The sequence below is a fragment of the Flavobacterium sp. EDS genome, assembly GCF_020991525.1.
Taxonomy (GTDB): domain Bacteria; phylum Bacteroidota; class Bacteroidia; order Flavobacteriales; family Flavobacteriaceae; genus Flavobacterium.
In genome coordinates, this window is the sequence record NZ_JAJMOZ010000005.1 from 115343 (window position 1) to 173013 (window position 57671).

Consider the following 57671-nt stretch of genomic DNA (forward strand, 5'->3'; position numbering starts at 1 on the left):
ACCATTTTATACAACTCTATCTTCTTCCCTATTGCCGACATTATTTCTTCGCTTACATTAGGTTGTATTGTTGTTTTTGGAGGTTTTAAAATTCTTAACGGCGATAATTTTACCACATTTGGAGATTTATTCTCTTACACCATGTTTATCGGAATGCTGTTTAACCCATTACGACAGATTGCAGATAAATTTAATGAGATGCAATTAGGAATGATAGCTGCCAATCGTGTTTTTGATATTATTGACACTCAGGATCATATTCAGGATACAGGAACTATCGAAGCACCTATTTTTAATGGAACTATCGAATTTAAAGAGGTTCGTTTTGGTTATATCCCAGAAGAAGAAGTTATTAAAGGAATTGATTTATCAGTCGAGGCTGGTCAAACAGTAGCAATTGTAGGCTCAACAGGAGCAGGTAAATCCACTATAATAAACTTATTGAATCGTTTTTATGAAATAAATAGCGGTACTATTTGTATCGACGGACATAATATTGAGAATTACACTTTGGCTTCGTTACGCAAACAAATTGCTGTAGTTTTACAAGATGTATTTTTATTTGCCGATACAATTTACAATAATATTACGCTTAATAATCCCGAAATAACAAAAGCTCAGGTTCTGGAAGCTGCCAAAGTAATTGGTGTTCATGATTTTATTATGAGTTTGCCTGATAATTATGATTTTGATGTAAAAGAACGTGGAGTTATGCTGTCTTCAGGTCAACGTCAGCTTATTGCATTCTTGCGCTCCTATGTAAGTAATCCTAGTATTTTAATTTTGGATGAAGCAACTTCATCTATAGATACCTACTCAGAAGAAATGATTCAGCGTGCTACCGAAACTATTACCAAAGGCAGAACTTCGATTGTTATTGCACATCGACTGGCAACAATTGTTAATGCAGACAAAATTGTGGTTATGGATAAAGGTCTTATTGTAGAACAAGGAACACATCAGGAATTGATTAATCGTGCCAATGGGTATTATAAAAATTTATACGACTCACAATTTGTGGTTGCAAATTAAGAAAGCACCTTGTTATTTGAGCCGTAGATTTACTGCTGTTTTCTCAAAAAAAAGTTGATTATTCGCTTAATTTTAGCAAATTATATCTCTTTTATTTTAATCTCTGTGAAATAGTCAATGTAAATCGACCTTGAAATAAAAATTAAACCTTTTTTTAAAATAAATCCTTAAATTCGCAATCTCTATTCATTGTTAAAAAATAGAAAATGAAATGCGTTTTTACAGCTTTCAATTTTAAAAATAAAATAAATACTTAAAAAAATGAAATACGACGTTATTGTTTTAGGAAGTGGTCCAGGCGGATATGTAACTGCCATTAGAGCATCACAATTAGGCTTTAAAGTAGCTGTAGTTGAAAAAGAAAACTTAGGTGGTGTATGCTTAAACTGGGGTTGTATACCAACAAAAGCATTGCTAAAATCAGCACAAGTTTTTGATTATCTAAAACACGCTTCCGATTACGGATTGACTGTTTCTGAATTCGATAAAGATTTCCCAGCGGTTGTACAACGTAGTCGTGGTGTTGCTGAAGGAATGAGCAAAGGTGTTCAATTCTTGATGAAGAAAAATAAAATCGACGTTATCGATGGTTTTGGAAAATTAAAACCAGGAAAAAAACTTGACGTTACAGATAAAGATAATAAAGTTACAGAATATAGTGCTGACCATATCATTATTGCAACTGGAGCTCGTTCTCGTGAGTTACCAAACTTACCTCAAGATGGAGTAAAAGTAATAGGATACCGTCAGGCAATGACATTACCAACACAACCAAAATCAATGATCATCGTTGGTTCAGGAGCTATTGGAGTTGAATTTGCACACTTTTACAACTCAATGGGAACACAAGTTACTATTGTAGAATTCATGCCAAACGTAGTTCCTGTTGAAGACGAAGATATCTCAAAACAATTTGAGCGTTCATTGAAAAAAGCAGGTATAAAAATCATGACTAACTCTTCAGTTGAGCGTATTGATACAACTGGTGCTGGTGTAAAAGCATTTGTTAAAACTGCAAAAGGTGAAGAAGTTCTTGAGGCTGATATCGTACTTTCGGCTGTTGGAATCAAAACTAACATCGAAAATATCGGTCTTGAAGAAGTAGGAATTGCTGTAGACAGAGATAAAATCTTAGTAAACGCTTACAACCAAACAAATATCCCTGGATATTATGCTATTGGTGATGTTACTCCAGGCCAAGCATTAGCTCACGTAGCTTCTGCTGAAGGAATTAACTGTGTAGAAAAAATTGCTGGTTTACACGTAGATCCAATTGATTACGGAAACGTACCTGGATGTACTTATGCAACTCCAGAAATTGCTTCTGTAGGTTTAACAGAGAAACAAGCTAAAGAAAAAGGATACGAATTAAAAATTGGTAAATTCCCATTCTCTGCATCAGGAAAAGCAAAAGCTGCTGGAACTCCAGATGGTTTTGTAAAAGTAATCTTCGATGCTAAATATGGCGAATGGTTAGGATGTCACATGATTGGTGCTGGTGTTACTGATATGATTGCTGAAGCAGTTGTAGCACGTAAACTAGAAACTACAGGACATGAAATCCTAAAATCTATCCACCCTCACCCAACAATGAGCGAAGCTGTTATGGAAGCTGTTGCAGATGCATATGGCGAAGTAATTCACTTATAAGAACTAACGTAAAAATGTACAATAATACATTTTTATAGTTATATATAATTTTCAATTTAAAATCCGATTTGTGAAAGCAAGTCGGATTTTTTTATGGCCTGATCCGAAAATGGATCAGGCTTTCGGTTTTATCTTTTGTTTAGCGGCGCTCACAAAGAGATATCGCCTCTATCCTTCACGAAAAAATCATAATAAATTCACTTTTAAATTCGTATTTTCGTTAAGCTAAAAATGGCCTAATAACTCCTATAATAAGAATGTTACATGTAGTTATAAAAGCAATAACCCCTACAGAAATTATGAATGATTCTTGGACCGAAAGATGGAATGACCGATATAGTACAGATGAATTTGCTTATGGTGAACATCCAAACAACTATTTAAAAGAACAATTAGAAAAACTAAACACGGGAACAATCCTTTTCCCTGCTGAAGGAGAAGGTCGAAATGCTGTTTTTGCTGCCAAACTTGGCTGGACAGTTTCGGCATTTGATATTAGTATCGAAGGAAAAAATAAAGCCTTACGACTTGCCAAAGCAAGCGATGTAAGCATTGACTATCAAGTTGGCGAATTACAAACATTAAATTATACCCCTGAACAATTTGATGCAATTGCCTTAATTTATGCGCACTTTCCTGGTAATATTAAATCATTGTACCATAAAACACTTAGCAGCTATTTACGCAAAGGAGGATTACTAATTTTTGAAGCATTTAGTAAGAACCATATCGAATACAATTCAAAAAACGAAAAAATTGGCGGGCCAAAAGAACTGGACATGCTATTTTCTATTGATGAGATAAAAGCTGACTTTCCGGATTATGATATTATCGAATTAACAGAGAAAGAAATAGAATTAAATGAAGGTCTTTTTCATAACGGAAAAGGTTCCGTAATACGATTTGTGGGTCAAAAAAAGTAACAATGAAAAAAAGAATAGCATACCAAATTGATTCTTTCACAAAAGAAAAGTTCAAAGGAAATCCGGCAGGAGTAATTGTAAATGCAGAAGGACTGAATGATTACCAAATGCAACAAATAGCAAGAGAATTAAACAACTCAGAAACAGCCTTTCTGTTCCCTCCTGATAATGATGATTGCGATGGAATAATACGATACTTTACACCAAGTACCGAAGTTCCAATTTGCGGACATGCTACAATTGCAGCAATGTATGCAAAAGCAATTGAAGATAATTTAGATTCTTGTGTATTAAAATTTAAAACCAAGGTTGGTATTCTTCCTTTTGAAATTATCAAAAATAATGGAGATTATCAAGTTGTAATGACACAAGGAACTTTTGAATTAAGTCCAACATTCGATAAAGACATCATCATCAAAATGTTAACTGCATTAGGCCTAGAAGAATCTGATACTGATAAAAATTGCCCTATTCAGATAGCATCTACAGGACATTCTAAAGTTATGATAGGAATTAAAAGTCGAGAAAAGCTGAACAGTCTATCACCAGACTACAATGCAATAGCCGATTTAAGTACTATTATTAACTGCAACGGTTATTTTGTCTTTACTTTTGATTCAGACAGCAAAGACATTTTAACCTATGGTCGAATGTTTGCACCTTCAATTGGTATAAATGAAGACCCTGTTACAGGTAATGCAAACGGACCATTGGGAGGATATTTGATTCAGAATAGAATTGTTGAATTTAAAGACAATACATTTGAATTTAATGGTCGACAAGGTGAAAAAATCGATAGACTTGGCGTAATAAATGTTAAAGTTAAGATTGAAAATAACAAACCTTCATTAATCCAAATAAAGGGAGATGCTGTAGTTGTATTTAGAACTGAAATAGAAATTTAGGGATAACCTATAAACTCCCTTAATACCTTTTATTTTTGTATAAAATTTATCTAATCTTACAATATATTATTTTTTTAAAATATAAAAAACTATATTAGTTGATCATTTTTTATCATCAACGCCAAAATCAATCATACATGAAACCAACATCTTTTAGCATACTATTTTTTTTATTGATAGTTTTATTTTCTTGTAACTCTAACAACAATGATGCTAAATATGCTGTTGCAGCAGATGCTACATTGTCTGAAGAACCTGCAGCTGTAGAGTCTGTAGCGGAGCTCTCAATGTCTGAAAAAGACAAAGCAACGGATAAAGATGATACAGAACTTAAAACTGTTGAACCTGCATTGATTAAAAAGAAAATAATAAAAGATGGAAACATTTCAGTTAAAACAAATGATATTGCAATAAGCAAAAAAAACATAGACGAATTGTTGAAAAAACTAAACGCCTATTATGAAACTGAAGATCTTCAAAATAACGATCAGGCTATCTCTTATAATTTAAAAATAAGAGTTCCAGCTGCTAACTTTGAAAAATTAATTTCTAGTATAGAAAATGGCAAAGATGAACTTACGAGCAAAAATATACAAGCTAGAGATGTAACGGAAGAATTTGTTGATATTACAACTCGTTTGGCCAATAAAAGAGAATATTTAAAACGCTATAAAGAGTTGCTTTCGAAGGCTTCAACTGTAAAAGATATTCTTGCAATTGAGGAGAACATTCGAGTAATCGAAGAAGAAATAGAAAGTAAAGAAGGACGTTTGAAATACCTTAGCGATCAAGTGTCATTTAGTACTTTGGCTTTGAACTTATATAAAGAAAAAGAATATGTCTACAAGCCACAAGCGCAAGACAAATTTTCGGAAAGAATTAAAAATTCTATTAGTGAAGGATGGACCTCAATCATTGATTTTTTACTTTGGACTATTGCAATTTGGCCATTTATCATCCTAATAACTGGTATCGTATATATTGTCCGAAAAATTAAAAGAAAACGTAAAAATAAGGTACAATAATAATTTATAATGAAAATCAGAGAGATCAGAAAAAGTGACCTTGACTCTTTAAGAAATATATTTTTAAAAGAAAGACAAACAACATTTTCTTGGGTAGACTCGGCTACATATAGCTTACAAGATTTTGATATAGAAACAAAAGGTGAATGCATCCTAACCGCAATTTCTGATAATATTGCAATAGGATTTATTTCAGTGTGGGCCGAAGACAATTTTATTCATCATTTGTATGTAGAGCAAAAGTACCATGGTAAAGGCATAGGAACTCAGTTATTGAAAGCAGTTCTTAATAGATCTGATTTCCCTGTTACGTTAAAATGTTTGGAGAATAATACACAAGCTGTAAATTTTTATAAGAATAAAGGTTTTATCGAAAAAGAGAGAGGACAATCTGAACAAGGGACATATATTCTATTTCAATTATTGAAAAATATAGAATAACATCATCTTGACTCTACTCTTTTTTAACAAAGAACACTTATAATTCTGCAAACATTTAATTTTACATTGGTTAATCTCGACTAAGTAAAGCCATAATTTATAGATTAGTAACTTAGATTTTTCAGTCTTATAATCCGCTCCATAGCAAATAGACATAAAGAAAAATCAAAAAATTATATTATTTATGAAATACAAAAAAATTTTAATTACGTTTCTGATATTCATTATGTTTTATGTAATATTTATCTCTCCCTTCTTAATAAATTCGTGGGGGTACATAATTGATAAAAATTACCACATTCCTAAAGAATCTAACTTATTTATTTTTAACGCTACTGTCATGCAAAATGGTTCTAGTGACGCTTGGATATATGGAGAAGATTATAATAATTATTACTACAACGGAGGATTAAAATCTGAAGATGTTATTTCAATATCTAAGAAAAAAATAAAAGACTGTCTAGATTTTAATCCTGTAAATATATGTTCTTGGTGTGGAGTAAAAACTCTTCATGAGTAATATCTTAACTGCTCATGAACAAATAAAATTCCCTTAAAAATGACAATAGACCAAATTATTGATGATCAAATGTTGGCTTTTAACAATAGAGACATAAAAAACATGATGTCTTTATATAGTGACGAAATCAAAGTCTTCAATTTTCCAGACAATACAATAACCGTAGATGGTATAAATGAATGCAAAAAAATGTTTATCACACTATTCGATAATTCACCAAAGCTTTATGCAGAAATAATTAACACCATAACTTTTGATAATAAAGTAATTGTTCACGAATACGTATATGGTCGAAATGGTAGTGATGATAAAACAGAACAAATCGTTATTTTTGAAGTAAATAATCAAAAAATAACACGAATGGACTTGATACGAAAATAGACATTTTAAATTTTCAAAAGCAATAGGTACCATTCATATAATGAACTATGAAAACATTTCAAAATGAAATAATAATTGAGTTGTTAAATGCCATGGATGAATTTAAGACTATAGCAGGACAACTAATTAATAAAGTAATCACTGAAACGAAGCAACCTGAAATTGAAGCAATCGGGAAAGGGAATTATGACGAAATCGAAAATGCCGATTTCTTAAACGGAGAAAAGATATTATCTGATAATTGGTATTATGATGTTCATGGGGAACATTGTATGTTTGAAAACACAATAACCGGACAAACGTTAGAAGTTTCTCTTGGTCATAAAGAACATATTGCAAATTTAGATCCTTATTTTTTCTATAATTTCCTTAAAACAACCAAGCATCTTGCACATCTTACCAAGCACTTTGAAAGGCCTTTTAAAGATATGTTGGATTTATTTGAAGATTTAGAACAGAAAAAATTATTAAAACATATTCATAGAATCGAATATAGAAAATATTGATAACTTATCTAATTAGCTTTCAACTATCTAAAATTAAAGTATTAGGATAAGTATTAATTTATTTTCATAATTTCACTCTTCTTTTAAAACCAAAATGTTATGAAATTAGATTTTAATAAATTCCCAAAACTCAAAACTCAAAGATTAATTTTGAGGAATCTCGAAAATCAGGATTTCGAACGCATCCATAAATTACATTCTGATCCAATTGTAAACTCATTTGTAGGCAGAGACAATTCTTCTAATATAGAAAAAGCAAAGGCTTACATCATTAGAATGAATAATTTGATTGCAAAAAATGAATGTCTTTATTGGGTAATCACAACAAAAGAAAAAAATGATTTAATAGGCTCTATTTGTCTTTGGAATTTTGATCTTGAGAATAAAATTGTCGAAATTGGTTACGAAATGTTATCGCAATACCAAGGAAAAGGTTTTATGACAGAAGCTTTAAAAGAAGTTGTAAAACATGCTTTTGAAGAAATAAACTCGACTATAATAACTGCATTTCCTTCCTCGGACAATATCAATTCAGTATCAATTTTAAAAAAACTTAATTTTGTATACGAAGATAAACCCTATAATAATACACATCAAGATATAGCGAATTTGGTAACGTATACATTGAGAAACGTATAAGAAAAACCTCTGCTACAAAAAACAATATCGCACATGAAACAGAATAAATACGACGACGAATCCTTTTTCGAAAATTATGGTAAAATGCCTCGTTCTGCCGAAGGATTAAATGCCGCTGGCGAATGGTATATTTTACGCGAAATGTTACCTGAATTTAAATCCAAAAATGTTCTTGATCTAGGATGCGGATATGGCTGGCATTGTATTTATGCCAAACAACAAGGTGCCACAAAAGTCATTGGCATCGATTTGTCTCAAAAAATGATTGAAAAAGCTAAAGAGAATTCAAAAGACTTAGCAATAGATTACAGACAAATGGCAATTGAGGATATCGACTTTAAGCCAGAAGAATTTGATATTGTGATTAGCTCACTTGCTTTTCATTATGTAGAAAATATAAAAGACATTTTTGATAGAATCAATACCTATCTAAAAAAAGGAGGAAGCTTTGTTTTTTCAATGGAACACCCTGCATTTACCTCTCGTCCAGAGCAAGATTGGTTTACTGACTCAGATGGAAATCGCCTGCACTGGCCAATAGATAATTACCAAGATGAAGGAATAAGGCACACACATTTTTTAGGTCATGAGGTAATTAAGTACCATCGAACTTTTGAAACTATTGTGAACACCTTAATCAATGCAGGTTTTACAATTAAACAAATATCAGAACCAAAACCTTCAGAGGAAATACTGGAGAAATATCCTGAAATGATTGATGAAGCCAGAAGGCCCATTTTTATATTGATTTCGGCGGTTAAGAATTAAACTTACTATTTAAATAAAATAATTATCTGAATAGTAAGACATTGATAAAATGATTTTTGTAACAAAAGAATTCATATTACGTCATATAAAAAATCATCAATCATGACAATCAAAACAATCAATCATTATTTATTACTGTTATTTTTTCTAGCATCGCTCTCATTATCAGCTCAAGTTGATAAAAAATCCGATATATATAAAACTATTATTTCCAGAGATAGTTTGCTCTTTAAAGTGGGCTTTAATACTTGCAACATCAATCAATTTGAAACATTACTAACCGAAGATTTCGAATTTTTCCATGACGAAGACAGCATATCAAACAAAAAAAAGTTCTTATATAACCTTCGTAACGGATTGTGTACTCCTTCTAAAACCTATAAATTAAGAAGAGATTTAATTCCTGGAACTACCGAAATTTATCCACTTTATAAAAACAAAGTACTCTATGGTGCAATACAAATAGGAATGCATCAATTTTACAGGATAACTACTGACAAAAAAGAAACTCCTGGGAGTATTGGCCGTTTTACACACTTATGGCTGCTACAAAAAGGAACTTGGAAACTATCACGATCACTTAGTTACGACCATAAAAATAATAGTGCTGTAACAAATAAAACTACATTTTTTGACAATGATGTCGAAATTGAAAAATGGCTTAAAGAAAATAACGTCCCAACTCTAGGTCTTGGAATAATCAATGCTGGAAAACTACAGCAGATTAAAGTATTTGGTGAACTAAAAAAAGGAATAGCAGCACCATACAATACCATTTTTAATGTTGCCTCGCTCACTAAACCAATTACGGCTATGGTAACTCTTAAATTAGTCAGCTTAGGCAAATGGGACTTAGATGAACCTCTTAACAAATATTGGACTGATCCAGATATTGTAAATGACCCAAGAACAAAAAAAATTACTACAAGATATATCTTAAGCCATCAAACTGGTTTCCCTAATTGGCGTTGGAATAATCCAGACAAAAAGTTACGCTTTGATTTTGAACCCGGAACAAAATACCAATATTCAGGTGAAGGTTTTGAATATTTACGAAAAGCATTAGAAAAAAAATTCAATAAAACCCTTGATCAATTAGCCAAAGAATTAATTTTTAGTCCTTTGCAAATGAATGACACCAATTATATCTGGGACAAAAAAACAGACGAATCACGTTTTGCAATTGGGTATGATCCAAAAGGAAATACATACGAAACGGAGAAAAGAAAAACTGCAAATGCAGCCGATGATCTATTGACAACTATTGAAGATTATGGAAATTTTTTGGTTAGTGTTATGAATGGTGATGGGTTATCCCAAAAAGTTTTTGATGACATGAAAACAAATCAGGTAGAAATGAAAGCCAAAGAATATTATGGTTTAGGTCTTGTTATCTACGATTTAGGAAACGGAGAAATAGCCTTATCCCATGGTGGCGCAGACCAAGGAGTGCAAACAATCTTTTTTATACTTCCAAAAACAAAACAAGGAATACTAATTTTTACTAATGTTGATGATGGATATAAAGTATATCAAAAACTACTTTTTCATTATTTAGGAGATAACGGAAAAAAAATATTCGAAATCGAAACCAAAAACTAATTCGAAATAAAAACCATGAATACTATTAATCAAGATAACCAAATTAGATGTCCAAAATGTCATTCAACACAAATATATGTAGACAAAAAAGGCTTCAGCGGAAAAAAAGCATGTTGTGGAGCAATCCTCGCTGGTCCCCTAGGTCTCTTATGCGGTACTCATAAATCAAATAAAATTAGAATGACTTGTTTAAATTGTAAACGTAGCTGGTAAATGAAACTAGATGATTTTACTTTAGGCTGTCACGGAATCCCCGAAAGGTGCTATAAAATTAACAACAAACATATGCCTTTTTGTGCAAGGTGCTTAGGCGCAAGCATAGGACATATCTTTTGCGCCATTTGTTACTTTTTTTATTTCCTCCCACCCTTTTACTTTTCGATAATTGGTTTAACATTAATCCTCGCTGATTGGTATTTTCAAAATTCATTACACAAATACCATAGTAACTTCATGAGACTAATGACAGGTACAATTGGAGGCTTTTCGATGGGAATAATTATATGGAAAACAATTGATTTTATACTAAAATTTTAGACATGGCTGTACCACAAAATAAGACAGAACTTTTAAAAGAGATTGAAATAACATACACAAAACTTAAAGAGGATTTAAAAACTATTCCTGTTGAACTAACAAACGAGAAAACACTTGAAGGTCATTCTAAAAATACCCTAATGACTGTAAACAATCTAGTTTCATACTTAATTGGCTGGGGAGAATTAGTTTTAAAATGGCATCATAAAAAGAACAATAATGATTCTGTAGATTTTCCCGAAACTGGTTATAAATGGAACGAGTTAGGCAAACTTGCCCAAAAATTTTATACCGATTATCAAGATTTAGATTTTATAGCTCTTCAGGAAAAATTAGATACAACTGTAGATGAATTACAAACCTTGGTTAAAAGCTACGATAACAACACACTTTATGAGCAAGAATGGTATGAAAAGTGGACAATGGGAAGAATGATACAATTCAATACCTCATCCCCATATAAAAATGCCAGAGCCAGAATAAGAAAATGGAAAAAAGAAAATAACTTACTTTAAAACATTAAAATCCCAAACCTATATGAATTAGTTTGGGATTTTTTTTTGACATACATCAATGTTTTCTCTTTATTATTTAAACAATTTTGTCACATAAAAATTTAATAATGAACAAAAAAGTATTTCGAATACGTGATTTTTTTTTATCGTAATCAGCCAAATGATTATCACAGTATTCATGGGGTTACGCAAATTATTCTTAATACTAAAAAACTAGTTCAAAAAACAACTTCAAAATGAATAGTGCAATAGAAAATGAAAATCCGTTATTATTATTTGGTACAAATAGTCAAGAGCGGGTTGAGAATGCAATTAAAGAACTTAAAAAAGGAAAAGGAATTTTATTAATTGATGATAAAGACCGTGAAAATGAAGGCGATTTAGTTTTTTCGGCTCAACATATGTCAGTCGAAGATATGGCATTAATGATACGTGAATGCAGCGGAATTGTATGTCTTTGCCTTACCAACAAAAAAGCAGATGAATTAGAATTGCCTTATATGGTAAAAGAAAATACTAGTCTCTTTCAAACTCCTTTTACAGTTTCTATAGAAGCAAAAGAAGGGGTTACAACAGGGCTTTCCGCATCAGATAGAATTCAAACCATAAAAACAGCTTCTGCAGCTGATGCAAAAGCTTCAGACTTAGTGAAACCAGGGCATATTTTTCCATTAAGAGCAAATGACAATGGTGTTCTAGAAAGAAACGGACATACTGAAGGAAGTGTAGATTTAATGAAATTATCAGGTTTAAAACCAGAGGCTGTATTATGCGAATTAATGAACTCAGATGGGACAATGGCAAGATTACCCGAAATTTTATCATTTGCCAAAAAGCACCAATTGCTTGTTTTAACAATAGCTGATATTATACATTATCGTAAATTTGTTAAAGATTTTATTTAAACCATGAAAGAGCAATTAATCAAATACATAAAAGAAGTATCAACGGTTACAGACGAAGAACTAGAAAAAATAATAAGCTACTTTAATTCTTTAGATGTCGAAAAGAATGAGCTCTTGGTTCTTCCTGGGCAAACCACTCAACGAATGTATTTTATTTGCAATGGTTGCTTACGCATCTTTTTTATAACCGAAGAAGGGCAAGAAGCAACACGCTATTTGGGTTTCGAAAGTAATTTTGTAACTGCTCTATCTAGCTTTGTATTAAATGAACCCTCTTTAGAATTTGTTCAGGCCTTAGAACCAACAGAATTACTTTATATTTCACGTAAAGACTTTTATCACTTGCTGGAAAGCATCCCTAATTGGGGTAGTTTTTACAGGCATTATATGGAAATGGCATATGTTACCAATACCAAAAGACTCATGTCGTTCTTAACACAAAATGCAACCGAAAGGTATAAACATTTATTAGATACTAATCCAAAAGTAGCACAACGCTTGTCTAACAAAATAGTTTCTTCCTACCTCAACATCTCTCAGGAAACATTAAGCCGAGTAAAATCTAAGAACTAACTCAAATCTCATTTCAAAATATAAACAGGCAATACTAGTTTCTAGTCATTGCCTGTTTTCTTTTAGATGTACATCTATATTTTTCATAACTTCGTTTACTCTTTCAAAAGCAATTAAACGGTAATAACAACTTAAAATTTTGATTACCAAAAAACTTACACTACTAATATATAAAATTGAATATGAACCGAATTACAGTTTTTTGCGGATCAAGTTTCGGAAACAAAAAAGAATATGAAACTCAAGCCTTTCAACTTGGACAAATAATGTCTGAAAATAGTATTGATTTAGTTTATGGTGGAGCCAAAGTTGGTCTTATGGGAGCCGTTGCTGATGGAGTTTTGAATAAAAACGGGAAAGTAATTGGTGTCCTGCCAGACTTTTTAATGAAGAAAGAAATTGCTCACGATAATTTAACGGAACTAATTATCGTAAAAAGCATGCATGAAAGAAAAACTAAAATGAACGAATTAAGTGATGGCGTAATTGCTTTACCTGGTGGATTCGGAACGCTGGAAGAGTTTTTTGAAATGCTTACATGGGCGCAACTCGGACTTCATAAAAAACCAATAGGAATTTTAAATATCGATGGATTTTACGATTTATTACTAGAATTTATACTAAAAATGGTAAATGAAGGTTTCTTAAAAGAGATCAACCAACAAATGATAATCGTAAGTACAGATTCACAGGATTTACTCCTTAAAATGAAAAGTTACGTAGCACCAGAAGTTGGGAAATGGATTAAAAAAGGAAATGAATAAATCATTTAAAATCAAAAAACATGCCTTTAGATAATTTAAATTTAGAAATTCCAAAATTGATTTTTAATGCAAGCGGAGAGTTAATAATCCTTCCTTCCCCTACTTCATCCAAAGATGATTTTGATTTTTTTCAAGGGAAAACTAACATCATAAATAAAAAACTAAAATACCGATTCTCTGATTGTACAGAATGGATTGAATTTCCATCGACTCAGGAAATGTATAAAGTTCTAAACGGAATTGGCAATATTGATAATTATCTAGCCGAATTTGATGGTGTTCCTTTTGAAGGAATGACTGTTCGGTTATTTAATCCTGAAACAAAATTATGGAGTATTTACTGGTCAGATTCTAATACAGGCGTTTTAGATAAACCAGTTATAGGATCATTCGAAAAAAAAGTAGGTCATTTCTTTTCAAGAGATATGTACGAAGGCAAGAAAGTAATTCAGTTATTTCGTTGGGACGCCAGAGATAAAAAAAATCCAATTTGGAGTCAGGCAATGTCAGCTAATAATGGAGAAACTTGGGAATGGAATTGGTATATGTACATGACCAAAGTGAAATAGTTTTTTAACTAAATCATAAAAATATTAAAAATGGAATTGATTAATACTATTGAAATTTCACCTTCAGAATACTCGAGTAATGATTATAAAAGCCCTAATTCTAGCTCTCTAGAGAGTAAAAATGAATGGTATAATTATTGGAAAAAGTGCATCAACGATAGCAATTTAACAGAATTAGAACCCATCGAAAAAGGGAGTTATTTTGTTGATCTAAATACTATAAATGATACTAGCTTAAAAATAATTCTACTAAAAGCACTTAAAGAAATTGACATCGAGAATATTGATGATGAGATCTTACCTTTTAATGGTGGAATTGTATTAAAAATTAATGACCAAAAATTTATTGAACCAAACTGCTGTTGCGATATTGGAAATTTAGCTGATTGGCTAGATATTTTAATTGCCCAAAAAGAAGAATGGCATCAACTATGGATTGGGCATCCTTGGATTTATTATAAAATAGCCGATGATTTAATTTATTTCTCTGATTACACTGATGAAAATGACAGTCTAAACATAAAAGAAAAATTCTCTATTCCTAGAAATGTATTGGGAGATAAATTAAAAAAAATTGAGCAACAGAGAGAAGAATTCAGATTAAAAATAGAAAGAAATCTTATAGAATTAAATATTCAGCAACCAGACAAAATTGCTAACTTACTAACAGGCTTAAACTAAAAGCATGAAAAACAAATCAAATCCAGTTGTCTATTTTGAAATTCCTGTAACCGATATAGAAAGAGCCATACAATTTTATACAGCAGTATTTAACTTCGATTTTGAGCGAGATATTATTCATGGTAACGAAATGGCATTTTTCCCTCTAATCGAAGGTAATAATGGAATTTCTGGTGCTTTGGCTAAAGGAGAAATATACAACCCTACTATAAACGGAACGCTTATATATTTTAACACCGAAGATATCGATGTAACTTTGAATCTTGCAGTAAAAAATGGTGCTGAAGTTTTATTTCCAATAACATCAAACGGAGCATATGGTTCTGTAGCCGAATTTAAAGATTGCGAAGGAAACAGAATTGCATTACATATGGCTAATCAATAAAAATATAGTCTATTAAAAAGAAATACAAAAAGAAACAATACTTTAATAATCAAAATGGAAGCATTAAAACAGAATGAAGTACCTACTCAAAAAATTTATAAAGACCGAGCAATCTGGGTTGGAACATTTTTAGGTGGACCTCTTGCTGCAGGTTATTTAATAGCCGAAAATTTTAAGGTCTTTAATGAAACTCAAAAGGCAAAAACAACATGGATAATTGCAATTATAGCAACAATAATAATTTTTAGTGGAGTCTTTTTAATTCCTGAAGATGTAAAAATTCCAAATCAGATAATACCCTTAATATATACTGGAATTGCTTTTTATTGTGTGCAACATTATCAGGGACAAAAAATAAATGAACATATAAATTCTGGTGGCGCATTTTATGGTTGGTGGCGAACAATTGGAATTGGATTCATTGCCCTTTTAATCACATTTAGCATTATCATTTGTGTCTTATTGTCAACAGAAACAGAGCAACTTAATCAAGTAACAAAAAAATATGGGACTGCAGAGAATGAAATTATTTATGAAGAAAACATACACGAAAATGAAGTTAATCAATTAGCAGAAGCTTTTGAAAAAACTACCTTTTTTGGAGATACAAACAGAAAATATGTATTCTTAGCAAAAGTTAATTCTACTTATGAAATTTTCATTTCTTGTGATAAATCAATTGAGAACGATTATGAAATGCAAGGGCATTTTATGCAACTAAGAAATGAAATACAAATTGAGTTCCCTAATAATAAGATTGTATTTAATTTAGTAGCAGAAGGTATTGATGATGTTGCAAAACGAATCGAGTAATAATTTCCATAATAGCATAATCTAAAATAAAAACAATCCATTAAAATGTCTGGAGAAAAAGATTTAGAGAAATTACTCAAAAGCATGAAACCCAAACACAATGTTGGCGATTATGTTTTTTGCACCGCACAAAGTCTTGAAAATATAGCTATCAAAGATATTGTAATGTCATTTACAGAAAGTGAAGGCATTACTTTAATCTTAAAAAAAGAAATTGCCGACGAGCTAAAACTTGATTATTCAGTTGTAATGTCGTGGATAACACTTACTGTGCATTCCTCATTAGAAGCTGTAGGTTTAACTGCCGCTTTCGCGAAAGCATTATCCGATAATAACATTAGTTGTAATGTTGTAGCTGCATTTTATCACGACCACATTTTTGTAAACAAAAAAGACACAGACAACGCCATGACTATTTTAAATAAATTTTCAGAATAAAGTTAATCCATATTTCATGACAACAGATATCATAGAAATAAACAACTTCGTCGTTTTAATCGAACAAGCGAATTAAAAAAAAACTTTTCGAACAAATTTTAATCCACTTAAAACAAACAACTTATAATCAATAGTTCTAATTTTATCATGCTAATTAAACATCATAATCATGGAACCATTTATTGTCGACGCAAAAACTATTGTTTTATTACTTACTACATTATTAACGGGACTTTTGGCTGGAATATTTTTTACTTGGTCAAATGCTATAACTCCAGGTATTGGCAGACTTGATGATATAAATTATCTCAGCGCATTCCAAAATATGAACAGGACTATTGTAAACCCATTATTCTTAATTATAATTATGGGACCTGTGTTTTTATCTTTTGTTACAGCGTATCTGTATAAATCCAATCATTCCTATATTTTATGGCTATTACTCCTTGCCGCAATACTATATTTTGTAGGCGTTTTTCTAGTAACAATCATCGGGAATATTCCGCTAAATAATCTTTTAGACAAAACCGATTTAACCAATATATCACTAGAAGAGGCAAGAAGTTTAAGAGACAAATTCGAACTTAAATGGAATAATCTACATCTGGTTCGAACTATAACATCAACTCTATCATTCCTCTTATTAATTATAGCGTGTTTGTTTAGAAATAGTAACTTTTAATCTTAAAACAAAACAACAAAATTGTCATAGTTTCATACCAATAAATTGTTTTGGATTCTTATTACAGAAGTCGTTGTTATTATATACTTTTATTAAAGTTTAAAACCAGATCACAAAACATACAATCGTTACAAAAAACCTTGTTAACTCTGCGAAAATCTTTGCGCCTTTGCAGTTAATTTTTAAACTACAGATTCCTGTTTTTAACTAAATAAAAAGCTTTAATTTCCTTAACTTCGTTTTCCACATAAAACCTCTGCAAATTATGGCATGGAATCCTGAAAAATACAACGAGTTTAAAGCACTTCGCTACAAACCTTTCTTTGATTTAGTTGCCCATATTGTGGATAAACCAAATATGAAAGTCATTGATTTAGGTTGTGGAACTGGAGAGTTAACCCATATGCTATCCGAAAGACTAACTAATCCATCAGTAAAAGGCATCGATTCCTCGAAAGAAATGCTGGAAAAGGCCAAAAAATTTACCTCGATACAATTTGATCAAAAAACAATTGAAGAACAAATCAATACGGGAGAAAAATGGGATTTAATTTTTGCAAATGCATCTATCCAATGGGTAGATAATCATGAAAAATTATTTCCTAAAATTATATCGTTATTAAATTCCGATGGACAATTGGCAATCCAAATGCCTTGTCAAAACGAAAATTTACTCAATCAGATTGTAATCGAATTGGTTCAGGAAGAACCGTATAAAAGTGCATTGAATAATTGGAAACGACTTTCTCCAGTGCTCTCAATGGATGATTACGCACAAATTTTATTCGAAAATAGCGGTACCGATATAATAATTTACCAAAAAGTATATCCCATGATAGCTAGCTCTCATGACGAATTATATGAGTTCATTCTAGGTTCAACCTTAGTTCCCTATTTCGAAAGATTAAAAGGCGAAATTAAAGAACAATTCATCAAAGAATTTAAAATAAGAATCGCCAAAAGATTTAGTAAAACACCATCATTATACGCATTCAAAAGAATCCTCTTATATGCAAAATTCTAAATCTAACTAAAAAAAAATCTCTATGAGTAGCAATCCAAAATCTGTTGAAGCTCAAATGCTGATAAGAAAACCAGCTGCAATTGTTTTTAATGCATTTATTGACCCAAATGTAACAAAGAACTTTTGGTTTACAAAAGGAAGTGATAAACTGACTGTAGGCAAAAACATAATCTGGGAATGGGAAATGTATAACGTATCAACGACTGTTTTTGTAAAAGAAATTATCGAAAACGAAAAAATTTCTATTGAATGGAATGAACCTAAAACAACCGTTGATTTCGAATTCAAAAAAATAACAGACGATACCACTTATGTAGTTATCAAAAACTATGGCTTTGATAAAGAAGGCGACGAACTCTTAAATATAATCAAAGATGCTACTGGCGGATTTACTACAGTTCTCGACGGATTAAAAGCCTATTTAGAGCATAATATCAACCTGAACCTTATAGCCGATAAATTCCCTAAAGAAGCTTTTAATAAATAAAAAAAGACATTATCAAATCATATTAAAAAAATGAGCTCAGAAAACAATTATATAGAAGTCAATAAAGAATCATGGAACAGTCGGGTTGAGTCACATCTTAAATCTGATTTTTATGATTTAAAAGGTTTCCTAAAAGGAAATACTTCATTAAACAGTATCGAATTAGAATTACTAGGTGATATAAAAAGAAAATCAATCCTGCATTTGCAATGTCATTTTGGTCAAGACACCATTTCTTTAGCAAGACTTGGCGCAACTGTTACGGGTGTCGATTTATCAGACAAAGCAATAGATGGCGCAAACAAACTAGCAAAAGAAGCAAATGTTGAAGCATCATTTATATGTTGTGATATCTACGACTTACCAAACCATCTAAACCAGAAATTCGATATTATCTTTACAAGTTACGGAGCGATTCCATGGCTACCAGACCTCGATAAATGGGCAAAATTAATCTCTGATTTCCTTAAGCCAAATGGAAAATTAATCTTTGCAGAATTTCATCCAGTCGTTTGGATGTTTGATGATAATTTTGAAAAAGTAGGATATAATTATTTCAACTCGGGAGCAATAATAGAAACTCAAGAAGGAACCTACGCCGATAAAAATGCTCCAATACAACTAGAATATGTATGCTGGAATCATAGCATGAGTGAGGTAATAAATAGCCTAATTAAAAACGGACTGGAGCTAAATTCCTTAAATGAATTTGATTATTCGCCATACAATTGCTTCAATAACACCATAGAATTTGAACCAAAAAAATACAGAATAAAACATCTGGAAAATAAAATTCCAATGGTGTATTCAATAGCTGCAACAAAAAAATAGCAAGCTCAAAAACATAACTCATTACATTATGCAAACAACAATTGGATTTATTCTCGTTTCCATTTTTCTATTCCTAGCTGGAATTCATATTTATTGGGGATTTGGCGGAAAATGGGGAAATGATGCCGCAATACCAACAACCGAAAACAATAAAAAAGTAATCGATCCAAAACTAAAAGAATGTATGGTAGTTGCAATTGCACTACTTAGTCTTTCGGTTATCGTTTTAGTAAAATCCGAAATAATAGCTTTTAGTTTACCTAATTGGCTGCAAGAATATGGGCTTTGGATTATTTCGATATTGTTTATTGTGAGGGCAATTGGCGAATTCAAATATGTGGGATTTTTCAAAAAAGTCAAGACCACAAAATTTGCACAAATGGACACAAAATACTTCTCACCATTATGTTTATTAATTTCTTTTTTAGCAATTACATTAGCATTTACAACATGATTATTTGAACTACTTTTACATACAATAACATTATAAATTGAAATCAAAAAAAAATGGAATTAATTACTATCGAAGAGTTTTTCATTATCGGTTTATCGATAAGAACTACCAATGAAAATGAACAATCAGCAACGGATATTCCTGCACTTTGGAATAAATTCATGACTGAAAATACAATCGAAAATATCCCGAATAAAACAGATAACTCTATCTATTCTGTCTACACCGAATATGAAAAAGATTATACCAAACCATACACTACAATTTTAGGTTGTAAAGTTTCAAGTTTAGAGAATATCCCAGCTGGAATGACTGGAAAAACTATTGCAAAAGAAACCTACAAACAATTTACAGCCAAAGGGAATTTAGCAGATGGTATAGTAATCCAGAAATGGATAGAAATTTGGAATACTGACCTCAACAGAAAATACACTGCCGATTTTGAGATATACGGAGAAAAAGCATCCAACCCTGAAAATGCTGAAGTGCCTATTTTCATAGCTCTTTAGTTGTTTTTTAGATTCTCTCACAAAGTCACTGAGTCACAAAGAAAACAAATTATATAAACTAAAACTTTGCGACTTTGCGAGAATTTATAATTACAACATTTATATATTAAAATAAAAACAATAATGCAACCAAACCTAATTGAACATATAAAAAAGTACGTCGAACTAAACGATGAACAAAATCAATTGGTTTTGGCTAATATCATGCCTATTGCCCTAAAAAAGAAAAGCTATTTACTAGAAGAAGGACAAATATGTTCTTCACTTTATTTTGTGGAAAAAGGATGTTTGCGTTTCTTCTTTATCAATGATAAAGGAACCGAACAAATCACACAATTTGCAATCGAAAACTGGTGGATTGCCGACTATATGAGTTTTGATACACAATCGCCATCACAATTTTACATTCAGGCAATCGAAAACACCGAAGTATATGCTTTTGATTATCACAATCAGGAAAAAGTATTTAGCCAATTACCACAACTAGAACGTTACTTCCGTCTTGTTTTACATAGAGCTTATTCGGCTGCACAATTGCGAATGAAGTATTTATATGATTTTACAAAAGAAGAGAGTTATCAGCATTTTATCACCCGATTTCCTGAGTTTGTACAGCGTATCCCGCAATACATGCTGGCATCCTACTTAAATCTTACTCCAGAATATTTAAGCGAAATAAGAAAAAATACCTTTTAATTTCATTTCTTAAACCAGCTTAAGATTTTTGATAATTGCTATAAATACCTTTGCCTAATAATCTAAAACAAAGAAATCATGAGTAAGAGAATTAAAATTGCACAAACCCAACCAACAGCAATAAAACCATTATTGGATTTGAATACCTACTTAGATTCAACTCCTTTAACCCACACACATCACGAGTTAATAAAAATTAGAACATCACAAATAAACGGCTGTGCGTATTGCATCGATTTACATACAAAAGATGCCCGCAAATATGGCGAAACCGAACAACGTATTTATTTATTGAATGCTTGGAGAGAAGTTGATTTTTACTCAGAAGAAGAAAGAGCAATTTTAGCTCTAACCGAAGAAATTACATTAATCAGTAACGGAGGAGTTTCAGACGAAACCTATCAAAAAGCTGCTAGTTTATTTGATGAAAACTATTTATCAAATATCATAATGGCTATTATTACAATAAATGCCTGGAACAGAATTGGGGTTACAACCGAAATGAAACCAGCTCTAACTCGCTAAAAAATAAAAATTTTAATCATTAAGATATTAAGCACTAAAACTTAATAGTTCTTAATATCTTAATGGTTCATAATAATTTTCGTTAGTTTTTCTGATACTTTTTTTATTAATTAAAACTAAAACCCTAATTTTTAGATAACCAGAAAATTATAATCAATATTTTTCACATTATTATTTTATTGCCAAATTATTAATATTAAATAAAAATTTTAATAAATACGCAACATTAACAATTCTTCTTTTAATTTCATTGCATTATTCAATTATCTTTGTGATAACAAAATTATAGTATAATGGAAGAATGTATATCGGTTTTTGATATGCTTAAGATTGGTGTAGGACCTTCAAGCTCACACACCCTTGGACCTTGGCGTGCAGCAGAACGTTTTCTAGCTGAGTTAAAAAGTGAAAATCTGTTTTCTCAAATCACTCGTGTCAAAGTCGATTTGTATGGCTCTCTTTCTTTAACGGGAAAAGGTCATGCTACCGATTTGGCAGTTATGTTAGGATTAAGCGGTCAAGATCCCGAATATATTCCTATAAATGACATTGCAGGAATTATCAAATCTATCGAAGAAACTAATACAATTATCCTTGGAAATGAGATAACGATTCCGTTTTTCTTTTTACAAGATATTGTTTTCAATAAAGAATTCTTGCCGTTTCATGCCAATGGTTTAAAATTTACGGCCTATGCCAAAGATGATTCTGAATACGAGTCTATCTTCTACTCTATTGGTGGAGGATTTGTAGTCAAAGAAGAGCGTGAAAATGCCAAAATAAAATCGGAGATCAAATGTGCTTTTCCGTTTCCTATACAAAACGCAGCAGAACTTTTAAATTATACCATTGCTCAAAACAAATCCATTTCGGAAATAGTTTATGAGAATGAAAAATCGATGCGTTCTGAAGAATTCATTAATAACGAATTAATGCGTATTTGGAATACAATGCTAGAATGTATGTACATCGGTTGTCACTCTGAAGGAATACTTCCTGGTGGACTAAATGTGCGTCGTAGAGCATTTGATATGCACCAAAACCTCATCGGTTTATCTAATTATAATTCTCCACAAACATGGCTAGAAGAAATAAGAAAAACCGAAGTAAAATTTCGTCAAATCCTAAAATGGGTAAGTTGTTTTGCACTTGCGGTAAATGAAGTTAATGCAGCTTTAGGACGAGTGGTTACTGCTCCTACCAATGGTAGTGCTGGAGTAATTCCTGCCGTTTTAATGTATTATCTAGTAATCGAGAACCATAATGCAGGCGAAAAAGAAATCAAACAATTCCTGATGGTTGCAGGCGAAATAGGAAGTATCTTCAAAAAAGGTTCTACAATTTCTGCAGCAATGGGAGGCTGTCAAGCCGAAATAGGTGTTTCATCATCTATGGCAGCAGCAGCACTTTGCGAATTAATGGGCGGAACTCCTGCACAAGTTTTAATGGCTGCCGAAATCGCCATGGAACATCACTTAGGATTAACCTGTGACCCAATTGGAGGATTAGTACAAATACCTTGTATCGAAAGAAATACTATGGGAGCTATAAAAGCGATCAATGCAGCTGAATTAGCTTTAGAAACCGATTCGAAAAATGCAAAAGTACCACTAGATAAAGTCATCGATACTATGTGGCAAACTGCAAAAGATATGAATTCTAAATACAAAGAAACCTCCGAAGGAGGATTAGCAATTGCCGTGAATATGGCGGATTGCTAGTATTCAGTTGCAGTTTTCAGTACAAGTCGCAGTAATAGATTTCAGTTATAAAAAAAAGTGTTCAGTCACAGTCGCAGTTTAAAAAACTACAAGATTGTACTGAACACTTTTTTATTTTATAGATTTCAATCACTGAAAAACCGCCACTGAATACTAAAACCTTTTACCACAAACAACAGAAACCGAAAACTGCGACTGGAACTAAATACTGAAAGCTAGGCTTTCAACAGTTTAAACCAAAAAGAACTTCCTAATCCCAACTCACTTTCTACACCAATAGTTCCGTTTTGTGCTTCGATAAATTCTTTACTAATCGACAAGCCAAGTCCTGTTCCTGATTTATGGCTTCCTGGTATCTGGAAAAATTTATCAAATACTTTCGACTTATAATGACTATCAATACCTTTTCCAGTATCGACTACCTCAAAAACAATCTGATTTTTCTCTTTTTTAAGTTTAACTGTTATACTACTTTTTTCATAAGAATATCTGATAGCATTCGTTAAGAAATTAATCATCACCCAAGTCGTTTTCTCCGAGTCGGCTTTAATATCTGCAAGATTAGATTCACTTTCGACAATCAATTCAATTTGTTTTTGTTCTGCTTGAACTTTTACAGCCTCCAGAGCGTATTCTATCACTTTATACGGACTACATTGTCCAATATTAAGTTTGATATTACCCGTTTCTAGTTGTGCCAAATCAAGTAATTCACCCGTAATTTTCAACAAACGCTGGCTATCATCCTTAATACTATCAATTAATTGTTTCTGTTCTTCATTAATGGCACCTGTATTAGGCTTTTCTAATAATTGAAGACTTAATTTAATTGACGAAATAGGAGTTTTTAACTCATGTGAAACTGTTGCTATAAAATTAGTCTTAGCAAAGTCAAGTTCTTTAAACAGTGTAATATTTCGTAAAATAATTACTTCCCCTATATTAATAGCTTCATCCTCCCCTGTTGGTGTAATTGCAATAGTAACCTTCTCCTTATCAAAATAACTTTCTTTTCCATCGGCAAAAATTTTCATAGGATGTGCTTTTGTACTTTCAAGATCATTAATGATTAAAGATTTCATCAAATCGTTTTTTAAAGCCAAAGTTGTAGCCAATTCACCAATTACTTCTTCCGATTTCATTCCAATAATCTTAAGTGCTTCATCATTTACAAATAAAACTTTTCCTTGATTATCCAACCCAATTATCGGATCATGCATATTGTTTATTAAAGTCTCTAAGCGTTTCTTCTCGAATGATAATTTATATAAATTACTATCATGATATTCCTTGAGCTTCTCTGCCATTGTATTAAATGATTTTGCCAAATCACCAAATTCGTTATGATTCATAAAATGAACACGTTCTGAATAGTTTTTATTAGCGATTTGCTTAATACTTTCTGTCAATTCTTTGATTGGATTTGCAATATTATTGGGTAGATTAATTAATAAATTAAACGCAATTAAAAAACAAAGTGTACCAACAATTGCAATCGAAAAATTAGCCGTTTCTGCAGTTTTTTTTGCAATATCCCCTTTCAGTTTCATTGCGTCCATATTGAGTTTCATGATTGCAAAAATATCTTGGCGTACCTGACTTTTTAATGCTTCATTATTCCAATTATGCTCTAATTTATTAAAACTTTCTTGTAAATTATTTGTCGCTTTGTCTTCCCCATTTTCTGTTACATTAATAAGTTGTTTTTTCAAATTATCTCTAAAAAAAACAATTGCTTTATTATCAATATCATTTGCTGTATCAAGCGAAGTCAGCATATTCCTAGAATATTCTAATGTATTATAATTTGCTTTCAAGATATTTTCGGTGTCCTCTTTTATCAAAAAAATATAAAAGGCACTTACTAATGAAAGAATAATTATCATTAAGAATAACAATCCAACACCCAGATTTAATTTTGTTTTAATTTTCATCACGCATGTTTTAAAAACAAGTTTTTTTATTTATTACTTAATCCACATAAGTTTTTCGAGAAAATATAAGTCGTTACATAAAAACAAAACTTACACGAACTTAAATTACTAATATGTTTTAAAATTATAATTTACATTTTTTAAGATAAAACAACAAGGTCAACATTCGATAAAGAAAGGCGATTTAATAATCGTCTAAAAATCGAAGTTGACAAAATTACTTTAAATAAGTTAAAATGGGGTTTCCCTATACATACTGTTGTAATTTGTTTTTGTTCTACAATAGTAAGTATTGTATTGGTAATATTAGTGCCTTCTATTTTAATTACCTCAGCACCGAGTTCTGTAGCTAATTTAAAATTATTAATTAAATGACGTTGCTTATCAAGAGCAATTTTATCACTACTTTCCTTTGGTAATTGAACATACAATACATACCAGTCACTATTATAATAACTAGCCAATCGAGCTGTTTTTCTAATAATATTCTTTGCTGTTTTTTCATTACTGCTTATACAAGCCAATAATTTTTCATGTCGCAACGCTTGCGTTTTAGGAACCTCATTTTCTACTTTTCGCACTACCTGACTTGCAACTTCTTTTAGAGCCAATTCTCGTAACTGCAAGATCTGATCAGACTTAAAAAAATTATTCAATGCCGTCTGAATTTTATCAGCCGTATAAATTTTCCCTTCCTTTAATCTGTCAATTAAATCCTCCGATGTCAAATCGATATTTACAACCTCATCTGCTAGTCGCAATACATTATCTGGAATGCGTTCTTTAACATCAACATTGGTTATGCGTTTTACATCTTGATTTAAACTCTCGATATGCTGAATGTTAACTGCCGAAATCACATTTATTCCAGATTCTAAAATCTCAAGAACATCTTGCCAGCGTTTTTCATTCTTACTTCCTTCAATGTTTGTATGTGCTAGTTCATCTACAATAACCACCTCAGGTCGCAGGTTAATTATAGCCTGCACATCCATTTCTTCCAGTTGCTTTCCTTTATAAAAAATAGAACGACGCGGAATCACAGGTAAACCATCCAGCAATTCATGCGTTTCCTTACGATTGTGTGTTTCTATATATCCGATTTTTACATCAATTCCATTTTTCAACAATGTATGCGCTTCCTGTAGCATACGAAAAGTTTTGCCTACACCAGCACTCATACCAATGTAGACCTTAAACTTACCTTTACGGGATTTCTGAATTAAATCGAGAAAGTGCTTAACATTATTTTCCTTTTCGCTATCCATATTTTATTGCATTATGCTATAAGCAGTAAGCTTTAAGCAATGCGACTCTAAAAAGCCTATCGCTTAAAGCTTATAGCCTAAAGTTAAAGAGAAATTGCCAAAGAAGTCGTTATGAACACGTTACTATCTGTTGGATTATTATTTTTCAAAAAGATATTGTCTTTACTATTCAAAGTTCGTGCTTCTAATCTAAATATCACATTTTCTGTAGCCAAATAATCAAAATTGGCTGAGAAACCGTATGTTTTAAAGCCATTTGGAGTTCCAGTAGCTATAATAACACCTTTTTTATCTTGGTAATATTCGCCTCGAGCCGCTAACTGAATTTTATTAGTTGGTTTATACTGCGCCATAACAATTGGAGTGTACCAAATATCATAATTCGAACTACCGTTTGTAGCTTGTTGCGCACCGATATCAAAACCAGCAATTAAATTTACTTTTTCAGACACTCTAAACTGTCCGAAGAAATCATTAAAATACCTCCATTTTCTATCCACATCAGGATACTCATTCCCAACATAAGTACTCCAGTTTAATGTAACTCCTGAATTTGGTTTATAAGTAACCTGTGATCCAAAGGCAGGAGTCTGATTCCCTTCAACCTTCTGAATGCGCTGCCATCCATTTAAATACATAACTGCCAAATACCATTTTTCGCTCTTAGATGTATATCCTAATTTCACACCCGCTTCATAATACGGAGAATTTTCAGCCAGGATACTTCTGGTCAAAGTCATACAATCCTTTCCTATTGCACTTTCAAAACCAATGTGCGAAGGCATAATTCCCGCATCAATCCAAAGGTTATGTTCTTGCGAAATTTTCACTCCCACATTAGCCTCATATACATTTTTTAATAAACCTTGCTCGGCGGCCAAATTATACTCAGCATAAGTTCCAGCCATAAGAGCAAAATTCCCTCGAACATTATCTTTAGCATAATTCACTTTTGCCAAACCTAAATTCAGGTTTACCTCATTATGCTTGTTATAATTATAAAGAAAACCTGGACGAGTATGATTATCTGGTTTCCCAAAATCATAACTATAATAAGTATCTATATAGCCCGTAAAAGTAAACGGACTTTTAGATTCTTCTTGAGCATTAACTGTTGTGTATCCGAAAGCTATTAAAGCTGTAAGTATTATTTTTTTCATTTTATAAGGGATCCAAACCCAACAAGTTTCTATAACCTATCGAGTATAATTAAAATTTATCTATTCGTTTTTTTGGAGGTATCCCGATAACTATCGGGACCAGCTATCCGCTATATCTTTTCCTGGCTAAAGAAGCCAGAAAAGGATATCGCTTCTTCCGATAAATATCAGAACTGGGCTAAAACACTTGGGGCAACAAGGGCTTTAGTTATCCTAACAGGCATCCAAAACCTATTAGGTCATAAAGGGCAAATTCAGATAAAGTAACTACAAGCTTATCTCTATTTTGTCCGTAAATTTTCATACACACAAGGCACTAGAAACCTTGCTAACAGATTTTTAAAACCTGTTAGATTTAGTATTAATCATCATATTTAAAAGTTTTTTATCCTAACAGGTTAGGCATTCTCATTAAAAAATTTAGTTTTTTATTCCAAATTTGTCATTTCGACGAAGGAAAAATCACATATGCTGGCACATATTGTTAAAAGTACATTCGTTTAATATTGGGTAATTTAATTCGTCTGTTCTCTACCACTCGAATTCCCTTCGTTAAAATGACATAAAATGCAGGAGCAAAAACCTAAGATCCTTTTTTAGAAAGTTCGTCAAGAGCAATATTCAATTCTAAAACATTCACCATTGCAGTACCTGCAAACTTTGGAGTACTGATTTTAGATTCAACCAAAGCTTTAACTTTATCTTCATCTAATTTTCTTTCTTTGGCAACACGTTTCACCTGAACCAAAGCACCTTGTGGTGAAATATTCGGATCTAAACCACTACCCGAAGCAGTAACCATATCGGCAGGAATTTCGGATTTTTTTAAATAAGGATGAACGATTAAGAAAGTATCAATTCTTTTTTGAACCACTGCTAAGTAATCAACATTGCTTGGTCCTTTATTACTTCCTCCACTACCCGCAGCGTTATAATCTACTGCCGAAGGACGACCCCAAAAATAATTAGGCTTGTCAAATTTTTGACCTATTTTTTGATATCCTACTACTTTACCATTAACCGAAATTGTTTCTCCCTTACCTTGGTTAGGCGCAAACTGCGCAATACCATAAATTGCCAAAGGATAAATAACCGCAAACAAAACAATCGTAAGCAAAGTCAATTTTAATATTGAAAATATATTTTTCATTTGAGTTTTTTTTTGAGTTTCTAAGGGACTAAGTCTCTAAGTTTCTAAGTTTTCCCTAGAGCCTTAGTAACTTAGTACCTCAGAACCTTTATTTAATTACATAAAAAGAGCTACAACCAAATCAATTAATTTAATACCAATAAAAGGAATAATTAATCCACCTAAACCATATATCAATAAGTTTCGTTTTAGGATGGCACTCGCTCCGATTGGTTTATAATCAACACCTCTCAATGCTAGAGGAATTAGTATCGGAATGATAATTGCATTAAAGATTACAGCCGATAAAATGGCGCTTTCAGGACTATGCAAATGCATGATATTCAATCCTTCAAGAGCTGGAATTGCAGTGATAAAAAGTGCAGGAACAATTGCAAAATATTTCGCTACGTCATTCGCAATAGAGAAAGTAGTAAGCGTTCCTCTAGTCATTAACAACTGTTTTCCAATTTCAATAACCTCAATTAACTTAGTTGGGTCATTATCAAGATCAACCATGTTTCCAGCTTCCTTAGCTGCTTGAGTTCCACTATTCATTGCAACACCTACATCAGCTTGAGCAAGAGCGGGAGCATCATTAGTACCATCACCCATCATTGCAACGAGTTTACCCATTTGTTGTTCATTCTTAATGTAGTTCATTTTATCTTCAGGCTTTGCTTCAGCAATAAAATCATCAACACCTGCAGCTTCAGCAATAAACTTAGCTGTAAGAGGATTATCTCCAGTAACCATAACCGTTTTTACACCCATTTTTCTCAAACGGTCAAAACGTTCTTTCATTCCTGTTTTTATAATATCCTGTAATTCAATAACACCTTGCACATGACTATTCTTTATAACTATCAATGGCGTTCCTCCTTTAGAAGAAATATCAATTACTTTTTGAGCTGTATCTGCTGGAAAAGTATTCCCTGCTTGAAGTGCAATGTTTTTCGCAGCATCCTGAGCTCCTTTTCTTATATTGGTTCCATCTTTTAAAACAACACCACTCGTTCTGGTTTCAGCAGTAAACTTGATAGTTTGTGAAATGTTATCAGTAAGAAGTGAGATAGCAGCTTCCATTTTTCCTGTCACATCTAACGTTTTACTTAGTTCGATAATACTTTTTCCTTCTGGAGTATCGTCAGCAAGAGAACTTAATACAGCCGATTCAATAAAATCTTTTTCTGAAACACCCTCAGCAGGATAAAAATTAGTAGCTTTTCTGTTTCCTATTGTAATTGTTCCTGTTTTATCCAAAAGCAATACATCAATATCTCCAGCAGTTTCTACCGCTTTTCCAGATTTTGTAATTACATTGGCACGCAATGCTCTGTCCATACCTGCAATTCCGATTGCTGAAAGTAAACCTCCAATTGTCGTTGGAATTAAGCATACAAAAAGAGAAATAAAAGCAGCAATTGTTATTGGTGCGTTGGCATAATCAGCAAATGGTTTTAAGGTAACACAAACAATTACAAAGATTAGAGTAAATGCCGCTAGTAAAATAGTTAGAGCTATTTCATTTGGAGTTTTCTGACGACTTGCTCCTTCTACTAAAGCAATCATTTTATCAAGAAAACTTTCTCCCGGTTCAGAGGTTACAATTACTTTAATCTTATCCGACAATACTTTTGTACCTCCAGTTACTGATGATTTATCTCCACCAGCTTCTCGAATTACAGGAGCACTTTCTCCAGTAATCGCACTTTCGTCAATTGTAGCCAAACCTTCGATGATTTCACCATCAGTTGCAATTAAATCTCCTGCCTCACAAACAAAAACATCTCCTTTTTTTAATTCCGAAGAACTAATGTTTTTAATTTCACCGTTAGCCAGAATTTGTCTTGCAGGCGTTTCTTCTCGTGTTTTTCTTAAACTATCCGCTTGCGCTTTACCTCTTGCTTCGGCAATCGCTTCGGCGAAATTGGCAAACAAAAGAGTTGCTAGTAAAATTAAAAATACAATTAAATTATAAGCAAAACTACCTTGGTCCTGTGCTCCCATTAATATGGAAATACAAACGGCAAGCATAATGGCAGTTCCTATTTCTACGGTAAACATTACCGGATTTTTAATCATCAATTTTGGATTAAGCTTCACAAAAGATTGCACCAAGGCATCTTTTACCTGCTTACTTTCAAACAATGAATTGGATTTATTGTTAGTCATTTTCTTTTATATTATTTTATTTAGTTGACCGTTTCTTAACACATAAAAACATAGACTGTAATTATTTTTCTATTGAACATAGCCAACGGTTTCAACCGTTGGAACGCAATATATTAACACAATCCCTATCGTTTCCCATGGTTGAAACCACGGGCTATATTGAAATACGATACTCTTTTTTGTTTAAATTTTATATTTCTATGCGTTTAAAATTGCGTCTATCATTCAAAAAATGAATTATTATTTAAGTGTAAAGAACTCCGCTAAAGGTCCAAGCGCCAACGCTGGGAAGAATGATAAGGCGGCGATAATTGCGATTACAGCAAAAACCATAACTCCAAAAATAGAAGTATCCGTTTTTAAAGTTCCAGCACTTTCAGGGATATATTTTTTATTAGCAAGTAATCCAGCAATAGCCAATGGCCCGATTATAGGAATAAAACGGCTCAACAACAATACTATACCAGTAGTAATATTCCAGAAAGGATTGTTATCTCCTAAACCTTCAAAGCCAGAACCATTATTGGCTGCACTCGAGGTATATTCATATAACATTTCCGAAAATCCATGATTCCCTGGATTATTTAACCAACCCGTTGCATTACCGCTAAACCAAAATCCCATTGCAGTATCATTAGCAGCAAAATAAGATGCCAAAGCCGTTCCTGATAGTATCAATAAAGGATGAAGAATAGCAATAAAAGCAGCAATTTTAACCTCCCGAGCTTCGATTTTCTTACCTAAAAATTCAGGAGTTCGACCCACCATTAATCCAGAAATAAATACTGCCAGAATAATAAAAACATAAAAGTTAAGGATACCAACACCACAACCACCATAAAAAGCGTTGACCATCATAGCAAGTAATTCCATAGCACCCGAAATAGGCATCGAGCTATCGTGCATGCTATTAACTGAACCTGTAGAAATTACTGTTGTGGCAATACTCCAGAATCCTGAAATAGCTGGTCCAAAACGAACCTCCTTACCTTCCATGGCTCCTGTTGCTTGAGCAATTCCCATTCTTTCGATAGCAGGATTCCCATTAATTTCGCTCGTAACCGTTGGGATAACCAGAAGTAAGAATCCGATCGTCATTACTCCAAAAATTACATATGAAAATTTTCTTTTCTTTAAATAAAAACCTAAAGCAAAAATCATTGCAAACGGAACAATTAATTGAGCCCATAATTCGACAGCATTCGAAAAATAACTAGGATTCTCTAATGGATGAGCTGAGTTAGCTCCAAAAAATCCACCACCATTTGTACCAATATGTTTTATAGCAATAAAAGCTGCCGCTGGTCCGCGAGAAACCTCCACATTATCACCTTGTAAAGTAGTGATTGCATCTTTACCCTCAAAAGTCATTGGAGAACCGCTAAATACAAGAGCAGTAGCTACAATAGCAGAAAGTGGTAATAAAATACGAGTACAACTTTTTATAAAGTAATTATAAAAGTTACCTAGCTTATCTGTAGTTCTCTCTTTCATGGCCGTAAAAACCATTGCGGCAGCAGCCAGTCCGACACCAGCCGAAACAAATTGCAAGAACATCAAGAACATTTGTGATAAATAAGATACACCGCTTTCACCCGAGTAATGTTGTAAATTACAATTTACAAGAAACGAAATAGCTGTATTAAATGCTAAATCTGGACTCATCGATGGATTGTTATCGGGGTTTAAAAATAATGACCCTTGAAACAATAAGATAAAAAAGCAAAGAAAAAACCAAACCATATTTATACTTAAAAGAGCTTTTAAGTGTTGTTTCCAGTTCATTTCCTGGGTGGAATTAATTCCACTGATTTTAAAAATAAGTTTTTCAATTGGATTGAAAATCGGATCAAATAGTGTTTTATCGCCCAAATAGACTTTAGCAATATATTTCCCTAAAGGAATGGCTAAAACTATCGTTAGGATAAAAATACCGATGATGCCAAATAATTCTGTATTCATAAGATGTGTTTTGTTTATTGTAAAATGTTAATTGTAAAATATGAGAAGTAAAAACAAACTGATGTACATCATCTAACCTTCTTACTTTTCTCTTTTTACTTTTTTACAGAAAGCATTTTACGTAATTTAAAATTTTTCGGGTTTGATTAATACATAAATCAAATAGCCAAAAACAGCAAGGGCAATAATAAATAATGCAGTCATGATTTAAATTTTTTCAAAGAATTCTACAGATTTAAAAAAAATCGCAAAGAGTAAAACAGCCAGTGCGAGTAAAAGAATAGTGATTAACATAGGTTTTTTTTATTAAAATGGTTAAATGTGAAAATGTTAGAAGTAATAAGTGATATTTTTTTTAATGCGAAACACGAGTCATTTTACATTTCACAAACTATACTCCCAAAGAATTAATTTGTTTTATGTATTCTGCCTTCAACGATTTTGGAAATAAATCAGAAATCGTACAGTGACGCAATTCCATAAAAGAAGAAACCGAGAAAACGTACACATTCGAAATGGCACTTTTAGTTTCGTAGCTTCCCGTAATATAAAGTCGCTCAGCAAGTGCTAGACATTTTTTTGCTCTAATAATATTTCCAGTAATGATAGCTGTCTTAGTAACTTCTGCAAAGCGTTCTGCTTGTTTATAGATCGAGCTGACTTGATTTTTCATAAGAATGATTTTTTATGTTCTCTTCCCTTATGCCAAAATACATTCCAAAAAAAACAAAAACCCGCAAAGTATTTAAAATCAATACTATATCAAATTTACATTAAAAAAAGCCATAAAAAAAGCCTATCAAAATGATAGGCTTTTCTCAGAATAGTATGTTCTACTAATGAATGTTATATTCGTCTAATTTCCGATAAAGAGTTGCAACTCCTATTTCTAGTAATCGTGCTGCTTCTGCTTTATTTCCTTTAGTATAATTAAGTACTTTCTGAATATGAAGTTTTTCGATGCTCTGCATTGAAAATGCAGAAACTATTTTGCTACTTTTATCCACTTGATGTTGCATTTCATAAGGCAAAACATCCAAAGTTAAAACATCACCATTTACCAAAATAACAGAACGTTCTATAACGTTTTTTAATTCACGAACATTTCCTGGCCATTGATATGATTCCATTTTTTGCATGAAACCTTCATCTATAGACAACGCTTTTTTATTGGTTTTATCCGAAAATTGTTTTACATAATAATGTGCCAATGGTTCGATATCTTTTACTCTTTCGCGCAAAGACGGAATTTTAATTTCAAATATATTCAACCTAAAATATAAATCTGATCGAAAACGATGTTCTTCACTTTCTGTTTTTAAATCCCTATTAGTTGCAGCAATCAACCTAAAGTTAGATTTTCGAGGAGTAGTGTCCCCTAGCTGAATGTATTCATTGGTTTCTAGCACACGTAATAACTTCGCTTGCAATTCTAATGGCATTTCTCCTATTTCGTCAAGAAATAAAGTCCCTCCGTTTGCTTCTTCTATAAAACCTTTTTTATCTTTAATCGCACCTGTAAAGGCGCCTTGCTTATGTCCGAACAATTCACTCTCAAGGATTTCTTTACTAAAAGTACTGCAATTTAATGCCACGAATGATTTTCCAACTCTATTACTATTTTCATGAATAGACTGTGCAAAAACTTCTTTCCCTGTTCCTGTTTCACCAGTTAAAAGCACAGTCGAATCCGTTTTAGAAACTCTTCGTGCCAAATCAATTACTTGCTCCAATCCTTTTGATTTTCCAATAATATTATCAAATGAATATTTATCAGAAATACGTTTTTCGAGTTGTTTGACTTTCTTCTGTAATTGTACTTTCTCTAAAGCCTTATATAAAAGCGGAATAATTTTATCATTATCATCCCCTTTTACAATATAATCGAAAGCGCCATTTTTCATGGCTTGAACACCATCAGGAATATTACCAAAAGCAGTTAACAAAATAACTTCTGTAAGTGGAAAAGCCGATTTTATCTTTTGAAGAAAATCAACACCATTTCCATCAGGAAGCTTAACATCACAAAGCACAACATCAATATCATTTTGTTCCAATTTCTTATAACCCGATTTTAAATCTGGTGCTTCAAAGACTTCGAAACCTTCTGAGCGTATGATTCTAGCGAGAAGATTACGTAATTTTTCTTCATCGTCAATAATAAGTGTCTTTTTCAAAATAGAAATTTGTGAATTTATTTTTCAAAATTAGTTATTTTAGTTATTTGTTAATAAAATACTTCTAAATACTTTCCATTAATAATAATTCTTCAAAACTTTTACCTCCCATTTTTATATTCCCAATCAAAATTAGATTTAAAAAAATTCTATTTATTACTTTTACAGATTCAAAATATAAATCAATCCGATTGTATCGGAACTAAATCATAGATCACAATGTCTGTAGCAAAAAAAGATTATAAAAGAATTACGACTAAATCATTAATTGAAATGAAAGCCAATGGGCAAAAAATTTCAATGCTTACGGCTTACGATTACACCATGGCCAAAATTGTTGATACTGCTGGAATTGATGTAATTCTTGTTGGAGACTCGGCTTCAAATGTAATGGCAGGTCATGAAACTACATTACCAATTACTTTGGATCAAATGATATATCATGCATCATCTGTAGTAAGAGCTATCGAAAGAGCTTTGGTAGTTGTTGATTTACCTTTTGGAAGCTACCAATCGGATCCAAAAGAAGCTTTACGTTCTGCTATCAGAATCATGAAAGAAAGCGGTGGTCATGCTGTAAAACTAGAAGGAGGAAAAGAAATTAAAGAATCTATAAAAAAGATATTAAACGCTGGAATTCCTGTTATGGGACACTTGGGTTTAACACCACAATCAATATATAAATTCGGAACATACACTGTTCGTGCAAAAGAAGAGGATGAAGCCGAAAAACTAATTGCTGATGCAAAAATGCTAGAAAAAATTGGTTGTTTTGCTTTGGTTCTTGAAAAAATCCCTGCACATTTAGCTCAAAAGGTTGCCGAAAGTATCTCAATCCCAGTTATCGGAATTGGAGCTGGTGGTCAAGTAGATGGTCAAGTTCTTGTAATTCACGATATGCTAGGAATGAACAATGAGTTTAGTCCACGTTTCTTAAGACGCTACATGAATTTGTACGAAGGAATGACTACAGCAATTAGCCAATATGTAGATGATGTGAAATCAGGAGATTTCCCTAATACTAGTGAACAATACTAAATTTAGACTTCTTAGATTATTAGACTTACTTAGATTATTGAGTTATTATGTTTTTTGTAGTATAAATCTTATTTTATATGCTAATTTTACAGACCTCAATAATCTAAGTAAGTATAACCCAATCTAAAAATCTGAAAATGCATCAATTTAAACAACTAGGAATATGGAAAAAGAGCAGATTACTTTGTTCTAAAATTTATAATATCACCGCTACATTTCCTAGTGAAGAAAAATTCGGAATCACAAATCAACTCAGAAGAGCATCAGTTTCAATTCCATCCAATATTGCCGAAGGTTCATCAAGAAACTCTAATAAAGATTTTGCACGATTTTTAGAAATTGCCATTGGATCTGCTTATGAAGTAGAAACACAGCTTCTAATCTCGTCAGATTTAGGATTTATTACAGAAGAAAACACAATTGAATTAACCAATTTATTGGAAGAAATTATTAAAATGACATCACGGTTTAGAGCTACTTTATTATAATATTTTATTCTAAAAATCTAAGAAGTCTAAGCCTGTCTAAAAATCTAAAAAGTCTAATATGAAAATCATTTCAACCAAAGATAATCTCCAAGTTCTCCACGAAGACAATCACATCATTGTTGTAAATAAACGCGTAGGCGATATTGTACAAGGTGATAAAACGGGTGACAAACCACTATCTGATGTTGTAAAAGAATACATAAAAGACAAATATAATAAACCTGGTGACGTATTTTTAGGCGTGATACATCGTTTAGACCGTCCTACAACTGGGATAGTTGTTTTTGCTAGAACAAGTAAAGCATTAACGCGTATGAATGAATTATTTAGCAATCGCGAAACTCAAAAAACCTATTGGGCAGTTGTTAAAAACAAACCTAAAGAAGTAACCGCAAAACTAGTTCACTTTTTAAAAAGAAACGAAAAAAACAACACTTCAAAAGCGCATCTAAAAGAAGTTCCAGATAGCAAACTAGCCAGTTTGGATTATACGGTTTTTAAAGAACTTCAGAATTATGTAGCGCTAGAAATCAATTTACATACAGGCAGACATCACCAAATTAGAGCACAACTTTCGGCAATTGGATCACCTATCAAAGGAGATTTAAAATACGGTTTTGACCGAAGTAATCCTGATGGAGGAATTCATCTTCATGCCAGAAAATTAACCTTCATACATCCAGTAACAAAAGAACCACTTACCATTATTGCTCCTACTCCAGATGAAGTAATATGGAATGCTTTATGATTTTTGAATAAAAACTATTTTATTTAAAATTTTAAAATTAACTTGCATAGTGTAAAACTAAGCTGATTTTAAAATGGACTATAAAAATGACATCGGTTACAGAAAAGAGACGCTTAAAAAACTATTATTCAACATACAAAAAAGCGAAGATTTAATTATTAAAGCCCTCCATAATGATTTCAAGAAACCTGCTTTTGAAGCTGTTTTAACTGAAACTAATTATGTTATTTCTGAACTAAAAGATACCATAAAAAACATTCAAAATTGGGCAAAACCACAACGAATACTCCCATCAATACTTAACTTCCCTTCTACAGATTATATCTATAAAGAACCTTACGGAAAAGTATTAATTCTTGCTCCTTGGAACTATCCTTTTCAACTGGCATTATGCCCCTTAATTTCGGCTGTAGCGGCAGGAAACAAGGTTATTTTAAAGCCTTCTGAACTGACTCCAAAAACAGCAGAAATAATAACCGAAATCATCCAAAAAACATTCCACATCAATCATGTCGAAGTGGTACAAGGAGGAGTCGATGTTTCGCAAAAACTTTTAGAGAAGCGCTGGGATTATATATTTTTTACAGGAAGTGTAGCTGTTGGAAAAATTGTTGCAAAAGCTGCCGCTGAGAATCTTACTCCAGTTACACTAGAACTTGGAGGTAAAAACCCATGCATTATTGATGAAACTGCGAATTTAAAATTGGCTGCTAAAAGAATTGTCTGGGGTAAATTTATTAATGCTGGACAAACCTGTATTGCCCCCGATTACATTTTAATTCATAAGGACATGAAAGTTCATTTTATAGGATATCTAAAAGATGAAATCACCAAAGCTTATGGTCACAACCCACAAGAATCACCCGATTTTGCAAGAATAATTAACACCAAAAACTGGGTTCGATTAGATAGCATGATTGAGCAAAAAAAAGTTGTTTTTGGAGGACAAACTGATGCTAAAAATCTTTATATTGCCCCTACACTTATTGACGAGCCAAGCATCGAAAGTGCCATCATGCAAGAAGAAATTTTCGGTCCAATATTACCTATACTCACATACAAAACCGAGGCTGATATAAAAAATAGCATTGATCAATACGAAAAACCTTTAGCCTTATATGTGTTTAGTGAAAATCGAAATTTCACAAAAAAAATAATTGCCCGTTATTCATTTGGAGGAGGATGTATTAATGATACAATTGTACATTTTTCTAATAAAAGACTTCCGTTTGGAGGCGTAGGACATAGTGGTATTGGAGCTTATCATGGAAAATTAAGTTTTGATATTTTCTCGCACCATAAAAGCATTGTAAAAAAAGCAAACTGGCTCGACTTACCTATGCGGTATGCTCCATATAAAGACAAATTGGCTACGATCAAAAGATTATTAGATTGGATGTAAACAAACCAATTTTAGACATTAATTAATGCACATTTAACTTTCTTAATAAACTAGATACTTATGCTAAATCGTTATACCAAAAAAGTATTTTTAACTTGGTCAATTTAAAAAATATACTACATTTACTACTGATATTTCACAAACTGACAATCTAGAAAACTAAATATAATCGAATAACTACTTTAAAAAATATGAATCTTACACAACAACGAATTGAAGAAATCAAAAAAATTGGCTATCAAATAGATTTTTCAGATGTATTTAATCATGCATTCGAAAATTATAAAAAAATAGCTCTTTACGCTGGATTAATTATATTTATTTCTTACTTTATACTTGGTGTTTTTGGTTCTGGACTTGTAATCTCAATTTTTGGGATCGAGAGTTTCTCAAAAGAATCTTTAGAAAACCTCCAAAACTTTAACTTATCTGGAGAATCGCTTGTAATTTATGTAGCAAGTATGCTTGTATTAGCTTTAGTTATTGCTCCTTTTACAGCTGGCTTTTTAAAAATGGCCGATTGCGCAGACAAAGATGAAGAATTTAATGTATCGACCATATTTTATTACTATAGATTACCCTACTTAACAAATATTATTACAGCTACATTGATTATATCAATTATAAATGTGCCTATATCTGTAATACTACAAACTCTAAACTTATCATTCTTAGGAACAGTAATATCATTGCTAATTTCACTTTTTACTTACCTAACAATACCATTAATTATTTTTGGTAATTTCAACGCTGTAGATGCCATTAAAACTAGCTTTATGTTAGTTTCAAAACAACCGTTTATACTTGCTTTATTATTAATTGTTTCAGCATTGGCTGCAATGGTAGGATTTATAGGATGTTGTATTGGAGTAATTTTTACTATTCCTTTTATATATTCTATGACCTATGCAATCTATTCTTCAATTGTTGGTAAAGACACACTAGAAAAAACTAAAGACTCAAATTCTGGTCCAAAGATCTTTCTATAAAAAAATTAATAAAATATTTCTCCAGAATATATTTAATTAAAACAAAATACCTCCAAAATCTATGGTTCTTAACTATAGTTTTATAACAATAATAGCTATTTGGTCAAACCTAACAGGCTTGATCAATAAGCTATTGTTACATAACGACATAGTAAGCAGTAAATCATTTGTTTTTTATAATAGCCCAAAATTTCCAGCTCTAGGGCTTGCTTTATTGGGCTTTGTTATTTTCTTGATTTACCATTTTTTCAACATAAAAAAGCAATTAGGTAATTTTATTGAAAAAGAAAAGGAGAACAAAACCTCTGACAAAGAATATCTACTCTATTTTTTGTTTCTAGGAATCACCATTATTGTAATTGAAATAATCAATGAAATTTTTAAAATAAGACCTAAAAGTTTACTAGTTGTAAATACTTCAATTGGTCTATCCTTTTTATTATTCTATTTTATTACAACCAAAATTGAATACTTACGTAAAAATGTACAGTATATCTTCATCACATTATTTTTACTGTTCTTTTTTCACATAATTCGCAATGTGATACTTATTCCAGAAGATATTACTCCCATAATTAGTTTTATTGTTGCTTTTTACTTCTCTTACAATATTTTAAAACCGATAAAATTATATTGGTTTTTTTCAGGCTTCTTGTTTTTATTTTTAATTGATGTAACAATATCACAATTAGTCCCCTTAAAAACATCAATAATTTTAATTAACTTTTCACTTATTATATTTGTTGTCAGTTACGTAAAATACGCTGTTTTATTAAACCAAAATGATAAATTTCGTTTTTCTAATGAAATAGTACATAAAGGAAATTCGCTCACTATTGCAAGCAATCGCAAGGGTGAAATTTTATTTTGTAGCGAAACCATAACTGATATCCTCGGATATACTCCTGAAGAAGTCATGGGAATGGCATTTTGGGACCTTACCGAAGATCCAGAATTTATTGGCGAAGAATACCATTTAAATTACACAGATAACAAACTCTACATTAGAAAATTAAAGTGTAAAAACGGAGAATATAGACACATCCAATGGAAAGACAAAAAATTCTCTGAAAACCTAATAATTGGAATCGGACAAGATATTACAGAACAAATCAATACCCGTGATTTATATAAAAACTTAATTCAAACAGCCACCGATTTAATTTTTGAAACTGACGATGATGGTAATTTTATTTTCATCAATGAATTTGCAATTTCAACATTAGGCTATTCTGAATCAGAGATTATCTCACATAATTATTTAGAATTCATTCGTCTAGATTACATTACTAATGCAATGCAGTTTTATGAAAATCTAGAAGAAAATCTAAAGAAAAAAGAAAATAATTTCCCTACTATAGAAATCCCTTTATTGACAAAAAATCAAGAAGAATTATGGGTTTCACTTAAAGTTATTATCCGTAAGAATGACTTGGGAGAAATAACAGGTTATGCAGGTATTGCAAGAGACATCACCAAACTGAAAATCATTGAGATAAAAAATAAAATTAGACAAGAAAAAACAGAACATTACAATACTGTATCCAAAAAATTATCGACTACCAACTTTAGCAATTATGAGGACACAGACAGTGTTGTTCAATTAATTATCAAAGAAGCTGCAATTGCTTCAAAAACTGAGCGTGTAAGCTATTGGAAATACACAGAAGATACTATTAGTTGCACAAATCTATACAGCACAGACAATCAGAAACTCGATAAGAAAAGAGTCTTAAAAAAGGAACATTACCCTATTTATTTTGACTCTATAATAAACAAAACTATAATTAACGCTCCAAACGTATTTGATCAATTAGAAATATCTGAATTTACAAAAGACACTTTCTTAAAGAACAACATTAAATCGATGTTGGATCTTCCAATCTTTACAAACGGACAACTTACTGGTATTCTTTGTTTTGAATCGACGCCAAACAAACGAATTTGGGACAATGAAGACATCAGTTTTGGTCGAACAATTTCAGATATTATATCTCTCGCTGTTTCATCTCAAATGAGATTAATAGCAGAAAAAAAATTGGAATTCAAGAGTCAGCTATTATCTGCACTGGCATTATGTACTGAAAAGTTTTTATTAAGTAAAAACACCTCTAAAATGTTTGAAGAAACCTTTGATATAATAGGGAAAGCTTCAAAAGCAGATCATCTGTTTTACTACGAAAAAGACAACAATACAAAACTTATAAGCCAAAAACACAAATGGGCAAGAAAGGGAGTTGTAAAACAAATTACAAAATTACAAAGTTTTAATACCGAAAAATTAAGCGAGATATTTGCTCTTGCTCAAAACAAAAAAACACTAAACACATTCACTTCTAAACTTAAAGATTCTTTTTTTAAAGAACTATTAGTTGCCAACGAAATCAAATCTATTTTAATTCTTCCTTTATACATCAATGATAAATTCACAGGTTTTATTGGATTTGACGACTGCACTAATGAAAAAAAATGGACTGAAGATGAAATTTATATTTTACAATCTCTAGCCAATAATATTTCTTCGACCTTAGAAAGAAACAGAAACGAAACTAGAATCCACGAAAGTGAGGAAAAATTTAAACTAATTGCAAATAATATCCCTGGTACTGTTTACCTGTCTAAATTTGATGAATTAGTCACAAAAATTTTTCTAAATGACGAGATAGAAAACTTAACTGGTTATCCTAAATCAAAATTTCTAGAGAATAAATTATCTTTCATGTCACTAATACATCCTGATGACAAAGAAAATATCATCAAGACTCAGGTTAGTAATTTAAAAAAAGGAATCCCTATACATTCTGTTTACAGAATAAAAAGAAAGTCTGGCGAATATATCTGGATAGAAGAATTTGGTGATGTGATCAAAAGAGGAAATACAATTGATTTTGTAGGTGGTATTTATTTTGATATTACAAGCAAAAAAGAAGCGGAAGATGCCATAAAAGCCAAACAACTGGCTGAAGCTGCGAATAAATCAAAATCTGATTTCCTGGCAAATATGTCACACGAAATAAGAACTCCCCTAAACGGTATCATTGGTTTTACCAATTTATTAATGAAAACAAACCTACAGGAGATTCAACAAAAATACATGATTACAGTCAATCAGTCTGCACAATCATTACTCAATATAATAAATGACATTTTAGATTTTTCTAAAATAGAAGCTGGGAAGTTGGAGTTAAATATTGATCATTATAACATTAGAGAAGTACTCAATCAAGTAATCGATTTAATATTATACGAATCCAACCTTAAAAATCTCAAACTAGAACTTAACATCCATAAAGACATACCTAGTTGTTTTTGGATTGATGTAGTTCGAGTAAAACAGATTCTGATCAATCTACTTGCAAACGCAGTTAAATTCACCGAAAAAGGAACTATAAAACTCAACGTAACTATTCTAGATAAAATAAACAATATCTATACAATACGCTTTTCCGTTTCTGATACTGGAATCGGAATACTTGAAGAAAATAAAAAGCGCATTTTTCAAGCATTTTCACAAGAGGATAGTTCTACTACTCGAAAATTTGGAGGTACAGGATTAGGATTAACCATTTCGAATAAACTACTTAGCTTAATGGATAGCTATTTAAAATTAGAAAGTAAAATAAATGTAGGGAGTACTTTTTATTTTGATTTAAAGATACAAAGTTGCGATGTATATGATCCTGTTTTTTTTGAAAGCACTACCGAAAACAATAATACTATTTATGTCTTAACTGAAGAACAGCTCGCTAAGGAAATAAAATTTCTTATCGTAGAAGACAATAACGTTAACCGACTACTACTAAGAGCCACTATAAAAAACCTATTTACGAATGCCATCATATATGATGCTAAAAACGGAAAAGAAGCCGTTGAATTATACAAAGCAATAGATCCAGACATTATCTTTATGGACATACAAATGCCTGTTATGAATGGATACGAAGCTACTAAAGCAATTCGAAAATTAAAATTAGGCAAAAACACACCTATAATTGCAGTAACAGCAGGAGCAGAAAAAGACGAAAAACAGAATTGTATTAATGCCGGAATGACTGGATATATATCAAAACCAATCATAAAAGGAAGCATTGAAAAAGCCATAATAAAATCTATTATCTAAATGCTAAAGAAATAGAATAATAAAAGCATTATTCCAGAAAATATATATAAATTCGTGTATATAAAATTGATTAAAAACGTTAAAACCATATAATTATGAAATGGAAAGGTACAAGAGAAAGTGATAACGTTGAAGACAGAAGAGGTATGTCATCTGGCGGTAAAACTATTGTAGGTGGTGGAATAATTGGTATTATAATTTTACTAGTAAATATTTTTGGTGGTGAAAATGCACAATTTATAACTCCTGTATTAGAACAAATGCAAGGCTCTCAATCCAATCAAACTGAAGCTACTGCACCATTAAGCAAAGAAGATGAAGAATTAGGCCATTTTGTTAAAGCAGTTCTAGCAAGAAACGAAGAAACTTGGGATAAAATTTTTACCGAAAACGGTATGACATATAAATATCCTAAATTAGTTTTATTTAGAAATTCTGTACAAACTCAATGTGGTGGAGCAACATCGGCATCTGGTCCATTTTATTGTCCTGCCGACCAAAAGGTATACATGGATTTAGCCTTCTTTGAGGAACTAAAAACTAGATTTGGTGCCAAGGGTGGGGATTTTGCAATTGCATATGTTATAGCGCACGAAATAGGACATCACATACAAACATTATTAGGAACATCGGCTAAAATGCGTAAAGCACAAGAAGGAAAAAGCGAAGCACAAGCTAATAAGCTATCTGTTGCCCTAGAACTTCAAGCCGACTTTTATGCAGGAGTTTGGGCACATTACAACCAGCAATACCTAGAAGAAGGAGATATTGACGAAGCCTTGAGTGCTGCAAATGCAGTTGGCGATGATGCAATACAGAGTAAAATGCAAGGACAAGTAGTTCCTGACTCATTTACACACGGTACATCAGAACAACGAATGTATTGGTTCAAAAAAGGATTTAGTACAGGAGACATCAAACAAGGAGATACATTTGCAGAAATTAGATAATCTTTCTTTTTTCTAAAATCATTAAAATTTAAAAAGCAACTATTACAAAATAGTTGCTTTTGTTTTTTTGAGTCATTGTGAAATTTCGCAAAATGCTATTTTCAGGAAACTTTATTCCACAAAAAAAGCCTCAAATAAATTCGAGGCTCTTGCTTCTGGGTGGATGACCGGGTTCGAACCGGCGACCCTCGGTACCACAAACCGATGCTCTAACCAACTGAGCTACAACCACCATTTTTGCTAGTGCTTAGCGGTGGCAAAGATACAACTAAAGTTGAGTTCTGCAAACAAAAAAACAAAAAATTTTCATCTTTTTTACATCAAATCTCCTAAACTATTGATAGCCAAACATCTTTCAATAGTAAAACCTTCAGCAAAATCTACCCCAACTAACCTCCCTAAGTCTTGCGCACGATAATTTAGACTTTCAAGAAAGTTTTTACTCGTTATTGGTGTAGCTGGTTCTTTAGAATTCGCATCATAAAACTGCGAACCGTATGCTAAAATCGATTCTATTTTCTTTTCAGTGAATCCTGTGATATCCACAACAAAGTCTGGCTCTATATTTTTCCATTGAATATAGTGATAAACTAACTTAGGACGCCATGCAGTTTGTTGCTCTCCATTAAGAGTAGTTTCTATCTTCATCAACCCTGATAAAAAACAAGCATCAGAAACTAATTTACTTCCTTTCCCATGATCTATATGACGATCATCGATTGCATTACACAATACAATCTCTGGTTTATACTTACGAATCATTTTTATCACTTCTAATTGATGCGCTTCGTCATTTACAAAAAAACCATCACGCATTGCTAAATTCTCGCGTACAGAGACTCCTAATATCTTTGCTGCGGCGGCGGCTTCTAAATCTCTAAGTTCAGCAGATCCACGTGTTCCTAATTCACCTCGGGTTAAATCAACAATTCCCACTTTTTTCCCTAAAGAAATCTCTTTTAAAATTGTTCCAGCGCAACCTAATTCTACATCATCCGGATGTGCTCCAAAAGCTAATATATCTAATTTCATTCTTCTATTTTTTTTATTTAAAGTTTTCTTTGTTTCAGGTTTCTTTGCGACTGAATACTAAATTATCCTTCGACTCCGCTCAAGATGACACTGCAACTGAAAACTAATTTTTTATTTTATATTCAAAACTCTTTTCATCGTCATTGATTTATTCACACTTTCCTCCCACTCCTTTTCAGGAATACTTTCTTTTGTAATTCCACATCCCATATACAAAATAGCCTCAGAATTACGAATTTGCATGCTACGTAAATTCACAAATAAATCAGAGCTTATCGAATTAGAAGCAAAACTACTATTTAACTCACCTAGAAAACCAGAATAGAAAGTTCTATCGTAATTTTCATTTTCCAGAATAAATGCTCTAGATTTCTTTTTAGGATAACCACAAACCGCAGGTGTCGGATGCAATAAATCGATCACCTCATCTAAACTAGAATCTGCATTTAAAACTCCCGAAATATCGGTTTTTATATGCCAGATACTTCCTGCATTAGCACTATACGGCTCAGTAACTTCAACAGATGAAGCTACATCTCCTAATCTTTTTACAATAAAATCAGTAACATATTGCTGTTCGTCTTTTTCTTTTTGTTGCCACACAACATCAGATGCCGAAGCTGCCTTTTGAGTTCCTGCCAAAGCAGTAGTTTCAAAAACATTTCCGTTTGCTTTAAGTAATTGTTCTGGCGTTGCTCCCATCCAAAAACCAACTTCGGGATGAAAGAAACAATATGCTAACGTTGTTGGGTATAAATTTGCTAAATTTTGAAATGTTTCAATAAAATCAAAATCTTTCAAAGGAACAATTTCGCTTCGTGATAAAACTACTTTTTGGAATTCGTTATTTACAATCGCTCCAACTCCATTTGCTACTAATGTTTCAAATTGTTTTTTAGCATTAACATCAACGTTCAAACCAATTATATCAACTAGACTTACTGATCTTGTTTCTAATTCACTAGTGCAAATTTGAGATTCATTTTCAGGAATAAGAACAATTTGTTTCTTATCAAAAGAAGCTAGTACAAACCCTTTTTCTTTATAATCAATAACTTTATGTAACGTGTTATTTTGTTGCAACAAAGCAATAATTGTATCCGACTTAGGTTTTTTATAAAGTACAAAAGGCAAATTCTGCTCTTTGTGTTTTTTTATTTTAGAAAAAAATTCATTCATTATAATTAGCTTTTCTTTCTATCCAAAACCATATTCGTCAATTTACATAGCGAAACCAAATTACCTTCTTCATCAGTAATTTTAATTTCCCAAAGATGTAAGCTTCTTCCTTTATGGATAATTCGTGCCGTTCCATAAACAAACCCCTCACGAATGCTTTTTAAATGATTTGCTGAAATTTCAATTCCGCGTACTTCTTGTAATTCAGGATTTATATAAAAAAATGATGCTGCACTACCTACACTTTCTGCAAGTGCCACAGATGCACCTCCGTGTAATAATCCCATTGGCTGATGAACAGCTGGATTTACTGGCATTTTGGCTACTAAAAAATCTTCTCCAGCATCTATATATTCAATTTTTAGCGTTTGCATCAAGGTATTTTGTGAAAACTGATTGCAATGCTCTAATATTTGTTCTTTACTAAAATTCATTTGTTTGGCTTTAAAATGTAAAATTAAATAAAAGATAAGTCACAAAGTAGCAAATGCAATTCTAAATTAAAAATGATATGTTAATCGAATTACTTTTTTGCTATTTTTACATAAATTCTATTCAAATGCGTACTTTTTTTATACTATTTACTATCGGAATACTTCTAGCAACAAGTTCATGTCGAAGTGATTTCGAAACCGTTGCCAGTACTGGAGATTTAGTTTTCTCAAAAGACACCGTATATTTAGATACCGTTTTTACCAATATAGGTTCAAGTACATACCAACTAAAAGTGTACAATCAAGGAAAAAAAGACATTACCATTCCAACAATCAAATTAGGCAAAGGATTAAGTTCTAAATACAGAATGACTGTTGATGGAATGCACGGAACAGAAGGAAAGATCTTTAATAATGTAACGCTTCTAGCAAAAGACAGCATGTATATTTTTATAGAAACAACAGCCGCAATTACCGATGCAAATCCAACCGATTTTTTATATACCGACCAAATTCAATTTGATAGTGGTGCAAATCTTCAAAACGTAGAATTAGTAACACTAATACAAGATGCAACTTTTTTATATCCAAAAAAATCCTCTGATGGAACTATAGAAACATTACCAATCAATGGTAAAGAAGTAGAAGGCTTTTTCTTAGAAGATAACGAATTACAGTTTACAAATCAAAAACCATACGTCATATATGGTTACGCAGCCGTTCCTGAAGGAAAAACCGTTACGTTTGATCCTGGCGCAAGAGTTTATTTTCATGCAAACTCAGGTTTATTGGTTAGTAAAAATGCAAGTCTTAATGTAAATGGAGCATTATCTTCAACAGAAAAATTAGAAAAAGAAGTCATTTTTGAAGGAGATCGTTTAGAACCTTTATATTCTGATATTCCTGGGCAATGGGGAACTATCTGGCTTGCCGATGGAAGTACAAATAATACCATTAATCACTTAACTATTAAAAATGCCACAACAGGTTTGTTTATAGAAAATAGTGACCAAACAACAGTAAGCATTAAAAACACACAAATTTACAATTCCGTTAATCATGGTATTTTAGCACAAAACGGAAAAATAAAAGGGGAGAACATTGTAATAAATCGCGCTGGATTATCAAGTTTAGCTTGCTTATATGGCGGAAACTATCAATTTACACACTGTACTTTCAATAACAATTGGCAAGGTTCTCAGCAAAGCGCAGTTTCTCTAAGCAATACTCTCTCAGGAGCAACTCCAGAAACTAGAGATTTAATACAAGCAACTTTCAACAACTGTATTATATACGGCTCAAATACAAACGAGTTATTATTAGACAAAAAAAGCAATGCAACCTTTGTATATCAATTCAATAATTGCTTAATCAAGTATAGCAGTACAAGCACAAATACAGATTACCAATTCAACACCGATACCCAGCATTATAACGGAATCATACTAAATCAAGATCCAAAGTTTTACAAAGTTTCTCAAAACAAATTTAATATCGATACCAATTCTGGTGCTTTCGCAAAAGGAAACCAGACCTATAACATTTCGTTGGATATCATAGGGAATAGTAGAACTTCTCCTCCAGATTTAGGAGCATACCAAAGTATGCCATTTCCAAAATCGAAATAAAATCGAAACAGTTATTTATCTTTATTAAAAAGACTTGGCATCTCTGCGACTTAGAGAGAAATAAATTGAACATGTAAAACCCATCTTTTTTATAATGCTCTCAAAAGACGCTAAGACACAAAGCTATCTTCAAATTAAATCTTCACAATAATTACGAGTAAGAAAAATGCTTCATAAATTAAACATATCTTAATACAACATATCTTCAAAAGATGTAGATTTGTTTTAAAATAAAACTAACCTATTCAAAATCAATTTTTTGAACCAGTTTTAAAAGCCCCATTTTTCAACTTTAAACTATTATCCATGAAGAAAACCTACTCTTACATTGTATTATTACTATTTACAACTGCCACCTTTGCACAAATCCCATCTGGATATTACAACACGGCAATAGGAACTGGTTACACCTTGAAAACCCAATTATACAACATTATTAAGGGACATACCGATAATGGATATGCTGGCTTATACACCACATATCAAACATCCGATATTGATGCTTTTTTCGAAAATGACGGAAGTGTCTTAGATATGTATTCTGAAAATCCATCAGGAACAGACCCTTATAATTATAGCATAGCAACCACACAAAGATGTGGCAATTATTCAAAAGAAGGAGATTGCTACAACAGAGAACACATAATTCCGCAATCAGTATTTAACGAAAAAGCACCAATGGTTTCCGACGCTCATTTTATTACACCTACAGATGGAAAAGTAAACGGAATGCGATCAAATTATCCTCATGGAGTTGTAAACACTCCAACATATGTTTCTCAAAACGGAGGAAAGTTAGGATCAAACTCTACATCTGGCTATTCAGGAACTGTTTTCGAACCAATCAATGAATTTAAAGGAGACATTGCCCGAATGTATTTTTATTTTGCAACACGCTATGAAAATACCGTTGCAGGTTATAGCTATCCTATGTTTGATGGCTCTGGTGATAAAGTTTTTTCTGCCGCATTTCTAAATATTCTTTTAGCATGGAACGCACAAGATCCAGTAAGCCCAAGAGAGATTACAAGAAACAATGCTATTTATGCACGCCAAAATAACCGAAATCCATATATCGACCATCCAGAATATGTAAATCAGATATGGAATCCTTCTGCTGATACGCAAGTACCAACAACACCTACAAATCTTGCAAGTACATCAAAAACTGCCACTTCTATTTCTTTAAGTTGGACTGCATCTACAGACAATGTAGCAGTAACAAATTATAATGTTTATGCAAATGGCGTTTTAAAAACTACAGTAACAGGATTAAGTGGTACAATTACTGGCTTAACGCCTTTAACAAGTTACAACATTACTGTAAGTGCAAAAGATGCCGCAGGAAATACTTCAGCAGTAAGCAATACCATATCAGTAACAACAGATACAAGTATTGGACCAGATCCAGGAACCACTACAGACTTATTATTCTCTGAATACATAGAAGGTTCCGGGAATAACAAAGCATTAGAAATCATGAATGCAACTGGAAGTGCTATTAACTTATCTGGTTACAGCATAAAAAGACAAACCAATGGAGCTGGCGCATGGAGTTCAGGACTCGCTTTAAGTGGCACTATAAATACAGGAAGCAAATTCACTATTGTAAACAACTTAATGGCATCTAGCTGTTTCCCTACAAGCTCAGCAAATCTTTCGACAACTGCTGCCGAACTTACCTTTAATGGAAATGATCCTGTAGGCTTATTCAAAAACGGTGTACTAATCGATATTATCGGGACCTATAACGGCGGATCTGCAAACTTTGCTGTCGATATAACATTAAGAAGAAAATCGACCGTAACATCTCCTAGCGCAACATTTAACCTAAATGGACAATGGGATTCATTTACAACAGATACCTGCAATAACTTAGGTAGTAAATTCCTTGGCGTTGCAAAAGAAAAGATTCTTTCTGATTCAAATGAAATAGTGCTATACCCTAATCCTTCAAATGGAAATTTTAATATTAATTTCAATAGTTCAGATACTCCATACACAATTGAAATAGTTTCGATATCAGGTCAAAAAGTATACAAAAAACAAGCTACAACACAAGAAACTATAAGTATAAGCAATCTCCCAAAAGGATTATATATAATAAAAGTAACAAACAAGGAAAAAACTTTCATTAAAAAGATAGCAATCAACTAATTACAATTCACACAATCAATAATTTAAAAGCGGCAATTGTCGCTTTTTTTTTGTTTCTGAAGATTTTAAAATTAATTTTTCACGCAGATTTTGCAGATAAAGCAGATACAAAACCTCTAAATAATTTATAGATATTTAATAATTCTCAAATCAATTAATTCTGCTCAATCAGCCAAATCTGCATGAAACAAAAATATTTGCGTCTTTGCAAAATTTAAAAAAAATGTACTATCCTGCGTCTCTACACATTACCATTGCCACTCTCGTCATTCTGATGAAAAAAAATCACTGTAATTTTTTTTAAAAGAGTTCGTTTTCAAATTTGCGCTTACTATTTATTTACACTAAATTTGCAACTAAAATACAACAAACTACACAACACAATGATTCATTTCTTTGAAAACCAAAGCAAAACTGTTTTTGCAGTACAAACGCAAAACGAAATTTCGGCTCAAGACATTTCAAAATTAAACTGGCTTTTTGCCAACTCCAATAAAATAGAAAAATCCGTACTAACGGATTTTTTTGTTGGCCCACGTGCCACTATGATTACCCCTTGGAGTACAAATGCTGTAGAGATTACTCAGAATATGGGAATTTCGGGCATTATCAGAATTGAAGAATTTTATCCGGCAACTACTGAATTTTCAGATTTTGACCCGATGCTTTCACAAAAGTATACTGAACTGAATCAAGAAATCTTTACTATCAACGTACAACCAGAAGCAATTTTGGATATCGATGATATTGCTGCTTACAACAAAACCGAAGGGTTAGCTTTAAGCCAAGAAGAAGTAGATTATCTAGACAATCTTGCTATCAAACTAGGACGTAAATTAACCGACTCTGAAATTTTTGCTTTCTCACAAGCAAATTCAGAGCACTGTCGTCACAAAATTTTCAACGGAACTTTTGTAATCGACGGAGAAGAAAAAGAAACGTCTTTATTTAAATTAATCAAGAAAACATCTCAGGAAAATCCTAACGACATCGTTTCGGCTTACAAAGATAATGTGGCTTTTGTAAAAGGACCACGCGTACAACAGTTTGCTCCTAAGACAGCAGACAAACCAGACTTTTACGAAATAAAAGAATTTGATTCTGTTATTTCATTAAAAGCCGAAACACATAATTTCCCTACAACTGTTGAGCCTTTTAATGGTGCAGCAACAGGATCAGGAGGAGAAATTCGTGACCGTCTTGCAGGAGGACAAGGTTCATTACCTCTAGCAGGAACTGCAGTTTATATGACATCTTACTCTCGTTTGAAATCCTTCGACTCCGCTCAGGATGACAGGCCATGGGAGAATGCTATGGACGAAAGAAAATGGCTATATCAAACTCCAATGGATATCTTGATAAAAGCTTCAAACGGAGCTTCAGATTTTGGAAATAAATTTGGTCAGCCATTAATTACTGGTTCAGTTTTAACTTTTGAACATGAAGAAAACGACCGCAAAATTGGTTACGATAAAGTAATCATGCAAGCTGGGGGAATCGGTTACGGTAAATTAGATCAAGCCATAAAAAAGAAACCACAAGAAGGAGATAAAATTGTTATTCTTGGTGGAGAAAATTATAGAATAGGAATGGGTGGTGCTGCAGTTTCATCTGCAGATACTGGAGCCTTTGGTTCAGGAATTGAATTAAACGCAATCCAACGTTCTAATCCTGAAATGCAAAAACGTGCTGCCAATGCCATTCGTGGTTTGGTTGAAAGTGATAACAATCCAATTGTATCTATCCATGATCATGGAGCTGGAGGACACCTAAACTGTCTTTCTGAACTAGTAGAAGAAACTGGTGGATTAATTGATTTAGACAAATTACCTGTTGGAGATCCAACGCTTTCTGCAAAAGAAATTATCGGAAACGAATCTCAAGAAAGAATGGGATTGGTAATTGGTCAAAAAGATATTGATACGTTACAAAGAATCGCTGACAGAGAGCGTTCGCCAATGTATCAAGTTGGAGATGTAACGGGAGATCACCGTTTTACTTTTGAATCTAAATCGACTGGGGCTAAACCTATGGATTATGCTCTTGAAGATTTCTTCGGAAGTTCTCCAAAAACAATAATGACCGATAAAACTATCGATAGAAATTATGCTGCTGTTACTTATTCTGCAACAGATTTTGAAAATTATCTACAAAGCGTTTTACGTTTAGAAGCTGTAGCATCTAAAGACTGGTTAACTAATAAAGTAGACCGTTGTGTAGGTGGAAAAGTAGCCAAACAACAAAATGCTGGTCCATTACAATTACCATTAAATAATGTTGGTGTAATGGCTTTAGATTATTTAGGTAAAGAAGGAATTGCAACTTCTATTGGGCACGCTCCTATTGCTGCTTTAATTGATCCTGTGGCAGGAAGCAGAAATGCAATTGCCGAGTCATTATCAAACATTGTTTGGGCTCCAATTAAAGATGGAATGAAAGGAATTTCATTATCTGCAAACTGGATGTGGGCTTGTAAAAATGAAGGTGAAGACGCTCGTTTATACGCTGCTGTTGAAGGCTGTTCAGAATTTGCAATCGAATTAGGTATCAATATTCCAACAGGAAAAGATTCTCTTTCGATGAAACAAAAATATCCTAATGACGAAGTAATCGCACCAGGAACGGTTATTATTTCAGCAGGTGGAAATTGTACTGACATTAAAAAAGTAGTAGAACCTGTTTTACAGAAAAACGGAGATTCTATTTATTATATCAATTTATCTCAAGATGCATACAAATTAGGAGGTTCTTCTTTTGCACAAATCAGAAATACTATTGGGAACGAAACTTCGACTATAAAAGATGCTTCATTCTTTAAAAATGCATTTAATACCATTCAGGAATTAATTGGTGAAGATCAAATTCTTGCTGGACACGATATCGGAAGTGGTGGATTAATCACTACTTTATTAGAATTGTGTTTTGCTGATATAAATCTAGGAGCTAAAATTGATTTCGCTGCTTTCGCAGAAAAAGACTTATTGAAAATCCTTTTTGCAGAGAATATCGGAATTGTTTTCCAAGCAAAATCTGACACAGCTGTTGAAGCTAAATTAAACACAAACAATATCGAATTCTTCAAAATTGGAACTGTAACAACTACAGAAACTTTAGAAGTTGGAGATTGGTCATTAAGCATTCCTAAATACAGAGACATTTGGTTTGAAACTTCTTATTTATTAGATCAAAAACAATCTAAAAACGGAAGAGCTCAGGCACGTTTCGAAAATTATAAAAATCAAGTTTTAAACTATACTTTCCCAGCACATTTTACAGGAAAAAAACCAGTAATCGATGCTTCGAAACCAAGACCTAAAGCGGCTATTATTCGTGAAAAAGGAAGTAATTCTGAGCGTGAAATGGCAAATGCAATGTACTTGGCTGGATTTGATGTAAAAGACGTTCACATGACCGATTTAATTTCTGGTCGTGAAACACTGGAAGACATTCAGTTTATTGGTGCAGTTGGAGGATTCTCTAATTCAGATGTTTTAGGTTCAGCCAAAGGTTGGGCTGGAGCTTTCTTATATAATGAAAAAGCAAAAACAGCTTTAGATAAATTCTTCAAGAGAGAAGACACTCTATCTGTAGGAATCTGTAACGGTTGTCAATTGTTTATGGAATTAGAAGTTATCAATCCAGAACATGAAGTTCACGGAAAAATGCTTCATAACGAAAGTAACAAACACGAAAGTATCTTTACATCTGTAAAAGTACAAGAAAACAACTCGGTGATGTTATCATCTCTTGCAGGAAGCACCCTTGGAGTTTGGGTTTCTCATGGTGAAGGAAAATTTAATTTACCATTAGCCGAAGAAAACTACAATATCGTATCTAAATATGCTTACGAAGGATATCCTGCAAACCCAAATGGATCTGACTATAACACAGCAATGATGTGTGATAAAACAGGAAGGCATTTGGTTATGATGCCACACATTGAGCGTTCAACATTCCAATGGAACTGGGCGCATTATCCAAAAGACAGAAACGATGAAGTTTCTCCTTGGCATGAAGCTTTTGTAAACGCAAGAAAATGGATTGAAAAAATCTAATTTTTATACTCATACAAAAAAAACTCATTCGTAACTGAATGAGTTTTTTTTTATTAAGTAAGACTACTCTCATACGCAAACTTCAACAGCAAAAACACAACAAGTTAATTCTCAATACATCTCATTTTCTGTATAAAAAAGATAAAGTTAGCGTGCTAGTTTTGCCTTTTTTTTTGACCTGATTTTATTAGTTTTGCCCTCCCGCATGAAAAATACCACTATTTATTATGCTCCAAAAACAAATAAAATAAAATTCTAAATACCATCTTAATGAACATCAAGAACCTACTTTTTGTTACTTTTTTTCTTTGCTTAACAACTGTTTATTCTCAAATTAAAACTGAAAAAATTAATGCTAAAAACCAAGAACGTTTCATCACCACAACTATTGCTTATCCTGTAACTGGAATCTATCATTATGATGGAAAAAAAGAACCAATTACGCAACTAAATGCAAATGGAACTGGTATTTTTCAATATGAAGATCTAACTAAAAAAAACATCACTTGGGGATTCGAATGTTCAGAAGTTGGCATTCCTATATTTAAAGAAGGATTTGATAGTGCATCTTATTCACTTTGGTACAAAACCAATGACAAAGAAGACAACGAATGGGTTTACGCACAATTCTCTATTCATTTCAATAAAAAGAAAATGTATATTTCTGGAGAAAGAGTAAAAGAATATGTTGAAGAGGTAAAGAAATAACTAAATTTCGACTTACAAACAAAAACAACATTATTGTATTGCATATTAGCTATATAAATATTAAAAATATACCGCACAAAGAAATCGATTTCGTAATTTAAAATAAATAAAATTAAAGTTTTCATATTTAATTTATTAAAAAGAAAAATTAACGATAAATTTTATTAATTTGCGGTAAAATTCAATCTAAACGCCATGGTTACAATTACGAGACTTTTTGATTTTCCTTATTATCAGAAAGAAAAATATAATAAAAAAGATGCTTTAGTAACCAAACGTAATGGTGTTTGGGAGAAAACCTCAACTGAAGAGTATATCGCAAAAGCCAATGCCATTTCTCGAGCATTGTTGCGTATGGGAATTCAAAAAGATGATAAAATTGCCTTAATCACTTCTACAAACAGAACGGAATGGCATATCATGGATATTGGAATTTTACAAACTGGAGCACAAACCGTTCCTGTTTATCCTACTATATCTGAGGAAGATTACGAATATGTTTTAAACCATAGTGGCAGTAGCTATTGTTTTGTTTCTGATAAAGAAGTATTAGACAAAGTATTGGCCATTAAACAAAATGTACCAACTCTAAAAGATGTTTTTACTTTTGATGAAATTGCTGGTGCAAAAAACTGGACTATTGTATTAGACCAAGGTGCAGACGAAAGCAATCAAAATGAGGTTGAAGCAAGAAAAGACAGTATTGTTACTGACGATTTAGCTACAATTATTTACACATCAGGAACAACTGGACGTCCTAAAGGTGTTATGCTTTCACACAAAAACATAGTTTCGAATGTTTTAGACAGTGCACCAAGAATCCCATTTGAACCAGGTCACAGTGTAGCATTAAGCTTCCTTCCTATTTGTCATATTTTTGAAAGAATGATATTATACATTTATCAATATTATGGTATTTCGGTATATTTTGGTGAATCTATTGATAAGTTAAGTGATAACTTAAAAGAAGTGAGACCAAATGTAATTACAGCTGTTCCTAGACTTCTTGAAAAAGTATATGATAAAATTTATGCAAAAGGTGCTGATTTAACTGGAATCAAAAAGAAATTATTTTTCTGGGCTATTAATTTAGGTCTAAGATATGAACCATATGGTGCAAATGGTTTCTGGTATGAATTTCAATTAAAAATAGCGCGTAAATTAATTTTCAGTAAGTGGAAAGAAGGTTTAGGTGGTAATATCGATTTAATGGTTTCTGGAAGTGCCGCATTGCAAACAAGATTAACTCGTGTTTTTGCAGCAGCAGGAATACCAGTTATGGAAGGATACGGACTATCTGAAACTTCGCCAGTAATTTCTGTAAATGACACAAGAAACAGAGGTTTTAAAATTGGAACTGTTGGAAAACCAATTCAGAATGTAGAGGTGAAAATTGCTGAAGACGGAGAAATTCTTTGTAAAGGACCTAACGTGATG

54 protein-coding genes and 1 tRNA gene (2 of these 55 running past the window's edge) are annotated in these 57671 nt (G+C 32.2%); 42 read left to right on the forward strand and 13 right to left on the reverse strand.

Annotated features, from left to right (window positions below; all coding sequences use genetic code 11):
* The 30 genes from LPB87_RS09465 to LPB87_RS09610 form a co-directional block, all read left to right on the forward strand.
* Positions 1-1032: the 3' portion of an ABC transporter ATP-binding protein gene (locus LPB87_RS09465; protein WP_229987684.1), read on the forward strand. It extends 723 nt beyond the left edge of the window; only the last 1032 of its 1755 coding nucleotides appear in the window; its start codon lies off the left edge, out of view; the stop codon is at positions 1030-1032.
* Positions 1033-1293: 261 nt separating this feature from the next.
* The gene (gene lpdA, locus LPB87_RS09470; protein WP_129539177.1) at positions 1294-2682 is read left to right on the forward strand and encodes a dihydrolipoyl dehydrogenase; all 1389 of its coding nucleotides are present in this window, start codon (positions 1294-1296) and stop codon (positions 2680-2682) included.
* Positions 2683-2981: 299 nt separating this feature from the next.
* Positions 2982-3605: a class I SAM-dependent methyltransferase gene (locus tag LPB87_RS09475; protein WP_230727830.1), complete on the forward strand. Its 624-nt coding sequence runs from the start codon at positions 2982-2984 to the stop codon at positions 3603-3605.
* 2 nt (positions 3606-3607) lie between these two features.
* Complete coding sequence (locus tag LPB87_RS09480; RefSeq protein ID WP_230727740.1) at positions 3608-4510, forward strand: PhzF family isomerase; 903 nt, start codon at positions 3608-3610, stop codon at positions 4508-4510.
* Positions 4511-4647: 137 nt separating this feature from the next.
* Positions 4648-5535 (forward strand): DUF4349 domain-containing protein, encoded by an 888-nt coding sequence (locus LPB87_RS09485; RefSeq protein ID WP_230727741.1) that lies wholly within the window; start codon positions 4648-4650, stop codon positions 5533-5535.
* A 9-nt stretch (positions 5536-5544) separates the two neighbouring features.
* Positions 5545-5976 (forward strand): GNAT family N-acetyltransferase, encoded by a 432-nt coding sequence (locus tag LPB87_RS09490; RefSeq protein ID WP_230727742.1) that lies wholly within the window; start codon positions 5545-5547, stop codon positions 5974-5976.
* A gap of 340 nt (positions 5977-6316) precedes the next feature.
* The gene (locus LPB87_RS09495; RefSeq protein ID WP_129539184.1) at positions 6317-6496 is read left to right on the forward strand and encodes a hypothetical protein; all 180 of its coding nucleotides are present in this window, start codon (positions 6317-6319) and stop codon (positions 6494-6496) included.
* Between the two features lie 39 nt (positions 6497-6535).
* A complete protein-coding gene (locus tag LPB87_RS09500; protein ID WP_230727743.1) occupies positions 6536-6877 on the forward strand; it encodes a nuclear transport factor 2 family protein in 342 nt (113 codons plus the stop codon).
* A gap of 47 nt (positions 6878-6924) precedes the next feature.
* A complete protein-coding gene (locus tag LPB87_RS09505; RefSeq protein WP_230727744.1) occupies positions 6925-7383 on the forward strand; it encodes a hypothetical protein in 459 nt (152 codons plus the stop codon).
* Between the two features lie 99 nt (positions 7384-7482).
* Entirely contained in the window at positions 7483-8022 is a 540-nt protein-coding gene (locus tag LPB87_RS09510; protein WP_230727745.1) for a GNAT family N-acetyltransferase, read from the forward strand.
* Positions 8023-8055: 33 nt separating this feature from the next.
* The gene (locus tag LPB87_RS09515) at positions 8056-8790 is read left to right on the forward strand and encodes a class I SAM-dependent methyltransferase (protein WP_230727746.1); all 735 of its coding nucleotides are present in this window, start codon (positions 8056-8058) and stop codon (positions 8788-8790) included.
* A gap of 102 nt (positions 8791-8892) precedes the next feature.
* A complete protein-coding gene (locus LPB87_RS09520; protein ID WP_230727747.1) occupies positions 8893-10392 on the forward strand; it encodes a class A beta-lactamase-related serine hydrolase in 1500 nt (499 codons plus the stop codon).
* A 539-nt stretch (positions 10393-10931) separates the two neighbouring features.
* Complete coding sequence (locus LPB87_RS09525) at positions 10932-11444, forward strand: ClbS/DfsB family four-helix bundle protein (protein ID WP_230727748.1); 513 nt, start codon at positions 10932-10934, stop codon at positions 11442-11444.
* Between the two features lie 236 nt (positions 11445-11680).
* Positions 11681-12349: a 3,4-dihydroxy-2-butanone-4-phosphate synthase gene (gene ribB / locus LPB87_RS09530; RefSeq protein WP_230727749.1), complete on the forward strand. Its 669-nt coding sequence runs from the start codon at positions 11681-11683 to the stop codon at positions 12347-12349.
* 3 nt (positions 12350-12352) lie between these two features.
* Positions 12353-12922 carry a Crp/Fnr family transcriptional regulator gene (locus LPB87_RS09535; protein WP_129539193.1) on the forward strand — a complete coding sequence of 190 codons (570 nt, stop codon included), beginning with the start codon at positions 12353-12355 and terminating at the stop codon, positions 12920-12922.
* A gap of 182 nt (positions 12923-13104) precedes the next feature.
* On the forward strand, positions 13105-13686 hold the full coding sequence (locus LPB87_RS09540; RefSeq protein WP_230727750.1) for a TIGR00730 family Rossman fold protein: 582 nt from the start codon (positions 13105-13107) through the stop codon (positions 13684-13686).
* Positions 13687-13706: 20 nt separating this feature from the next.
* Positions 13707-14255 carry a hypothetical protein gene (locus LPB87_RS09545; protein WP_230727751.1) on the forward strand — a complete coding sequence of 183 codons (549 nt, stop codon included), beginning with the start codon at positions 13707-13709 and terminating at the stop codon, positions 14253-14255.
* 30 nt (positions 14256-14285) lie between these two features.
* Positions 14286-14936: a hypothetical protein gene (locus LPB87_RS09550; protein WP_230727752.1), complete on the forward strand. Its 651-nt coding sequence runs from the start codon at positions 14286-14288 to the stop codon at positions 14934-14936.
* Between the two features lie 4 nt (positions 14937-14940).
* Positions 14941-15321: a VOC family protein gene (locus LPB87_RS09555; protein WP_230727753.1), complete on the forward strand. Its 381-nt coding sequence runs from the start codon at positions 14941-14943 to the stop codon at positions 15319-15321.
* 54 nt (positions 15322-15375) lie between these two features.
* Positions 15376-16134 (forward strand): hypothetical protein, encoded by a 759-nt coding sequence (locus tag LPB87_RS09560; RefSeq protein WP_230727754.1) that lies wholly within the window; start codon positions 15376-15378, stop codon positions 16132-16134.
* Between the two features lie 45 nt (positions 16135-16179).
* On the forward strand, positions 16180-16572 hold the full coding sequence (locus LPB87_RS09565) for an ACT domain-containing protein (RefSeq protein WP_230727755.1): 393 nt from the start codon (positions 16180-16182) through the stop codon (positions 16570-16572).
* A 169-nt stretch (positions 16573-16741) separates the two neighbouring features.
* The gene (locus LPB87_RS09570; RefSeq protein WP_230727756.1) at positions 16742-17254 is read left to right on the forward strand and encodes a DUF1772 domain-containing protein; all 513 of its coding nucleotides are present in this window, start codon (positions 16742-16744) and stop codon (positions 17252-17254) included.
* 265 nt (positions 17255-17519) lie between these two features.
* On the forward strand, positions 17520-18278 hold the full coding sequence (locus tag LPB87_RS09575; protein WP_230727757.1) for a methyltransferase domain-containing protein: 759 nt from the start codon (positions 17520-17522) through the stop codon (positions 18276-18278).
* Between the two features lie 22 nt (positions 18279-18300).
* Positions 18301-18765 (forward strand): SRPBCC family protein, encoded by a 465-nt coding sequence (locus tag LPB87_RS09580; RefSeq protein ID WP_129539202.1) that lies wholly within the window; start codon positions 18301-18303, stop codon positions 18763-18765.
* A 30-nt stretch (positions 18766-18795) separates the two neighbouring features.
* The gene (locus LPB87_RS09585) at positions 18796-19596 is read left to right on the forward strand and encodes a class I SAM-dependent methyltransferase (RefSeq protein WP_129539203.1); all 801 of its coding nucleotides are present in this window, start codon (positions 18796-18798) and stop codon (positions 19594-19596) included.
* Positions 19597-19624: 28 nt separating this feature from the next.
* Entirely contained in the window at positions 19625-20050 is a 426-nt protein-coding gene (locus LPB87_RS09590; RefSeq protein ID WP_230727758.1) for a DUF3995 domain-containing protein, read from the forward strand.
* Positions 20051-20103: 53 nt separating this feature from the next.
* On the forward strand, positions 20104-20559 hold the full coding sequence (locus tag LPB87_RS09595; RefSeq protein WP_230727759.1) for a GyrI-like domain-containing protein: 456 nt from the start codon (positions 20104-20106) through the stop codon (positions 20557-20559).
* A gap of 123 nt (positions 20560-20682) precedes the next feature.
* The gene (locus LPB87_RS09600) at positions 20683-21255 is read left to right on the forward strand and encodes a Crp/Fnr family transcriptional regulator (RefSeq protein WP_230727760.1); all 573 of its coding nucleotides are present in this window, start codon (positions 20683-20685) and stop codon (positions 21253-21255) included.
* Positions 21256-21333: 78 nt separating this feature from the next.
* Entirely contained in the window at positions 21334-21780 is a 447-nt protein-coding gene (locus LPB87_RS09605) for a carboxymuconolactone decarboxylase family protein (protein WP_129539207.1), read from the forward strand.
* Positions 21781-22073: 293 nt separating this feature from the next.
* Positions 22074-23501: an L-serine ammonia-lyase gene (locus LPB87_RS09610; protein WP_230727761.1), complete on the forward strand. Its 1428-nt coding sequence runs from the start codon at positions 22074-22076 to the stop codon at positions 23499-23501.
* A 215-nt stretch (positions 23502-23716) separates the two neighbouring features.
* Here LPB87_RS09610 and LPB87_RS09615 read toward each other — a convergent pair whose 3' ends face one another.
* The 9 genes from LPB87_RS09615 to LPB87_RS09655 all read right to left on the reverse strand — a co-directional run bounded on the left by LPB87_RS09615 (position 23717) and on the right by LPB87_RS09655 (position 35309).
* Positions 23717-25435 carry an ATP-binding protein gene (locus tag LPB87_RS09615; RefSeq protein ID WP_230727762.1) on the reverse strand — a complete coding sequence of 573 codons (1719 nt, stop codon included), beginning with the start codon at positions 25433-25435 and terminating at the stop codon, positions 23717-23719.
* 140 nt (positions 25436-25575) lie between these two features.
* A complete protein-coding gene (locus LPB87_RS09620; RefSeq protein ID WP_129539210.1) occupies positions 25576-26703 on the reverse strand; it encodes a sensor protein KdpD in 1128 nt (375 codons plus the stop codon).
* Positions 26704-26786: 83 nt separating this feature from the next.
* Positions 26787-27863 (reverse strand): porin, encoded by a 1077-nt coding sequence (locus LPB87_RS09625; protein ID WP_129539211.1) that lies wholly within the window; start codon positions 27861-27863, stop codon positions 26787-26789.
* Between the two features lie 583 nt (positions 27864-28446).
* Positions 28447-29013 (reverse strand): K(+)-transporting ATPase subunit C, encoded by a 567-nt coding sequence (locus LPB87_RS09630; RefSeq protein WP_129539212.1) that lies wholly within the window; start codon positions 29011-29013, stop codon positions 28447-28449.
* Between the two features lie 96 nt (positions 29014-29109).
* Positions 29110-31167: a potassium-transporting ATPase subunit KdpB gene (gene kdpB, locus LPB87_RS09635; RefSeq protein ID WP_230727763.1), complete on the reverse strand. Its 2058-nt coding sequence runs from the start codon at positions 31165-31167 to the stop codon at positions 29110-29112.
* 240 nt (positions 31168-31407) lie between these two features.
* Positions 31408-33129 carry a potassium-transporting ATPase subunit KdpA gene (gene kdpA / locus LPB87_RS09640; RefSeq protein ID WP_230727764.1) on the reverse strand — a complete coding sequence of 574 codons (1722 nt, stop codon included), beginning with the start codon at positions 33127-33129 and terminating at the stop codon, positions 31408-31410.
* A 126-nt stretch (positions 33130-33255) separates the two neighbouring features.
* Positions 33256-33333: a K(+)-transporting ATPase subunit F gene (gene kdpF, locus LPB87_RS09645; RefSeq protein ID WP_129541086.1), complete on the reverse strand. Its 78-nt coding sequence runs from the start codon at positions 33331-33333 to the stop codon at positions 33256-33258.
* A 187-nt stretch (positions 33334-33520) separates the two neighbouring features.
* Positions 33521-33802 (reverse strand): hypothetical protein, encoded by a 282-nt coding sequence (locus LPB87_RS09650; protein ID WP_129539216.1) that lies wholly within the window; start codon positions 33800-33802, stop codon positions 33521-33523.
* A gap of 163 nt (positions 33803-33965) precedes the next feature.
* Complete coding sequence (locus LPB87_RS09655) at positions 33966-35309, reverse strand: sigma-54 dependent transcriptional regulator (RefSeq protein ID WP_164998757.1); 1344 nt, start codon at positions 35307-35309, stop codon at positions 33966-33968.
* A gap of 216 nt (positions 35310-35525) precedes the next feature.
* Between LPB87_RS09655 and panB the strand changes: the two genes are divergently transcribed.
* The 7 genes from panB (at position 35526) to LPB87_RS09690 (ending at position 45041) form a co-directional block, all read left to right on the forward strand.
* Positions 35526-36344 (forward strand): 3-methyl-2-oxobutanoate hydroxymethyltransferase, encoded by an 819-nt coding sequence (gene panB, locus LPB87_RS09660; protein ID WP_129539218.1) that lies wholly within the window; start codon positions 35526-35528, stop codon positions 36342-36344.
* 137 nt (positions 36345-36481) lie between these two features.
* Positions 36482-36832: a four helix bundle protein gene (locus LPB87_RS09665; protein ID WP_230727765.1), complete on the forward strand. Its 351-nt coding sequence runs from the start codon at positions 36482-36484 to the stop codon at positions 36830-36832.
* Between the two features lie 58 nt (positions 36833-36890).
* A complete protein-coding gene (locus LPB87_RS09670) occupies positions 36891-37580 on the forward strand; it encodes an RluA family pseudouridine synthase (protein ID WP_230727766.1) in 690 nt (229 codons plus the stop codon).
* A gap of 73 nt (positions 37581-37653) precedes the next feature.
* Complete coding sequence (locus LPB87_RS09675) at positions 37654-38982, forward strand: aldehyde dehydrogenase (RefSeq protein ID WP_230727767.1); 1329 nt, start codon at positions 37654-37656, stop codon at positions 38980-38982.
* Positions 38983-39173: 191 nt separating this feature from the next.
* Complete coding sequence (locus LPB87_RS09680) at positions 39174-39971, forward strand: hypothetical protein (protein ID WP_129539222.1); 798 nt, start codon at positions 39174-39176, stop codon at positions 39969-39971.
* A gap of 61 nt (positions 39972-40032) precedes the next feature.
* Complete coding sequence (locus LPB87_RS09685; RefSeq protein WP_230727768.1) at positions 40033-44091, forward strand: PAS domain S-box protein; 4059 nt, start codon at positions 40033-40035, stop codon at positions 44089-44091.
* Positions 44092-44186: 95 nt separating this feature from the next.
* Entirely contained in the window at positions 44187-45041 is an 855-nt protein-coding gene (locus tag LPB87_RS09690) for a neutral zinc metallopeptidase (RefSeq protein WP_129539224.1), read from the forward strand.
* A 158-nt stretch (positions 45042-45199) separates the two neighbouring features.
* Here LPB87_RS09690 and LPB87_RS09695 read toward each other — a convergent pair.
* The 4 genes from LPB87_RS09695 to LPB87_RS09710 all read right to left on the reverse strand — a co-directional run bounded on the left by LPB87_RS09695 (position 45200) and on the right by LPB87_RS09710 (position 47686).
* A tRNA-His gene (locus tag LPB87_RS09695) sits at positions 45200-45273 on the reverse strand.
* An 83-nt stretch (positions 45274-45356) separates the two neighbouring features.
* A complete protein-coding gene (gene bshB1, locus LPB87_RS09700; RefSeq protein WP_129539225.1) occupies positions 45357-46073 on the reverse strand; it encodes a bacillithiol biosynthesis deacetylase BshB1 in 717 nt (238 codons plus the stop codon).
* Positions 46074-46184: 111 nt separating this feature from the next.
* Positions 46185-47252: a chorismate-binding protein gene (locus tag LPB87_RS09705; RefSeq protein WP_230727769.1), complete on the reverse strand. Its 1068-nt coding sequence runs from the start codon at positions 47250-47252 to the stop codon at positions 46185-46187.
* A gap of 5 nt (positions 47253-47257) precedes the next feature.
* A complete protein-coding gene (locus LPB87_RS09710; protein ID WP_129539227.1) occupies positions 47258-47686 on the reverse strand; it encodes a PaaI family thioesterase in 429 nt (142 codons plus the stop codon).
* Positions 47687-47811: 125 nt separating this feature from the next.
* On the opposite strand from LPB87_RS09710, the gene LPB87_RS09715 reads away from it, so the two are divergent.
* The 5 genes from LPB87_RS09715 to LPB87_RS09735 form a co-directional block, all read left to right on the forward strand.
* Positions 47812-49314, forward strand: coding sequence for a right-handed parallel beta-helix repeat-containing protein (locus LPB87_RS09715; RefSeq protein ID WP_230727770.1), 1503 nt, complete (start codon positions 47812-47814; stop codon positions 49312-49314).
* A gap of 306 nt (positions 49315-49620) precedes the next feature.
* Positions 49621-51471 (forward strand): endonuclease, encoded by a 1851-nt coding sequence (locus LPB87_RS09720; RefSeq protein ID WP_230727771.1) that lies wholly within the window; start codon positions 49621-49623, stop codon positions 51469-51471.
* A 350-nt stretch (positions 51472-51821) separates the two neighbouring features.
* On the forward strand, positions 51822-55526 hold the full coding sequence (gene purL / locus LPB87_RS09725; protein WP_255673197.1) for a phosphoribosylformylglycinamidine synthase: 3705 nt from the start codon (positions 51822-51824) through the stop codon (positions 55524-55526).
* Positions 55527-55796: 270 nt separating this feature from the next.
* On the forward strand, positions 55797-56234 hold the full coding sequence (locus tag LPB87_RS09730) for a hypothetical protein (protein ID WP_129539231.1): 438 nt from the start codon (positions 55797-55799) through the stop codon (positions 56232-56234).
* A gap of 195 nt (positions 56235-56429) precedes the next feature.
* On the forward strand, positions 56430-57671 hold the 5' portion of the coding sequence (locus tag LPB87_RS09735; RefSeq protein WP_129539232.1) for an AMP-dependent synthetase/ligase. Its footprint extends 534 nt past the window's final position; only the first 1242 of its 1776 coding nucleotides appear in the window; its start codon is at positions 56430-56432; its stop codon lies beyond the right edge, outside the window.

What these genes read in the sequence shown, in the direction of transcription:
- LPB87_RS09710 (WP_129539227.1), bottom strand. Translation starts at nt 47,686, where the DNA reads ATGAATTTTAGTAAAGAACAAATATTAGAGCATTGCAATCAGTTTTCA.
- kdpB (WP_230727763.1), bottom strand. Translation starts at nt 31,167, where the DNA reads ATGACTAACAATAAATCCAATTCATTGTTTGAAAGTAAGCAGGTAAAA.
- LPB87_RS09590 (WP_230727758.1), top strand. Translation starts at nt 19,625, where the DNA reads ATGCAAACAACAATTGGATTTATTCTCGTTTCCATTTTTCTATTCCTA.
- LPB87_RS09495 (WP_129539184.1), top strand. Translation starts at nt 6,317, where the DNA reads ATGCAAAATGGTTCTAGTGACGCTTGGATATATGGAGAAGATTATAAT.
- LPB87_RS09650 (WP_129539216.1), bottom strand. Translation starts at nt 33,802, where the DNA reads ATGAAAAATCAAGTCAGCTCGATCTATAAACAAGCAGAACGCTTTGCA.
- LPB87_RS09680 (WP_129539222.1), top strand. Translation starts at nt 39,174, where the DNA reads ATGAATCTTACACAACAACGAATTGAAGAAATCAAAAAAATTGGCTAT.
- LPB87_RS09595 (WP_230727759.1), top strand. Translation starts at nt 20,104, where the DNA reads ATGGAATTAATTACTATCGAAGAGTTTTTCATTATCGGTTTATCGATA.
- ribB (WP_230727749.1), top strand. Translation starts at nt 11,681, where the DNA reads ATGAATAGTGCAATAGAAAATGAAAATCCGTTATTATTATTTGGTACA.
- LPB87_RS09625 (WP_129539211.1), bottom strand. Translation starts at nt 27,863, where the DNA reads ATGAAAAAAATAATACTTACAGCTTTAATAGCTTTCGGATACACAACA.
- LPB87_RS09670 (WP_230727766.1), top strand. Translation starts at nt 36,891, where the DNA reads ATGAAAATCATTTCAACCAAAGATAATCTCCAAGTTCTCCACGAAGAC.
- LPB87_RS09715 (WP_230727770.1), top strand. Translation starts at nt 47,812, where the DNA reads ATGCGTACTTTTTTTATACTATTTACTATCGGAATACTTCTAGCAACA.
- LPB87_RS09580 (WP_129539202.1), top strand. Translation starts at nt 18,301, where the DNA reads ATGAGTAGCAATCCAAAATCTGTTGAAGCTCAAATGCTGATAAGAAAA.
- LPB87_RS09570 (WP_230727756.1), top strand. Translation starts at nt 16,742, where the DNA reads ATGGAACCATTTATTGTCGACGCAAAAACTATTGTTTTATTACTTACT.
- LPB87_RS09485 (WP_230727741.1), top strand. Translation starts at nt 4,648, where the DNA reads ATGAAACCAACATCTTTTAGCATACTATTTTTTTTATTGATAGTTTTA.
- kdpA (WP_230727764.1), bottom strand. Translation starts at nt 33,129, where the DNA reads ATGAATACAGAATTATTTGGCATCATCGGTATTTTTATCCTAACGATA.
- LPB87_RS09675 (WP_230727767.1), top strand. Translation starts at nt 37,654, where the DNA reads ATGGACTATAAAAATGACATCGGTTACAGAAAAGAGACGCTTAAAAAA.
- LPB87_RS09510 (WP_230727745.1), top strand. Translation starts at nt 7,483, where the DNA reads ATGAAATTAGATTTTAATAAATTCCCAAAACTCAAAACTCAAAGATTA.
- LPB87_RS09720 (WP_230727771.1), top strand. Translation starts at nt 49,621, where the DNA reads ATGAAGAAAACCTACTCTTACATTGTATTATTACTATTTACAACTGCC.
- bshB1 (WP_129539225.1), bottom strand. Translation starts at nt 46,073, where the DNA reads ATGAAATTAGATATATTAGCTTTTGGAGCACATCCGGATGATGTAGAA.
- LPB87_RS09475 (WP_230727830.1), top strand. Translation starts at nt 2,982, where the DNA reads ATGAATGATTCTTGGACCGAAAGATGGAATGACCGATATAGTACAGAT.
- LPB87_RS09665 (WP_230727765.1), top strand. Translation starts at nt 36,482, where the DNA reads ATGCATCAATTTAAACAACTAGGAATATGGAAAAAGAGCAGATTACTT.
- LPB87_RS09565 (WP_230727755.1), top strand. Translation starts at nt 16,180, where the DNA reads ATGTCTGGAGAAAAAGATTTAGAGAAATTACTCAAAAGCATGAAACCC.
- LPB87_RS09575 (WP_230727757.1), top strand. Translation starts at nt 17,520, where the DNA reads ATGGCATGGAATCCTGAAAAATACAACGAGTTTAAAGCACTTCGCTAC.
- kdpF (WP_129541086.1), bottom strand. Translation starts at nt 33,333, where the DNA reads ATGACTGCATTATTTATTATTGCCCTTGCTGTTTTTGGCTATTTGATT.
- lpdA (WP_129539177.1), top strand. Translation starts at nt 1,294, where the DNA reads ATGAAATACGACGTTATTGTTTTAGGAAGTGGTCCAGGCGGATATGTA.
- LPB87_RS09525 (WP_230727748.1), top strand. Translation starts at nt 10,932, where the DNA reads ATGGCTGTACCACAAAATAAGACAGAACTTTTAAAAGAGATTGAAATA.
- LPB87_RS09690 (WP_129539224.1), top strand. Translation starts at nt 44,187, where the DNA reads ATGAAATGGAAAGGTACAAGAGAAAGTGATAACGTTGAAGACAGAAGA.
- panB (WP_129539218.1), top strand. Translation starts at nt 35,526, where the DNA reads ATGTCTGTAGCAAAAAAAGATTATAAAAGAATTACGACTAAATCATTA.
- LPB87_RS09520 (WP_230727747.1), top strand. Translation starts at nt 8,893, where the DNA reads ATGACAATCAAAACAATCAATCATTATTTATTACTGTTATTTTTTCTA.
- LPB87_RS09505 (WP_230727744.1), top strand. Translation starts at nt 6,925, where the DNA reads ATGAAAACATTTCAAAATGAAATAATAATTGAGTTGTTAAATGCCATG.
- LPB87_RS09480 (WP_230727740.1), top strand. Translation starts at nt 3,608, where the DNA reads ATGAAAAAAAGAATAGCATACCAAATTGATTCTTTCACAAAAGAAAAG.
- LPB87_RS09535 (WP_129539193.1), top strand. Translation starts at nt 12,353, where the DNA reads ATGAAAGAGCAATTAATCAAATACATAAAAGAAGTATCAACGGTTACA.
- LPB87_RS09705 (WP_230727769.1), bottom strand. Translation starts at nt 47,252, where the DNA reads ATGAATGAATTTTTTTCTAAAATAAAAAAACACAAAGAGCAGAATTTG.
- LPB87_RS09585 (WP_129539203.1), top strand. Translation starts at nt 18,796, where the DNA reads ATGAGCTCAGAAAACAATTATATAGAAGTCAATAAAGAATCATGGAAC.
- LPB87_RS09685 (WP_230727768.1), top strand. Translation starts at nt 40,033, where the DNA reads ATGGTTCTTAACTATAGTTTTATAACAATAATAGCTATTTGGTCAAAC.
- LPB87_RS09605 (WP_129539207.1), top strand. Translation starts at nt 21,334, where the DNA reads ATGAGTAAGAGAATTAAAATTGCACAAACCCAACCAACAGCAATAAAA.
- LPB87_RS09515 (WP_230727746.1), top strand. Translation starts at nt 8,056, where the DNA reads ATGAAACAGAATAAATACGACGACGAATCCTTTTTCGAAAATTATGGT.
- LPB87_RS09555 (WP_230727753.1), top strand. Translation starts at nt 14,941, where the DNA reads ATGAAAAACAAATCAAATCCAGTTGTCTATTTTGAAATTCCTGTAACC.
- LPB87_RS09490 (WP_230727742.1), top strand. Translation starts at nt 5,545, where the DNA reads ATGAAAATCAGAGAGATCAGAAAAAGTGACCTTGACTCTTTAAGAAAT.
- LPB87_RS09730 (WP_129539231.1), top strand. Translation starts at nt 55,797, where the DNA reads ATGAACATCAAGAACCTACTTTTTGTTACTTTTTTTCTTTGCTTAACA.
- LPB87_RS09620 (WP_129539210.1), bottom strand. Translation starts at nt 26,703, where the DNA reads ATGGATAGCGAAAAGGAAAATAATGTTAAGCACTTTCTCGATTTAATT.
- LPB87_RS09550 (WP_230727752.1), top strand. Translation starts at nt 14,286, where the DNA reads ATGGAATTGATTAATACTATTGAAATTTCACCTTCAGAATACTCGAGT.
- LPB87_RS09630 (WP_129539212.1), bottom strand. Translation starts at nt 29,013, where the DNA reads ATGAAAAATATATTTTCAATATTAAAATTGACTTTGCTTACGATTGTT.
- LPB87_RS09540 (WP_230727750.1), top strand. Translation starts at nt 13,105, where the DNA reads ATGAACCGAATTACAGTTTTTTGCGGATCAAGTTTCGGAAACAAAAAA.
- LPB87_RS09500 (WP_230727743.1), top strand. Translation starts at nt 6,536, where the DNA reads ATGACAATAGACCAAATTATTGATGATCAAATGTTGGCTTTTAACAAT.
- LPB87_RS09610 (WP_230727761.1), top strand. Translation starts at nt 22,074, where the DNA reads ATGGAAGAATGTATATCGGTTTTTGATATGCTTAAGATTGGTGTAGGA.
- LPB87_RS09560 (WP_230727754.1), top strand. Translation starts at nt 15,376, where the DNA reads ATGGAAGCATTAAAACAGAATGAAGTACCTACTCAAAAAATTTATAAA.
- LPB87_RS09545 (WP_230727751.1), top strand. Translation starts at nt 13,707, where the DNA reads ATGCCTTTAGATAATTTAAATTTAGAAATTCCAAAATTGATTTTTAAT.
- LPB87_RS09600 (WP_230727760.1), top strand. Translation starts at nt 20,683, where the DNA reads ATGCAACCAAACCTAATTGAACATATAAAAAAGTACGTCGAACTAAAC.
- LPB87_RS09615 (WP_230727762.1), bottom strand. Translation starts at nt 25,435, where the DNA reads ATGAAAATTAAAACAAAATTAAATCTGGGTGTTGGATTGTTATTCTTA.